59 protein-coding genes (1 of these 59 cut by a window edge) are annotated in these 56,284 nt (G+C 58.6%); 31 read left to right on the top strand and 28 right to left on the bottom strand.

Annotated elements, in window-relative coordinates:
• The 4 genes from AB1805_14430 to AB1805_14415 all read right to left on the bottom strand — a co-directional run.
• Nucleotides 1–535, bottom strand: the 5' portion of a protein-coding gene (locus AB1805_14430; protein MEW5746625.1) for a pseudouridine synthase. Its footprint begins 68 nt before the window's first position; the window shows 535 of its 603 coding nt (coding positions 1–535); its start codon is at nt 533–535; its stop codon lies beyond the left edge, outside the window.
• A gap of 49 nt (nt 536–584) precedes the next feature.
• Nucleotides 585–1,316, bottom strand: coding sequence for an SIMPL domain-containing protein (locus tag AB1805_14425; GenBank protein ID MEW5746624.1), 732 nt, complete (start codon nt 1,314–1,316; stop codon nt 585–587).
• A gap of 66 nt (nt 1,317–1,382) precedes the next feature.
• A complete protein-coding gene (locus AB1805_14420; protein MEW5746623.1) occupies nt 1,383–2,039 on the bottom strand; it encodes a glycerophosphodiester phosphodiesterase in 657 nt (218 codons plus the stop codon).
• Nucleotides 2,040–2,242: 203 nt separating this feature from the next.
• A complete protein-coding gene (locus AB1805_14415; GenBank protein ID MEW5746622.1) occupies nt 2,243–2,968 on the bottom strand; it encodes a PEP-CTERM sorting domain-containing protein in 726 nt (241 codons plus the stop codon).
• Between the two features lie 343 nt (nt 2,969–3,311).
• Here AB1805_14415 and AB1805_14410 point away from each other — a divergent pair, with 343 nt between their 5' ends.
• Together AB1805_14410 and AB1805_14405 are read left to right on the top strand one after the other, a co-directional pair.
• Nucleotides 3,312–3,902, top strand: coding sequence for a TetR/AcrR family transcriptional regulator (locus AB1805_14410; GenBank protein MEW5746621.1), 591 nt, complete (start codon nt 3,312–3,314; stop codon nt 3,900–3,902).
• A gap of 61 nt (nt 3,903–3,963) precedes the next feature.
• Nucleotides 3,964–4,467 (top strand): DsrE family protein, encoded by a 504-nt coding sequence (locus AB1805_14405; GenBank protein MEW5746620.1) that lies wholly within the window; start codon nt 3,964–3,966, stop codon nt 4,465–4,467.
• A 37-nt stretch (nt 4,468–4,504) separates the two neighbouring features.
• Here AB1805_14405 and AB1805_14400 read toward each other — a convergent pair whose 3' ends face one another.
• The 10 genes from AB1805_14400 to AB1805_14355 form a co-directional block, all read right to left on the bottom strand.
• On the bottom strand, nt 4,505–5,671 hold the full coding sequence (locus AB1805_14400) for a Xaa-Pro peptidase family protein (GenBank protein ID MEW5746619.1): 1,167 nt from the start codon (nt 5,669–5,671) through the stop codon (nt 4,505–4,507).
• 67 nt (nt 5,672–5,738) lie between these two features.
• Nucleotides 5,739–7,784: a UvrD-helicase domain-containing protein gene (locus AB1805_14395; protein MEW5746618.1), complete on the bottom strand. Its 2,046-nt coding sequence runs from the start codon at nt 7,782–7,784 to the stop codon at nt 5,739–5,741.
• Between the two features lie 165 nt (nt 7,785–7,949).
• Nucleotides 7,950–8,129, bottom strand: a complete 180-nt coding sequence (locus AB1805_14390) for a hypothetical protein (GenBank protein MEW5746617.1) — start codon at nt 8,127–8,129, stop codon at nt 7,950–7,952.
• A 464-nt stretch (nt 8,130–8,593) separates the two neighbouring features.
• Nucleotides 8,594–9,004 carry a YbaN family protein gene (locus AB1805_14385; protein ID MEW5746616.1) on the bottom strand — a complete coding sequence of 137 codons (411 nt, stop codon included), beginning with the start codon at nt 9,002–9,004 and terminating at the stop codon, nt 8,594–8,596.
• Between the two features lie 10 nt (nt 9,005–9,014).
• Entirely contained in the window at nt 9,015–9,524 is a 510-nt protein-coding gene (locus tag AB1805_14380) for an NAD(P)H-dependent oxidoreductase (protein ID MEW5746615.1), read from the bottom strand.
• Between the two features lie 286 nt (nt 9,525–9,810).
• Nucleotides 9,811–10,140, bottom strand: coding sequence for an STAS domain-containing protein (locus AB1805_14375; protein ID MEW5746614.1), 330 nt, complete (start codon nt 10,138–10,140; stop codon nt 9,811–9,813).
• A 147-nt stretch (nt 10,141–10,287) separates the two neighbouring features.
• Nucleotides 10,288–10,710 (bottom strand): hypothetical protein, encoded by a 423-nt coding sequence (locus AB1805_14370; GenBank protein MEW5746613.1) that lies wholly within the window; start codon nt 10,708–10,710, stop codon nt 10,288–10,290.
• A gap of 116 nt (nt 10,711–10,826) precedes the next feature.
• Nucleotides 10,827–11,408 (bottom strand): NAD(P)H-dependent oxidoreductase, encoded by a 582-nt coding sequence (locus AB1805_14365; protein MEW5746612.1) that lies wholly within the window; start codon nt 11,406–11,408, stop codon nt 10,827–10,829.
• Nucleotides 11,409–11,597: 189 nt separating this feature from the next.
• Nucleotides 11,598–11,813, bottom strand: coding sequence for a hypothetical protein (locus tag AB1805_14360; protein ID MEW5746611.1), 216 nt, complete (start codon nt 11,811–11,813; stop codon nt 11,598–11,600).
• A gap of 32 nt (nt 11,814–11,845) precedes the next feature.
• Entirely contained in the window at nt 11,846–13,228 is a 1,383-nt protein-coding gene (locus tag AB1805_14355; GenBank protein MEW5746610.1) for a DEAD/DEAH box helicase, read from the bottom strand.
• Between the two features lie 193 nt (nt 13,229–13,421).
• On the opposite strand from AB1805_14355, the gene AB1805_14350 reads away from it, so the two are divergent.
• Nucleotides 13,422–14,708 (top strand): hypothetical protein, encoded by a 1,287-nt coding sequence (locus tag AB1805_14350; GenBank protein ID MEW5746609.1) that lies wholly within the window; start codon nt 13,422–13,424, stop codon nt 14,706–14,708.
• Here AB1805_14350 and AB1805_14345 read toward each other — a convergent pair whose 3' ends face one another.
• Nucleotides 14,709–15,353, bottom strand: a complete 645-nt coding sequence (locus tag AB1805_14345; protein ID MEW5746608.1) for a metallophosphoesterase family protein — start codon at nt 15,351–15,353, stop codon at nt 14,709–14,711.
• A gap of 146 nt (nt 15,354–15,499) precedes the next feature.
• Here AB1805_14345 and AB1805_14340 point away from each other — a divergent pair, with 146 nt between their 5' ends.
• Nucleotides 15,500–16,672, top strand: a complete 1,173-nt coding sequence (locus AB1805_14340; protein MEW5746607.1) for an MFS transporter — start codon at nt 15,500–15,502, stop codon at nt 16,670–16,672.
• 22 nt (nt 16,673–16,694) lie between these two features.
• On the opposite strand, the gene AB1805_14335 is transcribed toward AB1805_14340, so the two are convergent.
• Complete coding sequence (locus tag AB1805_14335; GenBank protein ID MEW5746606.1) at nt 16,695–16,985, bottom strand: ATP-binding protein; 291 nt, start codon at nt 16,983–16,985, stop codon at nt 16,695–16,697.
• Between AB1805_14335 and AB1805_14330 the strand changes: the two genes are divergently transcribed.
• A complete protein-coding gene (locus AB1805_14330; GenBank protein ID MEW5746605.1) occupies nt 16,977–17,900 on the top strand; it encodes an EamA family transporter in 924 nt (307 codons plus the stop codon). The genes AB1805_14335 and AB1805_14330 overlap by 9 nt on opposite strands.
• Before the next feature lie 19 nt (nt 17,901–17,919).
• On the opposite strand, the gene AB1805_14325 is transcribed toward AB1805_14330, so the two are convergent.
• Nucleotides 17,920–18,324 carry a hypothetical protein gene (locus tag AB1805_14325; GenBank protein MEW5746604.1) on the bottom strand — a complete coding sequence of 135 codons (405 nt, stop codon included), beginning with the start codon at nt 18,322–18,324 and terminating at the stop codon, nt 17,920–17,922.
• Between the two features lie 285 nt (nt 18,325–18,609).
• Here AB1805_14325 and AB1805_14320 point away from each other — a divergent pair, with 285 nt between their 5' ends.
• On the top strand, nt 18,610–19,230 hold the full coding sequence (locus AB1805_14320; GenBank protein MEW5746603.1) for a class I SAM-dependent methyltransferase: 621 nt from the start codon (nt 18,610–18,612) through the stop codon (nt 19,228–19,230).
• Between the two features lie 52 nt (nt 19,231–19,282).
• Here the strand turns inward: AB1805_14320 and AB1805_14315 are convergent, their stop codons facing one another.
• The 8 genes from AB1805_14315 to AB1805_14280 all read right to left on the bottom strand — a co-directional run bounded on the left by AB1805_14315 (nt 19,283) and on the right by AB1805_14280 (nt 28,922).
• Entirely contained in the window at nt 19,283–20,947 is a 1,665-nt protein-coding gene (locus AB1805_14315; GenBank protein ID MEW5746602.1) for a diguanylate cyclase, read from the bottom strand.
• Nucleotides 20,948–20,950: 3 nt separating this feature from the next.
• Nucleotides 20,951–21,331, bottom strand: coding sequence for a response regulator (locus tag AB1805_14310; GenBank protein MEW5746601.1), 381 nt, complete (start codon nt 21,329–21,331; stop codon nt 20,951–20,953).
• 12 nt (nt 21,332–21,343) lie between these two features.
• Nucleotides 21,344–23,590: a hybrid sensor histidine kinase/response regulator gene (locus tag AB1805_14305; protein MEW5746600.1), complete on the bottom strand. Its 2,247-nt coding sequence runs from the start codon at nt 23,588–23,590 to the stop codon at nt 21,344–21,346.
• A 12-nt stretch (nt 23,591–23,602) separates the two neighbouring features.
• On the bottom strand, nt 23,603–25,093 hold the full coding sequence (locus tag AB1805_14300; GenBank protein ID MEW5746599.1) for a CheR family methyltransferase: 1,491 nt from the start codon (nt 25,091–25,093) through the stop codon (nt 23,603–23,605).
• A gap of 69 nt (nt 25,094–25,162) precedes the next feature.
• Nucleotides 25,163–26,182 (bottom strand): chemotaxis-specific protein-glutamate methyltransferase CheB, encoded by a 1,020-nt coding sequence (cheB, locus tag AB1805_14295; protein MEW5746598.1) that lies wholly within the window; start codon nt 26,180–26,182, stop codon nt 25,163–25,165.
• A gap of 11 nt (nt 26,183–26,193) precedes the next feature.
• Nucleotides 26,194–27,900 (bottom strand): methyl-accepting chemotaxis protein, encoded by a 1,707-nt coding sequence (locus AB1805_14290; protein ID MEW5746597.1) that lies wholly within the window; start codon nt 27,898–27,900, stop codon nt 26,194–26,196.
• Entirely contained in the window at nt 27,897–28,334 is a 438-nt protein-coding gene (locus AB1805_14285; GenBank protein ID MEW5746596.1) for a hypothetical protein, read from the bottom strand. Before AB1805_14285 ends, AB1805_14290 begins: the two co-directional genes overlap by 4 nt.
• A 48-nt stretch (nt 28,335–28,382) precedes the next feature.
• Nucleotides 28,383–28,922 (bottom strand): chemotaxis protein CheW, encoded by a 540-nt coding sequence (locus tag AB1805_14280; protein ID MEW5746595.1) that lies wholly within the window; start codon nt 28,920–28,922, stop codon nt 28,383–28,385.
• Nucleotides 28,923–30,049: 1,127 nt separating this feature from the next.
• On the opposite strand from AB1805_14280, the gene AB1805_14275 reads away from it, so the two are divergent.
• The 4 genes from AB1805_14275 to AB1805_14260 all read left to right on the top strand — a co-directional run bounded on the left by AB1805_14275 (nt 30,050) and on the right by AB1805_14260 (nt 35,261).
• Nucleotides 30,050–32,419, top strand: coding sequence for a choice-of-anchor D domain-containing protein (locus AB1805_14275; GenBank protein ID MEW5746594.1), 2,370 nt, complete (start codon nt 30,050–30,052; stop codon nt 32,417–32,419).
• A 140-nt stretch (nt 32,420–32,559) separates the two neighbouring features.
• A complete protein-coding gene (locus AB1805_14270; protein MEW5746593.1) occupies nt 32,560–33,861 on the top strand; it encodes a M48 family metallopeptidase in 1,302 nt (433 codons plus the stop codon).
• A 162-nt stretch (nt 33,862–34,023) separates the two neighbouring features.
• Nucleotides 34,024–34,257, top strand: coding sequence for a hypothetical protein (locus AB1805_14265; GenBank protein ID MEW5746592.1), 234 nt, complete (start codon nt 34,024–34,026; stop codon nt 34,255–34,257).
• An 80-nt stretch (nt 34,258–34,337) separates the two neighbouring features.
• Nucleotides 34,338–35,261: a histone deacetylase gene (locus AB1805_14260; protein ID MEW5746591.1), complete on the top strand. Its 924-nt coding sequence runs from the start codon at nt 34,338–34,340 to the stop codon at nt 35,259–35,261.
• A gap of 6 nt (nt 35,262–35,267) precedes the next feature.
• On the opposite strand, the gene AB1805_14255 is transcribed toward AB1805_14260, so the two are convergent.
• The 3 genes from AB1805_14255 to AB1805_14245 form a co-directional block, all read right to left on the bottom strand.
• The gene (locus AB1805_14255; protein ID MEW5746590.1) at nt 35,268–36,950 is read right to left on the bottom strand and encodes a methyl-accepting chemotaxis protein; all 1,683 of its coding nucleotides are present in this window, start codon (nt 36,948–36,950) and stop codon (nt 35,268–35,270) included.
• A 158-nt stretch (nt 36,951–37,108) separates the two neighbouring features.
• Nucleotides 37,109–39,805, bottom strand: coding sequence for a bifunctional acetate--CoA ligase family protein/GNAT family N-acetyltransferase (locus tag AB1805_14250; protein ID MEW5746589.1), 2,697 nt, complete (start codon nt 39,803–39,805; stop codon nt 37,109–37,111).
• 99 nt (nt 39,806–39,904) lie between these two features.
• Nucleotides 39,905–40,426, bottom strand: coding sequence for a hypothetical protein (locus AB1805_14245; protein MEW5746588.1), 522 nt, complete (start codon nt 40,424–40,426; stop codon nt 39,905–39,907).
• A 272-nt stretch (nt 40,427–40,698) separates the two neighbouring features.
• Between AB1805_14245 and AB1805_14240 the strand changes: the two genes are divergently transcribed.
• The 21 genes from AB1805_14240 to AB1805_14140 form a co-directional block, all read left to right on the top strand.
• Nucleotides 40,699–41,286, top strand: a complete 588-nt coding sequence (locus AB1805_14240) for a YkgJ family cysteine cluster protein (protein ID MEW5746587.1) — start codon at nt 40,699–40,701, stop codon at nt 41,284–41,286.
• A 13-nt stretch (nt 41,287–41,299) separates the two neighbouring features.
• Complete coding sequence (locus AB1805_14235; protein ID MEW5746586.1) at nt 41,300–41,839, top strand: NYN domain-containing protein; 540 nt, start codon at nt 41,300–41,302, stop codon at nt 41,837–41,839.
• Between the two features lie 143 nt (nt 41,840–41,982).
• Nucleotides 41,983–42,231: a hypothetical protein gene (locus tag AB1805_14230; protein ID MEW5746585.1), complete on the top strand. Its 249-nt coding sequence runs from the start codon at nt 41,983–41,985 to the stop codon at nt 42,229–42,231.
• Entirely contained in the window at nt 42,228–42,635 is a 408-nt protein-coding gene (locus AB1805_14225; protein ID MEW5746584.1) for a PIN domain-containing protein, read from the top strand. The genes AB1805_14230 and AB1805_14225 overlap by 4 nt, the downstream gene beginning before the upstream one ends.
• 146 nt (nt 42,636–42,781) lie before the next feature.
• The gene (locus tag AB1805_14220; GenBank protein MEW5746583.1) at nt 42,782–43,141 is read left to right on the top strand and encodes a hypothetical protein; all 360 of its coding nucleotides are present in this window, start codon (nt 42,782–42,784) and stop codon (nt 43,139–43,141) included.
• A gap of 98 nt (nt 43,142–43,239) precedes the next feature.
• Nucleotides 43,240–44,133 (top strand): phosphatase PAP2 family protein, encoded by an 894-nt coding sequence (locus AB1805_14215; protein ID MEW5746582.1) that lies wholly within the window; start codon nt 43,240–43,242, stop codon nt 44,131–44,133.
• Nucleotides 44,126–44,371 (top strand): DUF167 domain-containing protein, encoded by a 246-nt coding sequence (locus AB1805_14210; protein MEW5746581.1) that lies wholly within the window; start codon nt 44,126–44,128, stop codon nt 44,369–44,371. Before AB1805_14215 ends, AB1805_14210 begins: the two co-directional genes overlap by 8 nt.
• Nucleotides 44,368–45,216, top strand: coding sequence for a YicC/YloC family endoribonuclease (locus AB1805_14205; GenBank protein ID MEW5746580.1), 849 nt, complete (start codon nt 44,368–44,370; stop codon nt 45,214–45,216). Before AB1805_14210 ends, AB1805_14205 begins: the two co-directional genes overlap by 4 nt.
• 63 nt (nt 45,217–45,279) lie before the next feature.
• Nucleotides 45,280–45,576 (top strand): DUF370 domain-containing protein, encoded by a 297-nt coding sequence (locus AB1805_14200; protein MEW5746579.1) that lies wholly within the window; start codon nt 45,280–45,282, stop codon nt 45,574–45,576.
• Nucleotides 45,557–46,177 carry a guanylate kinase gene (gene gmk, locus AB1805_14195; protein MEW5746578.1) on the top strand — a complete coding sequence of 207 codons (621 nt, stop codon included), beginning with the start codon at nt 45,557–45,559 and terminating at the stop codon, nt 46,175–46,177. The genes AB1805_14200 and gmk overlap by 20 nt, the downstream gene beginning before the upstream one ends.
• On the top strand, nt 46,174–46,581 hold the full coding sequence (gene rpoZ / locus AB1805_14190; protein MEW5746577.1) for a DNA-directed RNA polymerase subunit omega: 408 nt from the start codon (nt 46,174–46,176) through the stop codon (nt 46,579–46,581). The genes gmk and rpoZ overlap by 4 nt, the downstream gene beginning before the upstream one ends.
• A 43-nt stretch (nt 46,582–46,624) precedes the next feature.
• The gene (gene coaBC / locus AB1805_14185; protein MEW5746576.1) at nt 46,625–47,803 is read left to right on the top strand and encodes a bifunctional phosphopantothenoylcysteine decarboxylase/phosphopantothenate--cysteine ligase CoaBC; all 1,179 of its coding nucleotides are present in this window, start codon (nt 46,625–46,627) and stop codon (nt 47,801–47,803) included.
• Nucleotides 47,804–47,817: 14 nt separating this feature from the next.
• Nucleotides 47,818–48,711, top strand: a complete 894-nt coding sequence (locus AB1805_14180; GenBank protein MEW5746575.1) for a tetratricopeptide repeat protein — start codon at nt 47,818–47,820, stop codon at nt 48,709–48,711.
• A 20-nt stretch (nt 48,712–48,731) separates the two neighbouring features.
• On the top strand, nt 48,732–49,808 hold the full coding sequence (locus AB1805_14175; protein ID MEW5746574.1) for a Xaa-Pro peptidase family protein: 1,077 nt from the start codon (nt 48,732–48,734) through the stop codon (nt 49,806–49,808).
• 64 nt (nt 49,809–49,872) lie between these two features.
• Complete coding sequence (gene efp / locus AB1805_14170; protein ID MEW5746573.1) at nt 49,873–50,439, top strand: elongation factor P; 567 nt, start codon at nt 49,873–49,875, stop codon at nt 50,437–50,439.
• 76 nt (nt 50,440–50,515) lie between these two features.
• Nucleotides 50,516–50,953 carry an acetyl-CoA carboxylase biotin carboxyl carrier protein gene (accB, locus tag AB1805_14165; GenBank protein MEW5746572.1) on the top strand — a complete coding sequence of 146 codons (438 nt, stop codon included), beginning with the start codon at nt 50,516–50,518 and terminating at the stop codon, nt 50,951–50,953.
• Nucleotides 50,954–50,968: 15 nt separating this feature from the next.
• The gene (accC, locus tag AB1805_14160) at nt 50,969–52,369 is read left to right on the top strand and encodes an acetyl-CoA carboxylase biotin carboxylase subunit (protein MEW5746571.1); all 1,401 of its coding nucleotides are present in this window, start codon (nt 50,969–50,971) and stop codon (nt 52,367–52,369) included.
• A gap of 17 nt (nt 52,370–52,386) precedes the next feature.
• Nucleotides 52,387–53,016, top strand: coding sequence for a thiamine phosphate synthase (gene thiE / locus AB1805_14155; GenBank protein MEW5746570.1), 630 nt, complete (start codon nt 52,387–52,389; stop codon nt 53,014–53,016).
• A gap of 308 nt (nt 53,017–53,324) precedes the next feature.
• Complete coding sequence (locus AB1805_14150; protein MEW5746569.1) at nt 53,325–54,440, top strand: branched-chain amino acid ABC transporter substrate-binding protein; 1,116 nt, start codon at nt 53,325–53,327, stop codon at nt 54,438–54,440.
• A gap of 239 nt (nt 54,441–54,679) precedes the next feature.
• Entirely contained in the window at nt 54,680–55,660 is a 981-nt protein-coding gene (locus tag AB1805_14145) for an RHS repeat-associated core domain-containing protein (GenBank protein ID MEW5746568.1), read from the top strand.
• Between the two features lie 491 nt (nt 55,661–56,151).
• A partial coding sequence (locus AB1805_14140; GenBank protein MEW5746567.1) for a transposase occupies nt 56,152–56,284 on the top strand: 133 nt, incomplete at its 3' end.

Below are 56,284 nucleotides of genomic sequence, written 5' to 3'. Positions count from 1 at the left end.
CGCCCGGCCTGAGCATGCCTATCTCCCACAGCCCGACAGCCGTGCGGATCAAGCGGAGCGTGGGATATCCTGCGGCAGCGGTCATGCGGCGCACCTGGCGATTCCTGCCTTCGGTGATGCTCATGCGCAGCCATGCGGTCGGGATATTCTTGCGGAAACGGATCGGGGGTATGCGGGGCCAGAGGCCGGGAGGCTCATCGATGAGCGCCACCTCTGCAGGTTTTGTCATTCCGTCTCTCAGGAGCACCCCTTTCCTGAGCCGCTCGATCGACCGCTGATCGGGCAGTCCTTCCACCTGCACCAGGTACGTTTTGGAAAGTTTGTGGCGGGGATCGGAGATAAGGTGCTGGAGAGCGCCGTCGTTGGTCAGGACTACCAACCCCTCGCTGTCGAAGTCGAGGCGGCCGGCGGCATAGACATCGGGGAAAGAGATGTAGTCGCTAAGTGTGGCGCGTCCCGCCTTATCCGTGAACTGGCAGAGCACGTGGAAGGGCTTGTTAAAGAGAATAATTCGACACGACTGTCTCTTGGCCACTCTCTATTATAGAACTAAAACGACGGCGGACGTCGGGCTCCCCATCACGCTATTTACCGATGAGAAAGGCTATGTTCACGATGCCCTGCACCTCGATATCGCCTGCCTCAACCGGCGTTGCGGTATCGCTCGCCGCTTTCTGCGCCAGGGCCATCTCGCGGCGGAGCACCGGCTGGATGCCGCGCACGCCGCATTCGGGGGCAGCGCTCTTTACGCCGGTGATGATAACGCCCAGGGCTTCCGCCACGATCGCCGCCTCTTTCCGCGCCTGTTCGACGGCCCTCACGAGGATATCCCTGCAGTGCTTCTCCTCGTTCTCGAGCGAAAAGCTGACGCTGTCGACTCGATTCGCTCCGCTCTTTATCGCGCTATCGACGAGCGCTCCCGCAAGGGCGGTATCTCGGGTCCTCACGGTTATCTGGTTGGTTATGCGATAGCCGGTAAGCTCGTTCTTCCGCTGCCGGGTATCGTAATCATAGAGGGGCTGTAGGGAATAGTGAGAGGTCTTCACCGAGTCGCCCGCGTCCTTCCTGACGAGGCCCTTCAGCGCGTTCATCACGGCCTCCGCTTTCTTTGCATTGGCCTTGATCCCTTCAGGCACGGACGAGGCGGTCGTCTCGACGGCGAGCACCACCGTCGCTGTATCAGGAGCATGGTAAGCGGCGGCGGTCCCGGTAACCGAGATGGTCCCCGGGCCAGCGTCGTCCGGTATCTTGTCGGCGGCTCCGGCATAGGACGTGAACAACAAAAAAAATGCTACCACTGTTAAACATAGTCTCATATGATGCGCTCCTTTCATTCTTGCAGCATAATGGAAATGATATCACATGGAGGGCATGCGAAGAGCTTAGAGTATGTCAGGCTTGTCGCTGGCGATACCGTCGACACCTTTGGCTTTACAGGCTGCGACCTCCTTCTTCGTGTTGATGGTCCAGACGACTACCTTGAGATTATGGCTGTGGGCGTCCTCGATCGTTCTGGTGTGCGCGATTCTATAGAGCGGCACGATATACCGGGCGTCGAGCTTGAGCGCCGCGGCTACCGGACTCTTGTGCTTTGCATAGATCAGGCCGGTCTCTATCGTCCTGTTCAAACCCCTTACTTCCCACAGCGCATCCTCGTGGAACGAGACGACGATCACCCGGTCCTGCAGCCCCTCTTTCGTGACGGTCTCGAGGACCTTCTTTTCGTCCCCGATCTCCTTCAACTCCACCAGGATCTTCTCGACCTTGCCGTCGATGAAGCGCAGCGCCTCATCGAGCGCAGGGAGCCTGCCGTCGGTGACCTGCTTCAGCTTCTTCAAGGTCGCCTGGCTGACAGAGATATCTTCGCCGAAGACCCTCTTCAGGGTATCGTCATGGATAACGACGAGCTTGCCGTCCTTCGTCTTCCGCACATCGAGCTCGACGGCATTCGCGCCCAGCTCGATCGCCCTCTGAAAGCTGGCGAGGGTATTCTCGGTCTCATAGGCCTTTGCTCCGCGATGTCCGACCTTAAGAAACATCCCGTCTCCTCCCGATCCCCCCGGAACTATCCATTAATGTGGCCCTTATGCGACCCTTACCGGGCGCTCCCGTCCTCTTCTTAAATTTTACCAGTAATCCATAGAGGCAGCGCCGGCAGCCACCCGGCAGCCACAATGAAAGGAGCGGTATCCTGCCCGTACGGGCAGGATACCGCTCCCGGCATGCAGGGAAAGGCTTCGGGCTACTTTCTGAGCTTTTTTCTGAACGCTGCAACTCCTGCCAGGCCTGCGGCCAGAAGCGCCAATGTCGAGGGTTCGGGGACAGGGGCCTGGGGTGTCGGCAGTACGTGGTGGGCCGCCAGGACATATTCTTTCCCGTCAAAGAGCGCACCGAACGCTATATCGCCCTGGTATGCGCTCCAGTCATCCAGGTTCTCGGCCAGCTCTTCGGGTGTATTCGTGTTGTACGCCCCCCACCAGGCGAACCCCGCGGTGCCGACAACGCCATCGATGCTGCCGTTACCGTCCGCATCCAGGTCTTTCCATGATGCAGGCTCCAGCCATGTCGATCCGAACGCTTCATCGTAAAAGTCGTGGCTGGCCCCGTTCCAGGTATAAGAAAGGCTCACCTTGAACCGTTCTGTCCCTTGGAGCTGCGCCACGGTCTGTCCCGGGATCCAATACGTAAAGTGGAGGCGTTTCCCGAGGTCTCCGAAGTTGTAGACCACCGCATCGCGGATATCGAAATTGGTGGTGCCGATATTGCTGCTGCTGGCGCTGTTCGCCATGTTGATGAATGTCCCTGCAGCAGCCGTCTTTTGCGCGTTGCTCCACCAGGATTGGTAGCCGGGAGCACCGTACATGTTCGGAGCCGCGTCAACATAGAGGCCGATACGTGCTGCATGGAGCATTCCGGGAACGAGCAGAGATACTACGAGGAGCACGAGAACTGCTTTGCCTATCCGCATACATCCTCCCTTCGCTTAAGTTATGGATTTCGAAGCGCGCTTTGCTTGCGTTTGCACAATGCATGCCACTCGATAAGTATCTGGAATATATGAATAGATCAGCATTCAGCAGAAAGGCTGCGCCCTGGAAGTATAAAGTTTTCCGACAAAATGTCGGATACTGTTACGCCATACGGCCGGGATGTTGTTTTATTCGCTATGCATACCTTGAATTTGTTGAGATTGCCGCTATGTCACGGGTTGCCGTGTTGCCCTTTCCGACAGCAGCGATCTCTCTCCTTGACAGGAGCCCCAACTTTCCTTACAATAAAACGAACATTCGTTCTGAATTGAGGCCGAGACCATGAAGGAAAGGACAGCCGCACGCTCCGTCGATATCCGCTCACTGATCGTGAGGACCGCCCTCAGGCTGTTTGCCGAGAGAGGGTATTTCAACACCTCCATACACGATATCAGGAAGGCGGCCGATATCAGTATCGGCGCTATCTACCACTATTTCAGCGGTAAGGAAGCGATCGCCAAGGCGATCTACGATGACCTGGTGGCGCGCATGGCCGAGGCGGTGGCGGTGGTCATGAAAGAACTCTCGACCGCCCGGGACCGGAGCCAGGCGGTGATCCAGCTCCTCTTCGAGATGGCTGAGGACGACCCCGAAATGATGCACTTCATCCTCTATGCGCGGCACCGCGAGTTCATGCCGGATGAGCCGCCCATCTGCTCTTCCCGGCCTTTCGAGCTGATGAAAGATATCGTGAAGGAGGGCATGGCATCGGGAGAGATACGCCCGATGGATCCCCTGGTTGCTGCTGCCGGCCTCTTCGGCGGGGCTATTCGCATGATTCACCTCTATATGGACGGCATTATCGCTCCGCCCCTCAAGCAGCATCTGGAGGAGGTCTGGAGCTGCGGCTGGAGAGGGATTGCGCATGACTAAGCATTTTATTGATCGCAGAAGCGAACGAGCGTTCGTTTTAATAAAGCGGTATGGAGGCAGTATGAAGGTAAAGGAATTTTCAGCTATCATCGCGGCAATAGTAGTAATCGCTCTCGGCTTTGCTGGCGGCGCCGGAGCCGCTCAGCACGACGACAGGGATGCCCTTAAAGGGCTCAGGACTGGAAAGGCGATCTTCGATATCAACACCGGAGACCCCGACAGGCTCGTTCTGTATCTCAGTGTTATCAAAGAGACCTACCAGGGGCTCAAGAGACAAAAGGTACAGCCCGATATCATCGTCGCCTTCAGGGGAGTCTCTGTCGGGCTCGTGACGAAGGACGCAGAACCCATCGAAGGACAGAAGCGGGAATCCCTCGAGAAGCTCGGGAAGCTGGTGAGCGAGCTGAAAGGGATGGGGGTAAAATTCGAGGCCTGCTCCATAGCGACGCGGCTTTTCGAGGTCGATAACAGTTCACTGCTGCCCGGGATCAAGGTGGTCGGCAACACCTTTATCTCCCTCATCGGTTACCAGAGCATGGGATATGCCGTGATCCCGATCATGTAGAGGCGCATCGCGCAGGGCCCCGGAGGGCTCATTCAGTCTACAGGTACACTATAGCATCGGGAAGATCGGTGAGCCGTTCGACGCCTTCCGGGGTAAGGGCATAGGTGTTTTCTATCCCGACGGTCCCTTGGCCCGGGAAGACGAATTTGGGCTCGATGGCGAGTACATGACCGGCCTCGAGGGGAGATGAAAACCGGGGAGCGAGCAGGGGGAGCTCATCCAGCTCGAGCCCGGTACCGTGGCCTACAAACTTCGCCTGTTCCCCCGGGTATCCCATAAAGCGCTCTCCCAAACCGGCGGATTCGGCCATCCGTACAGCTCCGGCGAAGAGCTCCTCGCCGACCGCTCCGGGTCTCAGGCTCCTGACAAGCCACTGCTCGATCTCGAGGCTCACCCTGAACGCCCGCTCCAGCTCCTCCGGAAGGCTGCCGATCACAAAGAGGCGGGTCATGTCGACGATATAGCCGTTGAAGACCCCTGCGTAGTCGACAATGACCGGCGAGTGTTTCTTGATAGGGTCCCTGGACGGCCCGTAGGGCGCAGCGATAGAGAGCCCTTTGCCGGCAACCGCTCCGTCGAAGCAGCCGGGGAGCGCGGCATTTTCTCCTGCAACGGCGAGGTAGACGATGTCCTGGTTGAAGGCCCGTATACGGAGATGACCGTCGGTCCCCGCTCTCTTCAGCCGGTATTCGATCTCTGCAGCCAGATCGATCTCGCTCATTCCCGCCACAAGAAATGAGGGGATCGTGCTGAAGACTTCGGAGAGCTTGCGGCCGCTCGACCGCAGCTGCTCGACCTCCCACGGCGACTTGATCGAGCGGAACTCGCGGTTGATAGCAGAGATATCGACGAATTCGCATCCGGCCAGGATTCCGGAATAGAAGTGGTACTGCTGTACCGGCAGTACATCGAACGTGACCCCGATCCTCCGGATATTCTTACTGAAGAGCGCCGGGAGCTCCCTGCTCGCGGGCATCGGCCTGACATCCGCGATGATGCTTTCGCCGCGTGCCCTGGTGTAGCTCTTCCGCACCAGGAGCACCGGCTCTCCCTCTGAGGGGATCCAGAGGAGCGCATTCTGACGGGTCCCGGAAAAGTAGTAGACATCGATAGGGTAGACGATGAGGGCTCCGTCGATTCCCTTGTCCCTGAGCCTCGCCCTGAGGCGTTCTATCCTGAGCTCACCTTCGCTTTTAGGCACCATGGCGTTTCCCCCTCCTTGCCGGGCGCTTCCGGCCACGCCTGAATAGTATAACGGAATTCCATCACTATCACTCCCCCAGCATGGCTTTCATGGTGGCGAAGAACGCCTTTGCCGCGTCCTCTTCGGAGAGCCCGTCGTCGATCACCGCACCGCCTTCGATCCTCTTCACGACGCCTTCCGGCAGCTCATCGATGAAGCGGGAGGGATTGCAGCGCTCGCTCTTGTTGTAGCGCATCCGGCTCCCTGCATGGGTAAGGTAAAGCTCCTTCATCGCGCGGGTTATGCCGACATAAAAGAGCCGCCGCTCCTCTTCGATGCCGTCGACTTCACAAATCGACTTCTTGTGAGGAAGGATGTCGTCCTCGACACCCACGATGAAGACCACCGGGAACTCCAGGCCCTTTGCCGAGTGGAAGGAGATGAGCGTGACTCCGCTGCCCTGGCGCTCCTCTTTTTCCTTGAGCAGGTCGGTGAGGGCGAGGGTCTCGAGAAAGCCGTGGAGCGAGGGCGACTCGTCGCTCTTCTCGTAGTGCGCGAGGGACTCGATGAAGCCTTCGATGTTCTGGAGCCGCTGCATGACCGCCTCGGGAGTTTTATAGAGGCCCTGGAGATGATCGCGGTAGCCGATCTCTTCGCTCAACGCCCTCAGCGATGCAGACATGTCTTTATTCCCCGAGAAGAGCGATTTATATCTGCTTACCGCTGCTGCAAGTCCCTGCGCTGCCTCGGCAGCTTTCCCCTGCAAGCCGTCTGTTTCAGATGCCCTGCCGAAGGCCTCCAGCAGCGTGATCTTCTCCTGCTGCGCATAATCAGCGAGGGCGCCGAGGGCGGTCGGCCCCAGTCCCCGTCTCGGGATATTCGCAATCCTCAGGAGGCTCAGCTCGTCGCGGGGATTGGCGATGATCCTCAGGTAGGCGGCGAGGTCCTTGATCTCCCGGTGCTCGAAGTAGCTCGTGCCGCCCACTACGGAATAGGGTATCCGCTTGCTGCGCAGCGCCTGCTCGAACTGGCGCGAGAAGAGGTTGGCCCGGTAGATGACCGCGAAGTCCTCGAAGGAGAGCTTCTTTTCGAACGTGAGCTGCTGAATGCGGGCTGCCACCCACTCTGCCTCGGCATCGCCGTCCGGTGCTCTATAGAGCTTCACCTCGGGCCCGTCGCCGCGGTCGGTCCAGAGCGCTTTCTCCATTCTCTTCTTGTTGTTCTTGATCACGCCGTTGGCAGCCTTGAGGATGTTGCCGAAGGAGCGGTAGTTCTGCTCGAGACGCACCACCGCCGCGCCGGGAAAGTCTTTTTCGAAGTCGAGGATGTTGCCCATATCGGCGCCGCGCCAGGCATAGATCGATTGGTCGTCGTCGCCGACCACGCAGAGATTCTTCCGCTCACCGGCGAGGAGCCTGATGAAGTCGTACTGCACGCGGTTCGTGTCCTGGTATTCATCGACCATGATATACCTGAACCGGTCCCGGTACTTCTCGAGCACCCCGGGGTGCTCCCGGAAGAGCCTGAGCGTGAGCAGGAGGAGGTCATCGAAATCGAGAGCATTCAGCGACTTCAAGGCTTCGAGATATTTGGGGTAGAGATACGAGGAGATGGTCTCGAGGTCATCCTCCCTGGAGCCCGGCTTTGCCGCGCTCCTTGGCGCGGGCATATGGTTCTTGGATTTGCTGATCCGCTCCATCACCTGCTCTACCTTGAAGCTCTTGTCAGCGAACTTTACCTCGGCGAGGATGTTCCGCAAGAGCGAAAGCTGGTCCGAGGTGTCGTAGATGGTAAAGTCCTTGCGGTAGCCGAGACGCTCGATCTCGCGCCGCAGGATATTCAGGCAGAGGGAATGAAAGGTCGAGACGGCGGGGCTCTTTCCGCTGCCGCCATTGAGCCCTTTCAGAATCGAAGATACCCGCTCTTTCATCTCGCGGGCGGCCTTGTTCGTAAAGGTCACCGCGAGCACGGTGTTCGCCGGGATTCCCATGTGAATGAGATGGGCGGTCCTGATCGTGAGGACTCTCGTCTTGCCGGATCCCGCTCCCGCCAGGATCAGGAGCGGTCCTTCGGTGTGGAGCACCGCCTCCCGCTGCCGCGGATTGAGGCGGGATATTTCCTGATTCATGTCCATGTCAGCAATCTCTCTTCAGCAGCGTCATGACGAAGGGTATATAGTACATTTTTGAGGGAGAACAGGCAACGGAAAAATGATAAGGTCCTCTCGCGAAGGAGAAAACGGGCAGAAGAACGCTTCCGCAGTATCAAACCGTATAAAGCTCCCGGCACTCTTCTCCCCCTACTTCTTTTTCCCGTACTTTTTAAGTAAATCCTCGGCTGCTTCCGTCATCAAGTCATGAGAAGACCTGGCCAGCTCGACCGAGAGGTATTTGAACTTCTCGAGAATATCGATGTGCAACCTGATTCTTGAATACTTCAGCTCTGCTCTCTTTTTTTGGCGCAGCTCTTTGAGATCCATAGCTCGACGGTACCCCGCTTCCGGCCCGAACAATTGATACGATACTCATGCTGCAGGGTGCTCCGCTCTATTGCAGGGCACCGCGGCAGCAGCTCTCCTGCCGTGTACTAATGAAGCGAACACTATGCCGGAGGGGCTTTGTTGTTGGAGGAAGATACTGAAAGCGACCGGAAGGATGCATCGGCTGCTTGAGGAAAGGCTGCCGTTGCCTCAAGGCGGTGGGCGAGAGCATTGCTGCCTGCCGCTATAGAGCTTGCAAGGTGGGACGATACTTTGCAGAGAGGACAATTTTGGCGGAGCTCTTCGTCTTTATGGCTGTCAAAGCAGACAGCGATGGTCCAGAAGAGCAAGAGGAGGGTACAGGCGAAGACGAATCGCCGGGTAAGAGGGGTAGAGAACATAGTACGATTTTATGGGGGATTTTCGGACTTGTCAACAGGGAAAGATGCTCGACCCCACAGGTTTTAGTGAGGATTATCAGCAGAAGGAGAATGCAGAGCGCTCTTCTTGAGCGTCTTCATCGCGAGCATCAGCGCTGTTAAGGATAGCCCGACGATAAGCAGAACCGCCTCGGCAACGGCGCTCTCGACGGTGTAGGCGGAAAAGAGAATGGACGCCCATATGAGCGCTATGGAGACGACCTTGGCTCTGAGCGGGATCCCGCGCTTCTGCTGGATATTCCTCAGGTACGGACCGAGGTGCTTGTTGCCCATCAGCCGGCTATGGAGCCTTTCCGACGCCCTCACATAGCAGGCGGAGGCCAACAGCAGGAAGGGTGTCGTCGGAACCAGGGGAAGGAATATGCCGATAACCGCCAGCACGACACAGATGCTTCCGACAATAGTGAGGGTGATTCTCGTGGCGCGACGTATCATACAATCTCCGCTACTTCTTTCTCCTGCCGAATTCCTCTCTCATCGACTCGGTGTCCCACCCCGCATCGTGGTGTTCTCCCCTGTCGTCGAGCTCCGAGAGGAGCAGCTGCTCCAGGTCCTCTATCCTCTGCCGGGCCTGGGAGATGTAGCTTTTTTTATCATGGCGCGAGGCGTCGCCGTAGAAGACCTTGAGGCCGAGCTTGCGCAGGAGATCGACGGCGGCGGCGAAATCGACCCTGTTATCCCGGAGGGCCGTTACCAGGGCGCGGTACTCTGCAGCATGGGCGGCGATTTCAGGCTCGGTCAGCACATGGGTCCCGTGGACGACAAAGGGCGGCAGGTACTCCATGCCGCAGATACGGGCGAGCTGGTTGACAGGGGCCAGGAACTCTCTGATGGTAAAGCGGTTGAAGCCCTCTTTTTTGAACAGCGACTCCCTGCCTCCCGTAGAAACGGCGCTCAGCAGCCTTTTTCCCTTGAGGGCCACTCCCTCTTTGCCGTAAGCCCACCGGTGCGCCAGGACGAGGTCCTGCCATTCCTTGAGCAGCGCGCAGCAACTGTTTATTCACGCGCGACTTCTGCAGCGCCGGGTGGGCGAAGAGTATCAGGACGCGGTTCTCGTGCTTTTGCATGGGGCCAACCCAATTGTATCATACGCGGAGGACAAAAAAGGGGCCGGGCCCGCTTTCGTATAATCACAACGGGACCCGGCCCAGGATGCCGTCTCGGGAGGCAGAGATGGCATGGCAACAAGAGAGAATGAGACTATGCCGGCGAGGACCTGCTCCCCGGCGTTTCATCTTCAGTTATGCCTGCAGCAGACAGGCCCTCTTCTCGAAGAAGCTGCACCCGGGGGAGCAGTTGATGCAGTGCTCCCTGATCTTCTGTTTCAGGCTGTCGCTGTTGAAGATGAGATGCTTCTTCAACGACTTCGAGATGTTAATTGCAATGCAAAGCATCTGGATATAGGCTTTGTCGAGCTTCGTCACTTTCTTGAAGCTGACGATCAGCCGTTCGGAGTTGTCCAGTGCTATCATGAGCGCGGACTTGAAATCGGTGACGTAGCTGGCGAGCAGCTCGCCGCTCAGGGTAAGAATGCCCGTCTTCTGAGACCGTTTGAAGCTGAGATTGATCATACTGTCCCTCCATTCTCATTTACGTCTCTCATGAACGTCGTGCAGTGATTCACCCGCATAGCATCCCGGATAAAGGACTGCTCGCAGCATTCTTCCTGTAATGCCGCAAAGCGTGCCTGGCCGGCGAGCTATGCAGTGAGACGAACCTTAGAGAGAGGGAGGGGAACGTCCGGAGCTTGCAGAAAGATAGCCGCTATCAGGCTCGGGGGCTTCTGCCGGGAAGAGAGCAGCGGCGGCATGCCCGGGAGGAACAACCGTACTGCCGAGGGCGCTGCTGCAGGAGTCGGTCGCTGTCTGCTTGACGATCGTGTTCGCCCGGACCAGCGCCTTCTTTTTCTTGACGAGAATGCGTGCCGGGGAGCTTTCATCCGACGGGCGGTCCGTCTCCGGGGCTGTATTCGAAAGGAGCAGCTCATGGAGAAAGAGGCTTATCTGCTGCGCATCCCTCGGTTCAGCAGCAGCAGGGTACGTCTCGTCTTCCGGAAAGGCATAGGAAAGAGGCGCGACCGCATAGAGCACGAAGTAGATGATGAATATCGATATGAGCGCGTTATGCTTTCCCTTCCGCATGGTTAAGTATACCATATCCCGAAGCACGATAAGACGGCGCATCCCTCCATTAAAGAAATTTAACGGCAGCAAACAGCAACAGCGTGATTGCCGCAGCCGGGACTTCCTTTGCAGTACTACGAGCGCGGCGCAAGCACCTCTCCCTGCAGCTGCCGTGTCCAGGCGACCAGGTTCTGGAGCAGCTGGCGGATCAGACCGGCTGCCGTCTGGTCGGTAAGCCTGCCCTCTGCGTCGAATTTTTCCTGCGCGAAAGGTACCATCACCTCGGGCTGGTTTACGGCATGCATATCGAGGAACACAAAGGACTGCCTGAGATGATACTGCGCCCGCGCAGTACCCAGCATGCCTATGGAGGCGCCCATCACGGCGACCGGCTTGCCGGGGAATGCGCTGTCTCCGTAAGGACGGGAAGCCCAATCGATGGCGTTCTTCAGCACGCCGGGCACCGAGTAGTTGTATTCAGGAGTGACGATCAGCAGCGCATCCGCTGCCCTGATCTTTTCCTTGAGCTCTCTTACCCGTGCAGGCGGGTCATACTCCAGGTCCTGGTTGTACGCGGGAATGCCCTCGAGGTCGAAGGTCTCGATCTCGGCCTCATCAGGCGCCAGTTCCACGGCCGCCCTCAGAAGCGCTTTGTTGAAGGACCCTTTCCTGAGACTTCCCGCGAAACCGAGAATCGTGATGGTATTCCGTGCCATACGGTACCTCCCTTTCTTCTTCATCGGTATGCTGTGGTATGCTGTGCGGCGCCCGGAACGCCGTGATACGCGCCTGGTTCCGCAACAGGAGGAGGGAGGAGCTGCCCTCCTCGCATAACACTATCACATATTGTGCTGACGATCAAGAAGAGGTGGCGGGCCGCAAAAAGAGGCTGACCGGATGGCGCGTTACTGCTCCGCTCTCGCCAGGAGCGCTTCGATCCGCTCGATCTCTTCCTTGAGCTTCATGAGGCTCTCCTGGTCCTTTCTCACCTGGCTGCCGCCGATATGGTCTGCCGTGAACATCAAATTGAAGCTGATCGTCTCCTCGAGATCTTCGGGGTCGTGGCGCAGCCGTTTCAGCGCCGCTTCGAGCTCGACCCTGCTCATGGTCGCATACTTCATACGGCCGTTCACTCCACGGCCCCGGTGAGCAGTTATGCTCCGGGGGTGTTCGTCAGAGGGGAACCCTGTTCGGGGCTGCCCCCCTTCCTTTTCCTCCGGCGCGGGCGCTTTTTCTTTTCGGAAGAGCCCCCGGCAGGCTTTTCTGCTGCTGCGGTAACAGGCGGCCGCCCTCTGTCGGGTTTTCTTTGCTCTCTCCTTCCCTGGTTCCGTTTCGGCCCTCCAGTCCCCCTCGGAGAACCCAGGTCCCGTTTTCGCGCGGGCCGTTTGTAGTCGGTGATGACGAGCTCGTCATCGAACGGAGCGACGGGAATCTTCTGCTTGATGTAGTCCTCGATGTCGGGAAGCGACAGCACGCAGTCCTCGCAGGCGAGGCTGATCGCCTTGCCCTCGGCCCCGGCCCGGCCGGTCCTGCCGATACGGTGTACATAATCATCCGCGTCCTGCGGCAGGTCGTAGTTGATTACGTGGGTAACCCCTTCTACATGGAGCCCCCGGCTGGCGACATCGGTGGCGATCAGGATCGGAATCTCGCCCTCCTTGAAGTGCGAGAGTACCTTGAACCTCTTCTTCTGGTCGATATCGCCCGTGATGGCCGCGGCAGGGAAGCCGTTGGCGTTCAGGAGATCCTTTATCCTCTCTGCCGTGACCTTCATGTTGCAGAAGATGATATACCGGCCGTCGGGCTCCCGCCTGAGCAGGCCGAGGAGCAGGCCGAACTTCTCGGACTTGCCCACATGGTAAATCTGCTGCTCGATCTGCTCCACCGTTATCTTGTCCGGCGTGACCGTGAAGCGTTCGGGGTTGTTCATATGCTCGTAGCAGAGCTCCATGACCCTGGTGGTCAGGGTGGCGGAGAAGAGCATCGATTGCCGCTGATCATAGGGAGACATGCGCCTGAGGATAAAGCGGAGATCGGCGATGAAACCCATGTCGAACATCCGGTCGGCCTCGTCGATGACGAGGAACTGCGTTTTCTTCAGACTGTAGACCTTCTGCTTCAGGTAATCGATGAGGCGGCCCGGCGTGCCGATGAGCACATCGACTCCCTTGGCGAGCTGTTCGCGCTGCTCACGGTAATCGATGCCGCCGAAGACCGGGAGAATCCTGAATCCCGCCGAGCCTCCCAGGAGCTTCGCCTCTGCATCGATCTGGGCGACGAGCTCGCGCGTCGGCGCGACGATGAGCGCCCGGGGCGAGGGCCCGGTGCCGGGTGACGGCAGGGAGAGCATGCGCGAGAATATGGCGATAAGGAACGCCGCGGTCTTGCCGGTGCCGGTCTGCGCCTGGGCAGCGATGTCCCTGCCGCGCAACATTTCGGGAAGGGTCAGCGCCTGAACAGGGGTACACTCGACAAATCCTGCGGCCCTTATCCCTTCGAGGATCGGTTCTGGAATATTCAATTCATCAAATCTCATATCCTTTACTATAACATGATTCGAGCTTTCTCTATAAAGAGGGATCCGAAGGTTCGGACAATGGGTTTCACCGATGGACAGGGCAGCAGATATGTGGAATAATGTAGCTAACTGCTCGAAGATCGTTCAGCGCAGCAGCGTTGGTCATTCTTGTAATAAACCTGTAACGGATTCCGCCTGTCGGGAGACTACCATGGAATACCCCGAAGTGCCTCCCGGATTTCAGGATATGCTCTCTTTCGGACTGATCGATGCCCTGCTGGGCCGCCGCTCGCGAAGGTTTTTCATGGGCGCCGAGATCCCGGACGGCGTCTTTGCGTACCGCTCCGGGCATGCTCCGCTCCCCCTTTCCGAGCTCGAAAAACTGCTCGTCGTAGCTGCGTGCGGCTGCAATACGTCGTGGCATCACCTCATCTTCCGCGCTGCACGCTATGCGCCGCATCTCTCCAACTATGCCGGCGCTGCGGGCGGACGTACCTTTCCCTCGGCAGCAGGCTTCCATACGAGCATGACTTTTTTCACCGATGACGAGGGCGTGTATCTTCTGGATGCCCGCGATGCCCCGGCCTTTGCCGAACGTGAGGCGGACGGCACTCTCGATCTCGGGGCGGCAGTGGGCGCCCTCAAGAGCCGGGTCAGGAAAATCCAGGACGGCAGGTTAAAAGTTCCGCCTGAAGTGCCGTACATCGAGCCGCACAACACCTGGGTAGTGAACCAGCCCGGAACGCTCCTCGTCATCCCTGTCGGCGACCTCGCGCAGCATGTGCTCCTCAATCTCTGCTACATGCTCCAGAACGGCCTTGTGGTGATGGACGATATCAACCGGCGCCCGATCCCCGGCATCGAGCGATTCAACACTATCGTGGAGGTGAACAACACCTGGCCGCTCACCTTCGTCGAACAGTGGTCGATGGCAGAACTGACGACGGAGCTGGCGATAAGCTGCTATGCCGGCGCGCTCATGCTGCAGGCGATGGGGCTCGGCGGGTGGATGTTCAACGGTGTCGACGCCTTCAGCGTGCTCGGGGCCAGCGGCAATCCCGATGTGCCCGGCCTCGGCTTCAGGTACGATAAGGACGAGCGCTGGCCCTATCCGAATCCCACGGGCCTGGAGGGCGTCATGGAAGGATACTGTCCTCCCCATTACGCGGACATGCGCGCGGCGGTCGAGGCGGTGGCGGAGCGGAAGTTCGGTCCCGGCGGCCCCTTCCACCCCGAGACCCCCGGTCCCTGGAAAGATTCCCGCAAGGTGCGCTCCGCCGCCCCGGTGCATAGCGAGGAGTTCAGGGAGTGCGTGGCGCTCCAGGCCCGGTACATCTTCGATACGTTCGGAAAGTTTCCGGGGACGGTGCCTTCGATCTTCCTCATAACGTATCTGCAGGCGCACCATCTCGACCTGGAGTTTTACGACACCTTCTTCAAGCCCGGAGCCTACCTCAAGACCCATGCCGCACACCGGGAGCGGTGGCATCCCCGCTGACTATTTTCCGCTCTTCGCGGTGTAGACGGTATCGTTTATGACATCGTAGGCAGAGAGAATGCCGGTCATGTAGGCGCCCGTATCGATGCAGATAATCTTGCCGTTATTGAATCTCGCCACCCTGCTCTTCGGCGTATGGCCCACCACGAGTATCTTTTCACCCTGGTACGAAAGGCTCCTGTCCCAGAGGAGATCTTCGAGAGAGGCGGTATGCAGCTCTTTGCCCGAGGGGATGCCGCCGTGGACGAAGAGGTGCGTATCGGTCTCGTAGGAGAGCTCCAGCGACTCGATAAAAGGGAGGAGAACGTCCCGCGCCTCGTCGATCGTACCGTAGCTGGAGATCGTGTCGTCGCCTGCATTCAGCCGCCAGAGGGCCCTCTCTCTGTCCTGTCCGGTCTCCGCGAGCGCATGCAAGGCGAGCTCTTCGTGGTTGCCCTTGAGCAGGACGACGCGGTCCGGATAGTTCTCGCGCAGGGCCGATACGTAGGCGACCACCTCCCTGCTCATCCGGCCGCGGTCGATGTAATCGCCGAGAAAGACCAGCATATCCCCGCCGGGATCGAAGGCGATGACATGGTCGACAAGAGCTTTGAGCAGATCGAAGCAGCCGTGGATATCACCGACGGCGATCTGGCGCCTGAGCATAGTCCCTCCTGCCTTTCATATTACCTTAAATAGGCGATGAGGAGAAACGTTTTGCAAAAAGCGCCTCCGGGGGCGTAGTATATCTGATTGCGCGGTGACTAGTCGCAGCGCATACGTTCGAATGAATGCCAGGGTGCTACGCGACCGTGAACACGCCGGAGGCCAGAGAATTCAACCTGAAAGCGCTCCTCGTCCTTTCCCTGGGGCACTTCGTCACCGATATATACCAGGGCGCGCTCCCTGCGATCCTGCCCTTCCTGAAGGAGCGGCTCGCGCTCTCGTACTCGACGGCAGGGCTGCTTCTGCTCGCCTCGAATGTCACCTCGTCGGTCATTCAACCCCTCTTCGGCCTCCTGTCCGACCGCAAGGGAAGACCCTTTCTGCTCCCTCTCGGCGTTCTCGTTGCGGGAGGCGGCTTCTCGCTGGTAGCGCTGCCGACGAACGTGGCGCTTATCATGCTCCTCGTCATCCTCAGCGGACTCGGCGTTGCCGCCTACCATCCGGAAGGATTCAAGACCGCCTCCTACTTCACCGGAACGAGGGCTGCTACGGGCATGGCTGTTTTTTCGGTGGGAGGCTATTTCGGCTTCGCCATAGCGCCGATGATCGCGCTCTCCATCGTGACCCGCCTCGGCTTTTCGTGGCTGCCCCTGATGATGATCTTTTCGCTGCTCTTCCTGGCAGCCCTCGCCGTGCTCCGGAGCTCCATAGCGGTGCCGGAAGCGGTGCGGGAGCACGCTGCCGCGGCAGTAAGGACATCGCGCAGGAGGATCCCGGTCTCGTTGGTGGTCCTCATAGGGACCGTGATCATCCGGTCCTGGGCCCACGCCGGCATCATGACGTATATCCCTTTCTATTACATCGATTACCTCAAGGGCGACCCTCTGTATGCAGGACAGCTCGTCTCGGTATTTCTCCTGGGCGGCGTGGCCGGCACGATCATCGGCTCTCCGCTCGCCGACCGGTGGGGCCACAAGCGGTATCTCGTCCTCTCGATGATCCTGAGCACTCTCATGTTCCCCTTCATTTTCATGGTAAAGGGAAGCCTCCTGGTGCTCGCGCTCGGGCTCTTCGGCATGGTGCTCATCTCGACCTTCTCGGTCACCGTGGTTATGGCCCAGCGGCTTCTCCCCGGCAATCTCGGCGTCGCCTCGGGCCTTATGGTCGGCTTCGCCATCGGCACCGGCGGCGTCGGGGTGACCATCCTCGGCATCATCGCCGACCATTTCGGCGTCCCCTTCGCCCTGAAGTCGATCATGGTCCTGCCCCTGGCAGGGCTTGCCCTCAGCCTCTTCATTAAGTATCCTTCCGGACGCTGACCCGCTCAGTAGCTGCAATGACCTACCGGCTCTTTTCCATCCACCGTACAGGGAAGACGAGCCGGAAGGTCGTTCCTTTCCCTGCTGCGCTTTCCACTTCCACCTCTCCCAGGTGCTCGACCACGATCTGCTTTACCAGCGGCAGGCCCATGCCGAAGCGGTAGGTCCTGGTGGTGAAGAAGGGATCGAAGATATTGTCGACGATATCCCGGGGGATGCCGGCGCCGGTAATGGCATAAGAGAGGGGCGGGTCGATCGGTTTACAACACCGGCGCCGGTGAGTATAGTAGAGGATACTGAACCTATGAAACACGCTCCTCTTTCCTCCCGGCTCGGGTATCTCTCTGTCGTCCTCGCCGCGATGCTCTGGGCGGCATCGGGCTCGGCAGCGAAATTCCTCTTTCAGAACGGGATATCCCCTTTTGAGCTCGTACAGCTCAGGACCACGATTGCCGCCTCCGTCTTGGTCGCCTGGGGGCTGCTCGGAAGACGTCCGCTCCTCCGGCCCCTGCTCGGCAGCGGAGGCCATGACCGCATCTATTTTCTCGCCCTCGGCGCGGCCCTTGCCGTAGCGCAGTTCACCTATCTTTTTGCGATCAGCAGGATACAGGTGGCAGCGGCGATTCTTCTGCAGTATCAGGCGCCGGTGCTGATCGCCTTGTACTCCGTGCTTTTTACGCGCGCGAAGATCACCGTGATCACCGCCGGTGCGCTCATCGGTGCGGTGCTGGGCTGCGCGCTCATGGCGGGGGTCTGGAATTTCGATCTGGTGGGCATGAACAGGGCGGGGATCATGTCAGGACTGGCTTCGGCTGCCGCCTTCGCTCTTTACTCTCTCAGGAGCGAGTACGGTATGCGTACCTATGCGCCCTGGCCGGTCGTTACCTCTGCGCTGCTCGTCGCAGCCGTCATCTGGAACATCGCCTATCCGCCCTTCTCGGCCTTCTCGGCCATCGCTGCGGGTATCCACCGGCACGACGGCATGGTATGGATAGCCGTTGGGTTTGTCGGCATCTTCGGCACGGTCCTTCCCTTCGGGCTGTATAACGAGGGGATCAAGCGGATACACGCCACGCACGCGAGCATCACCGCGACACTCGAGCCGGTGATGGCCGGGATTATCGCTTACTTCCTCCTCGGCGAGCTCATGGAGGGGGTGCAGGCGGCGGGCGCCCTTATCGTCATAGCCTCGATCGTTCTTCTTCAGCTCGGACAGCAGCGGGCATAGGCATCGTCGCATGTCTTGTTCAGCCGCGCTTGTCGTCCTTTTCCTTCCTCTCCGCCTTACCCTCGTCGTTCTGCTTTTTCAACTCCTTGCCGCAGTAGAAGCAATGGTTGAACTGCACCGGTGAGAGTGCGGCCCCGGCTCTCCTGAATTCGATACGTTCCAGGTTGATGTTTCTCAGGAGCCTGCAGCACCAGTCCTCTTTTCCGTCTTTTTCCCGGGTGACTCCCTCCCGCACCGGGGAGCCGCAATGGCAGCAGAAGTTGATATCGAATTTGATACGCACCACGTCCTCAAACTCGAATTTGAAATGCTCCTCCATCGCGCTCTCCTTGAGGAGCGTGCAGCACCAGTTGTCTTTTTTGTAGTTCTTGAGCTCCGCCCACCAGGCAATGGTGGCCTTATCGACTGCTTTTTTGTTCCTCATGATTGAACATCCTGTTGTGAAGCAAAACCTCCGGCAGGCTTGCGGTTGAGGATTGATACGGCTTACAACCAACTGCTCTGCTTGCGCAGCAGGTATAGTATATACGAAAGCGATAAAGTTTTCTCCTCCTCCGGGAGGAGCATGGCAGAGAGACTTTATCTCGCCGCACCGAAGGGACTATAATGCGAAGAGGGGCAGCCGGCAGCGCCCGGGTAGCAGCGCCGCTGCAGAACGGCGCTCTCTCGGGGCGGCACGTGCAATTACGGAAGGGAGGGCGGTGCGGGCATGGACGAGCTTTCGAAAGAGTACGTCATATCATTTTTCGATAAAAACCTCATGCTTCATGGCGACCGGCCCGAGGCGGTGCGGTGGTCGTCCGCAGGACAGGTCATGCACTACCGGGCGATGCTCGATATCGGCGATATCAACGGCAAGCGGGTCCTCGACTACGGCTGCGGCAAGGGCGATTTCTATCAGTTCCTCAAAGAGCAGGGGCTCCAGGTGGAGTACGCGGGCTTCGATATCAACGAGAAGCTGATCGCCCTCGCCGAGGAGAAGTATCCGGACGCGGATTTCAGGGTCTTCGATATCGAGAAGGAGGAGCTCGCCGAGGAGTTCGACTACATCATTCTCTGCGGCGTTTTCAACCTGGAGGTCCAGGGGCTCGACGAGACGATCAGGAATACGCTGCTGAAGCTCTTTCCGCACTGCCGGACCGGCCTCGCCTTCAATGCACTCTCCTCGCACAACCCGCACCGGGATTTCGAGCTGCACTACACCTCGCCGGGAGAGATGCTCTCCTTTGCACTTAGCAATCTCTCTCCCCATGTTTCCCTGAGGCACGACAGGATGGCCTATGATTTCACGCTCTTCGCGTACAGGGAGCGCAATCAGTTTCCCGGGTGAGGTCCCGCTGCCTTGTGCGGAGCAGGGCTGGCGGCACGGGGAACCGCGATGATCACCCCGGTGCTATGATAACCCTGTTCCTCCCGCTGCGCTTGGCTTCATACAGCGCTTTGTCGGCAGCGTCGCCGATGGTTTCGGCGTCTTCGAATTCCGGGTAGACCGCCACACCGGCGCTGAAGGTTACGGAAAACTCCTTGTCCTGGTGCCTGAACTTGATCTGTGAGAAGATGGTGCGAAGCTCGTCGAGCATCTTCTTTGCGTAATGGGCGTTGGTCTCGTTGAGCACGACGGCGAACTCCTCGCCCCCGTACCGTCCGATGATGTCGGTCTTCCGGAGCCGCTGCTGCAAGAGCCGCGACAGACCGGTGATGACCCTGTCGCCCGTCGGGTGGCCGTACGTATCGTTGACCGTCTTGAACCGGTCTATGTCGATCATGGCGAACGCCATGTGCGCGCCCAGCCTCCGCGCACGGGTTACGGCGATATCGAGCTGGAGCTTTGTCCTCGTGTGGTTCAGCAGCCCGGTCAGGCTGTCCCTCTCCATGAATGATCGTATGGTCCTCATACGCTCGGCCCTTATGGCAACGGAGGAGATGAGATGGTCCGGCTTTATCGGTTTTGTCAGGAACTCGTCTCCCCCCATCCGCATGGCTGACAGCTGCTTATCGATATTGGTTTCACCCGAAAGGAATACAATGGGGATACTGAAGTACGCCCCCATCTGCCGGATGGTCTTGGCGAGCTCCATCCCGTCGCATTCAGGCATATACATATCCATAAGGATCAGATCCGGCCCGAACTCGAAGAGCCGTTCGAACACCTGCAGGGGCTCGTTGACGATTTCGGTGGCCATGCCCGCTTCCTGGAGGATAAGCGCGTGATAGGCGGCGAGCTCAGGCTCGTCATCGACGATCAGGATTTTATACGGCTCGGACACCCTGCTCGTGGTGAGCGAATCGAGTTTGTCCATCAGGTCGGTGATATTCACCGGTTTTACGAAATAGGCGTCGGAGCCCGCTTTTACGGCCTGAAGCCTGGCAGTAATGTCGTCTCGTTCCGAAATGAATATGGCGGGAATCCCGTTGCCCAGCCTGTTCCGTATAGTGATGACCGTTGCAGGCTCCGACCGGACCCCCTCGGGCAGCTCGAAGTCGAGCACCACGGCGGAAGGGCTCTTTTCCCCTATCGCATCGCTGAGCTCGTCGAACCGGCTGAACACCGCGACATCGTAGCCGAACTGGTGTATCTGCTCCGAGAGCTCTTTGAGCAGCGAGGGGTCGCCCTCTGCTATGAATACCAGTCGCCTCTCCGCCCGCTCGGCGATCTCCTGGCGTATCTGGTCCGAGACGATGGCAGCGGCCTCTTCCAGATGTCTCTGGTTCATGAGCTCGACTGCGCTCTTCAGCCGATCAATGATGCCGAGGATGTCGGGGAGGAGCCCCTCGGCAAGCTGTGTCCCGGTCTCGACAAACGGCTTCAGGAGCTTGTCCAGGGACAGGGCTGCGGCGCTTACTTCCCCGAAGCCGAACGAGGCGCTCGACCCTTTGATACTATGCGCCAGGCGGTGCAGGTTTTTCGCTATTTCCCTGTCTCCGGGGTCTTTCTTCAGTCCCCCGCAGCAGGCGTCCATCTCTTCGATTCTCTCGGGCAGCTGCCTGAGGTAGCTTTCCCGGAGGAGCTTCATTTTTTCTTTTATGTCGCGCCTCGGCTCCGCCATGGGTCAGCTCACCAGCCCCTTTCTCCTGAGGACCGCATCGACCGAAGCGGTGATGGCATCCTGGATGTTTTCATCCTTGACGATGCACTCATCCGCGCCGCTCTTTGCAGAGGCGGCATCATCGGTGCCGGTCAGGAGGATAATAGGGATGTCCGGATCGATACTCCTGACCTCCCGTATCAGCGCACGACCGTCCATCTCCGGCATGTTCATGTCCGATATGATGACATGGAAGCCGGACCCTGCCTTGTACTTTTCCAGCGCCTCACGGCCGTTCTCCGCCGTCTCGACCGTGTAGTCGCTCGACTCGAGAATAAACCCTACCATATCCCTTACGAAGGGATCGTCATCCGCCATAAGAATTCTTATTGCATCGGGCCGCATCTCATTCCTCCTTTATCCGAGCAGATTTTGAACGGTTTCGAGCAGGTTCGTCTGGTCGAAAGAGCCCTTGACGATGTAGGCATCAGCCCCCACCCGCACCCCTCTCTTCTTGTCCTCCTCCTTTTCCAGCGACGTAACGATGACAATAGGGGTGTGCCGGTACGCCTCTTCCTTTCTCAGGAGCTCCGTCAGCGAAAAACCGTCGAGCCGCGGCATCTCGACATCGGTGATGACCGCATCGAAGGGGTGTCCCTTTGCCTTCTCGAGGGCGTCCAGCCCGTCCTCGGCCAGGGTGACCCGGTACCCGTAAGACTCGAGGATGCTCCGTTCGATCTCGCGCGTATTGACCGAGTCGTCGACCACCAGGATGGTAACCTCGCGCTGCCCGGCGCTGTCCTGCACCGCGCCGCTCTTCGGCCCCCGCGCCTCTTTTGCGGCGGCGAAGATCGCGGGTATATGCAGGATATTGATGATGTCGTTCCTTCCCGAGATGGTGACGCCGGAGACCAGCTTGGTGGTTCTCATGTGGGAGGGCAGCGATTTGATCACCATGTCCTCCTCGTCGATGAGCGCGTCGACGAGGAGCCCCAGGTGCTCGGAGCCGGCCTGGATGACGATAATGAGCGGCTCCTTTCCCGCAGCAGGAGGCGGGGCGTCTGCCTGCGTTGGAAGCCTGAGCAGCGAGGCCAGGTCTGCTACGGGGATGAACTCGTTGCGAAGTCTGACGGCGGTCCTGTCCACTATGCTCATGAACTCCTCCCGCGGGATGCGGATGATTTCCCTGACATAGTGGGTCGCCACGGCGACGGTCGTTCCCGCTGCCGTCACCAGGAGTATGGGCATGATCGCAAGACTGAGCGGGAGCCTGATCGAGAAGGTCGTACCGGCGCCGGCCGATGTCCTGACGGCTATGGAGCCCTTGAGGTCCTCGACGATATTCCTCTTGACCACATCCATGCCGACCCCGCGACCCGAGACATCGGTGACGATCGAGCTCGTGCTGAACCCCGGCTGAAAAACCAGGTCTATAAGCGACGCCTCATCCATGGCGTTCAGCTCCTCATCGGTGAACAGCTTCTTCTTGAGCGCTTTTTCCTTTATCTTGTCGAGGGGAATGCCGCTTCCGTCGTCGCCGATCTCGATGATCACGCTGCCTGCATCGTAGCAGGCCGAGACCTTTACAACACCACGCGCCGGCTTTCCCGTCCTGACCCGGTCCTCCGGCCTCTCTATCCCGTGGTCAACGGCATTGCGGAGCATATGCACGAGAGGGTCCCCGATCTTCTCCATCATCTTCTTGTCGAGCTCGATGTCTCCCCCCTCTATCACCAGGTCCGCTTCCTTTGCCAGCGAGCGCGCGATATCGCGGACCATGCGCTGGAACGAGTCGAACACCATCGAAAGGGGGACCATGCGCATGATCAGTGCTCTTTCCTGGAGCTCTCCGATAAGGAGATTCTGGACGTTGTTGTCGTCCCTCATCGTGACGGCGAGCTGCCGTATCTGCATGTGGAGGGCCTGCGCTGAATCCGCGACCGTATCGGGGACGGCACTGCTGTCCAGGTATCTCAGCTTCCTGATGAGCTCCAGGTGCGACTTGGCGCTCCGCTCGGCCTCCCTGATGTCCTGCATGCGCTGCTTCAGCCTGTTCTGGTTCGAGACCATCTCGCCCATGAGCTTTATGAGGTCGTCCAGCTTTTCGGCGTTGATGCGGACCGTTTCGGAGGTCCTGGCGCGCGCTTCTCCCGGAGCAGGCGGTTGCCCGGCACTGCCCGGCATGACGGCGGCCGCGCCACGGGTCTCCTCTGCCTCGGCTCCCGGCGCTGCTCCGGGAGCGGGAGGGGATGGCTGCCCTTCTCCGGCTGCTGCGCTGCCGCCCTCGGCCACCCTTGCGAGCGCCTCGCAGAGGCCGCTGCTCTCGGCAGCGATCTCCTGTCCGGCGGATATCTTTTCCACCATGTCCGCAATGGCGTCTACTCCCATGAAGAGCAGGTCGGCGAGCTCTCTGGAGTGGGCGATCCTCTTGTCCCTCAGCGCGCCGAGCGCATCCTCGAGCTTGTGGGCCGTGTCGGTAATGGCTGCAAGCTTCAGCATCCTGGATGAGCCCTTTATCGTGTGCGCGGAACGGAATATCGCGTTGAGCACCTCCGCATCGTCCGGGCTCCTTTCGAGCGCTATCAGCCCGTCGTTAAGCCTGCCGATATGCTCGCGGGCCTCATCGACGAAGCGGGCGATGAACCTCTTCATGTCAAATGCCATGGACGCGCCCCCTCATCTCAGCCTTTTCCGCAGTTCCGCAAGGTTGTGTTTGCAGGAGTGCATAATCTGCCCTACCGGAAACGAGAGTGGAAAGAACGTGAGGCCGTGGTCTTCGATAGCGCCCTTGCCCAGCAGCCTGACAACGATCTCGTATTCGCGATATGCCCGCTCTGTTTCCCCCTGCTGGCGATAGATGTCGGCGATATAAAAATGGGCGAGCCAGCACGAGGACTGGATGTACAGTGCCTCTTTGAACCGTTTCAGGGCCTCTTCCTCGCTGCCGCGAATCTTGGCGATCATTCCCAGGAGGAGGAATGCTTCGAGGCACCACTGGTCCAGCGCGATGCAGGTCAGGCATATCTCCTCGGCCGTGTCGAGCTCTTTGAGGTTGATCAGCACGCTCGCCTTCAACGCGTACGCCTTGATGAACGACGGCTCCTGCGCAATGAGGGTATCGATGCAGTTCACGGCGTCGCGGTAGCTTTTCGCCCTGGCGAGCGCCAGGGCCTCATCAAAGAGGAGCCGGGGGTCCCTCCTCTCGGGAGCCAGCGCTGCTTCAGAAGGTCTTGCGGCAGGCGGTCCGGGCCGGTATCCCGTTTGAGAGCGCATCGCCGGCGCGGCGGAGAGGCTCGCGGTCGCTTCGGCGCCTGATCCCGGCCTGCGGTCCGGTCCCTTCCGCCGATCGCCGATATCCACATAAACCCGCTTCTGGTAGAGAAAGAGGCTGTCAATCTCGATCAGGGACATGACCCCTATATTGTGGGACAAGGTCTCTGTCGAGCTGACGATGAGGTACCCGTTGTCATTCAGCAGATCAGCCAGCTTCGAAAAGATCTCCTTCTGGACCTTCGGTTCGAAGTATATGGAGACGTTGCGGTAGAAGATCACATCGAGATTTTTCAGCGAATCCGGATATGCCGGGCTCAGGAGGTTCAGCAGCAGGAACTCGACCTGACCGCACACCGCGCTCTTCAGTCTGAAGAGGCCCGGACCCGCCGGGTCGAAATATTTGCGTTTGAGGCCCTCGGGAAACTGCCTGAACGAGTGGCTGTTGTAGCACGCGAGCTTCGCCGTTCTTATGGTGCCGCTGTCGATATCGGCCCCGGTCACGGAGAAGAGCTTTTTCGTGCTTCCGCCGTATGCTTCCATGAGCTCTATAACGATCGAGTACGGCTCCTCACCGGTTGAGCATCCGGCGCTCAGTATCCTGATCCTCTCCCCCGGCGTCCTTGATGCGAGCAGGCCGGGGACAAGCCGCGTGGTGAGCAGCCGGAGATGTTCCGGCTCCCTGTAGAAATAGGTCTCGTTTACGGTGACCCGCTCGACGAGACTGCTGAACTCGTCCTCGTCGAACGAGAGGCAATCGAGATAGTCCGCGGGAGAGGTCAAGCCCCGTGCCGACATCCTCGCCAGGACCGCGCTCTCCAGCGTAGCCGCCCTCGCGCCGTCAAACGTGAGCCCGCAGCGGTTCTTTATGACGCTTTTAAAGTCCGAAAAATCCATGTGCAGCCAGTCCCTCGCTCTCCGTTATACAGCCGGGGCTCCTGCCCGGCGATGATCCCCGGCATCGCCTCAGGCGCTGGCGAGCCTGATCAGCTCGGGCCCTATGCGCTCGAGGGCGAGCACCCTGTCGGCGCCGCCGCTGTCGATAGCGACCTTGTTCATGCCGAACACCACCGAGGTCTCTTCATCCTGGGCGATGGTTACTCCCCCGGCCTCTTTTATCTTCTTCATCCCCATCGCCCCGTCGCTTCCCATGCCGGTCAATATGATGCCGATGCCTCTGCCGCCGTACTCACGCGCCACGGAGGACAGAAGAATGTCACATGAAGGATGGTAGATGTCGTCCGGACGGCGCTCGACAAAGGATATCCTGCCGCCGGCAACCTCCATGTGGCTCTCCGAAGGAGCGAGATAGATGCGCCCGGGGGACAGCGGCTCCCCCTGCTCCGCCACCTTCAGGCGCAGCTTCAGGCTCTTGCCGAGCCAGTCTGCAAGGCCTTTGACGAACCCGTCGGGGATATGCTGTGCTATGACGACGGGACAGGGAAACGTCTCCGGAAGACGGGACAGGATGCCCGAAAGCGCGTGCGGGCCTCCTGTCGAGGACGCGATGGCGATAATCTTGTTGGAGTGCGCAGGCACCGCCTGCGGACTGACCGGCGCGACGGCATGCTCCCGGAGGATATGCCTCCTCATATGGGTGATCACCTTGATCTGTGAGACGAGCTTCACCTTGCGGGTGAACTCGTGGGCGCAATCGAGGCTTACCTCAGGCTTGGGGACGAGGTCCAGCGCTCCTTTCGAGACCGCGGTGTACGCCGTATGGGCGTCGCTGCGGGACGTTACGACGAGGATGGGGACTGCGTTCTCCGCCATGATATGCTCGATGGCCTCGATCCCGGTCATGACCGGCATCTCGATGTCCATGGTTATGATATCAGGCTTCAGGTCGCGCGTCTTCTCGACAGCCTCCTTGCCGTCCCGCGCCTCTCCGACGACCCGGAGCTGCTTATCCATGGAGAGGATCGAGATGATCAGCTCTCTGGCAAGGGCGCTGTCGTCGGCTATGAGTACCCGAATAGGTTCCATGCGAATTTCTTTCACTCCCTTCCGTGATTACCGGGTTCCCGGTGTTGCTGAAGCTTGAACTTCTCGACCGCTTCCTTCAGGTTATTGGACAGGACCGCCATCTCTTTTGTAATGAAGCTGATCTGGTTGACGGAGTCGGTACTCTGGTTTGACCCTGTCACGATTTCCCGGAGGGCGCCGAGGACCTGGCTGCTGGCGGTCTTCTGCTGCTGGGTCGAGAGGGATATCTGTTTCGCTGCATCGGTCGTCTGGTTGGCGGCCTCGACAATTTCTAAAAGGAGCTCCGTCGTGTGGCTTGAATACTCGATGCCGCCCCTGATCCCCTTGGTGCCTTTTTCCGAAGTGATGATGAGCCGGTTGATCGCCTCCTGTATCTCGCTGATCTTGGACTCGATCTCCCCTGTGGACTCCATAACGCTGTCGGCGAGCCTCCGTATCTCCACGGCGACGACGGCGAACCGTTTGCCTGCCTCTCCTGCGCTGGAGGCCTCCAGCGCGGCATTGAAGGCGATGAGCTTTGTCTGGTCCGCAATGGTATTGATGATCTCCATGATCTTGGTGATTTCCTTCGACTTCTTTCCGAGATCGTGGATCTCCTGGATGCTCTTTTCATTATCGTCGCTGATTTCGGTCATCTTCGTGATGACCGCTTCAACGGACTTTGCGCCGGTCTTGAGATCGTCGCAGGTCTTGTTGGCAATCTCGACCACGGACTTCGAGTGCTCGGCGATCTGCGACGAGGAGGCCGAGAGCTCTTCCATCGTGGAGGTGATCTCGGTTACCGCGGCGGACTGCTGGGTCAGTACGGCGGCCTGCTGCTGCACCGCCCCGGAGATCTCGTTTGCGTGTGAATTGATGTCGAGGGCGGAGTTCGAGACCTTTTTCATGGCGGAGAGCAGGTTCTCCATATACGAGTTGAACAGGTTGGCGATCTCGCCGAACTCGTTCTTCTCTTTTACCGGGATCCTGACCGTAAGGTCGTTCTGCGCGCTTCTGAGCGTCGTGACGAAGGTGTTCACCGGCTCGGTCAGGAAGCGGTCCGCATAACGCCTCATGACCCGGAAGATGATCGCGACGGCTATCAAGGAGATGACAACGGTTCTGGCGATGAGGGATGCTATGTCCTTATATATCTGTGCGCGTTCTTTGGCGACTGCCTGTTCAATATCGCCTACCCCCGCATCGGCGACCGCCACCCACTTCCACTTCCCGAGTGCCTTCGCATAGACGACTTTGGGGTGCGTGCTGCCGTCCGCCTCTCTGGCGGCGGAGACGAGAAATCCTTCACCGTTGCTTCCGGTGATCTTCGGGATCTCCCGGAGGTAATCGATGCCGGCGGCATCGCTCAGGTCTCTGATATTCATTCGCATCAGGCGGTGATCCGTGTGATACACGATGGTGTTGGCGCCGTCGTATATCCAGAACGAGTCGTTTGCGCCCTGCTTCAGCTTGCTCACGGTCTCGATGGCCTGCTGGTGCGGCAGGCGCTCTATAGACCGCGCGACGAGAGTGGTGATGCTCCTGACCCGCTCTTTCCGCTCGGCGAGGAGCATGTGGCGGTAATTCTGCACGCGCTTTTCGCTATCGAGGTAGATTCCCGAGATGGAGAGCGCTCCCAGAAGGAGGTATACGATGGACAGCGGCAGGATCATGAAGAACAGCCATAACCGCCTCAGCGATGTGTCGAGTTTCAACCAATTCCTTAAAGGTGCCTTCATAGTACCGCCTCCTGACGTATGGTGGGAATGTTCTGCCCGGACCCTCCACGGCGCGTAAGGGCTTTATCCAGCTTGTCGAGATCCACGAGAAGCACGATCCCGTCCTTTCTCACGGTAGCTCCCCAAATCCCCGTGGCGGCGCTGCACGCCGCGAGCGTCTCCGGGAGGGGATGGACGGCGTCGATTCCTGTCGCGAGGATGTCCTCGGGCGCCTCGATCACTACGGCGCGCGGCGGGTCGCCCTTGGTCAGGAGCGCTCTCGGCTCGCGGTAGGTAACAGGCCTTCCGCCGAACGGCATCATCCGATGGAGCGGCGCCGGCTCCATACCCCTCTCTTCAGCCTGCTCGAGGGTAATGATTCCGGCGACCTGCTCGGTATCCACTCCGATGGCGACCCCGCCCAGCGTAAAGAGCAACAGCTCCAATTTATCCATCTGTGCCTCGTGCGCTCCTTGCCGCGCGCGTCCCCCGGTTCGGACGGCTCATGCGCCTCTCCCCGCGGGAGCGGGGGAGCCGAGCCTGCCGAACAGTCTTCCGACATCGAGGACCGTCACGTTTCTTCCCCGGTACATCAGCTCTCCGACGATATAGTCCTTGATCGCCGCAGGTAATGTCGCTATCGGAGGCTTGATGGAGCTCGCGGGAATGTCGATCACGTCCTCGACAGAGTCCACGATGATGCCGGATCGTACGGCGCCGCTGTCGGCGATCACGATGCGGTTGCTCACCGAGGGATCCGAGTCCGGGAGCCCGAGGAGCCTGTTCATGTTGATCACCGATTCGATGTCTCCCCTGACATTGATCACGCCGGGGATGAAGTCGGGCGAGCCGGGGACATAATATACCGGCACGAGCGGCAGTATCTCTTTTACTTCGGGGCCCTTGAAGGCGTATAACTCGCTCAGGAGAGAGAAAATCACCGCCTTGAGGGTTTCCTCTTCTACCTCGATGACCTTTTCTCTTGTCTTGCGCCGTTTCAGCTCATCGAGGATAAGCTCACTCTTGCTTTTCTGCAGCTCCATGCGGATTTCCATCCTCACTAATGATGCGTCCTGCGGCCGTCTTTCACCTCATGGTGCGTCAAAAGGCCAGCCCAGGAACAGAACGGTGCAGACACTACCGTCCCCGCGCATCAGGAAATAATATGACCCGGTTTATCTCTTTTCGGAAGATTTCCAGGAAAGTTTAGCCGGTTACGGCAACTCCTCCAGGGACAGGCGGCCTGCAAGAACGGTCGATGTCAACCGAGGACGGTCATCCCGCGCCCGTTGACAAGCCGAAGCTGTAGGCATTTCCCTCCAGGCGCAAGGAGGAGAATGTATGTCGCGGCAGGCACTGTCGATACTATTCCATTGTTTTCTGAGGGGCTTATGGTGGCATCAACTTTGCTTCGGCGGGGGGGCGATAATAGGGAGGAATGGTAAGCCATGAAAAAGTTAGGGATCATTGCAGGGACGCTCGCGCTCTTTTTATTAACCGCGATGCTCTTCGGTTATGCAGCATCGGGGGCCGAGCCCCCGCATCGGACATGCTTGCCAATGGGGGTGGTCGCCAGCCCCTGCGTGGCAGGTGTGCAAGAGCCGCTTCCGGATTAAATTCTCTTAATAGTATCTTCCCGAGGAGGGGAAAGAGGCCCTGCTCCCCGTTTTTCCTGTTAGCAAGTTCTTTTTGTATGGTTTCTCATACAGGGGAAAATGAACGAATTGCCGGATTCTCCTGCACGATAGTTTATAAGTTGCTGATTTTATAAACTTTGATTTCTGGCATCGTACTTGCCTTTTTGAAGGAGCGCTTTTGGTGATTCCGATCACCCGGAATACGGGCTCCCCGGAAGTCCCGGACTTCCGGGATGGGGAGGCGTAGCAGAGCTGCGGTGAGGACTCTTTTACCACGACAACGCAGCTCGGGAAGCCTGCAGCCCATCGCAGTAGAACCACTTTGCAAACACGACCTGAAATTCAGTGCATCGCAGAGGGGGCATGAGCTCCTGGATATCATGTCGGGAACGACTATCTGAAAAAGGGGGGAGAAAAGGGTAACGAGCGCTGTGCCGGGCAGGCTGTTCCGGCATGGCCGGGAGGAAGCAGGTGCTTCGTATCGAACGACTGCTCAACAGGGAGCACACAGAATTCTTATTGCGGAGGAACGTATGAAAAGACTTACGTGGCTTTTGATTTTCATGTTCGTTATTGCAGGGGCCGGCATCGCGCATGCCAAGTCGTCGTATATGACGACCTTTAACACCACCTATGGAATATCGAATACGGTTTTGAACACCTGTTCGGTCTGCCACACGGCAGCGCCGGCGCTCAACCCGTATGGCACGGCGTTCAAAAACAGCGGCCATGTCTACAGCACCATCGAGCCGCTCGACTCCGACGGCGACGGCTTCACCACCATCGTCGAGATCAATGCCCGGACCTTCCCGGGCGATCCGGCAAGCAAGCCTGCCTCGACGGGTGGCGGCGGGGCGGCACCGCACTCCTCGCTGTCTTATACGGGATCTGCCATGTGCCTGGCCTGCCACCAGGCAGAGGCGAACGAGGTGCATGCGTCCGCCCACTACCAGTGGCAGGGGGCCGCGCCGTATATGGTCAACGGCGCACCGATCCAGGGAAAGCTCCACACGGCGCTGAACAGCTACTGTGTGAACATCCTGGGCAATTTCGGCGGCTGCGGCAGCTGCCATGTCGGCCTCGGCGCATTGCCCTCGGCCACGGTTTCCCAGGCGCAGCTCGAGAATATCGATTGTCTCATCTGCCACCAGAAGGAGTACAAGAGAATCAAGGATGCGGCGAGCGGCAAATATGTCCCGGATACCGCCAAAATGACCATTACCATGGACCAGGCGGTCCAGACCGTGCACAAGCCCAACCGCGGTACCTGTCTGCAGTGCCATGCGAGGGCGGGCGGCGGGGACAACAACAAGCGCGGCGATATCGCGCTGGCTCACACGAATACCACTGACAGGAACTTCGATGTCCATATGGCGACGACCGGGGCGAATCTTACCTGCCAGGCCTGCCACACTACCCAGCAGCACAAGATAGCGGGCAGGGGCGCCGATCTCAGGGAGACCGACCTCGATGTGAAGATGAGCTGCTCCACCGCGACCTGCCATCCGACGAAGCTCTCTTCGACGGGGCATGTGACGGCTGACGTGAACAAGCATGTGAAAAAGGTGGCCTGCCAGACCTGCCATATCAGGACGTATGCGCGGGATGCGGCCGATACAGCGACGAATGAGTCGACAGAGACGGTCAGGGACTGGAAGACGCCCGAGTGGAGCACTGCGCTCAATCGGTGGGAGCCTACGATCCACCGCGCCAACACTATCAAACCCGAGTATCGGTTCTGGAACGGGACGAGCTGGGGCTACAGCCTCAACGAAGTCGCCTCGATCGACCCTGCTACGGGAAGGTACCCGACCGCGAGGCCCATGGGCGGCATCAATGACGCCGCCAGCAAGCTCTACCCGTTTAAATACAAATATTCCATCAGGCCCTATGCACCGGGCATCGCAAAGCTGATCGCGCTGGATACAAAAGTGTACTTCTCGACCGGCAATGCGGACGCAGCAGTGAAGCAGGGACTGGTGAATATGGGACACAGCAGTGCCGAGCCCTACACATGGGTAGAGGATGACACCTTCCAGCTTATTACCCATGAGGTGATGCCCAAGGAGCAGGCCCTGACCTGCAGCAACTGCCACGGCTCTACTGCTACCCAGATGAACCTGAAGCAGATGGGGTATGTGCTGAAGGGCGCTGCTTCATCGGTCTGCTCGCAGTGCCACTCGTACAAGGACCCTGCGAGGACGAGCTTCACCTCGCTGCACAAGAAGCATGTTACCGACAAGAAGTATGACTGCTCGAAGTGCCATAGCTTCACCAGAAGCGGCAGCACGACCACGCCTCCGCCGACCACAACCAATTACACCGTCTCCGTCTCGAAGAACGGGACGGGAAGCGGTACGGTGACGAGCAGTCCCTCCGGCATCTCCTGCGGCACGGACTGCGGACAGGCGTATGCCCAGGGGACCATCGTTACCCTCAAGGCTGCTGCTGCGGCGGGCTCGACCTTCAAAGGCTGGAGCGGCGGAGGGTGCTCGGGAACGGGCGACTGCATCTTTACCGTGAGCGCCAACGCGACCGTGACCGCTTCGTTCGATACGGCGAGCACGCAGAGCGGCCAGAACATTGCGGTCAAGTCGACTGCGGTTGATTACGGCACGGTGGCGCTGAACACCACGAAAGAGAAGAAGATAGAGGTGAAGAACACCGGGACCGCCCCGCTTACAGTGACCAGGGTCGCGATCTCCGGCACGAACGCCTCCCTTTTCAGCCTGGGGAGCAGCTCCACCTTTACGGTGCAGCCGGGTTCCGATTACGACCTCAAGGTGAGGTTCAAACCTGCCACGACGGGCAGGAAGACGGCCACGGTCACCGTTTATTCCAATGACCCCGATACGCCGGCGCTTACGATCGCCGTTCGTGGAGAGGGCGTGACCTCGCGGTAACAGCCCCTTCACCGCAGTTCCTCCAGACCCGCCTCCGAAAGGGGGCGGGTCTTTTTCGCTCGAGCGGCAGTGTATCCCTATGCGGAATACCCGGGTGCGTGCTTGCCAAAAAACGGCACACCTGCTAGGCTTTATCTAACCTGCGGGAAGCGCAGCAGCCTGCCGGCACTTCAGGAGGAGCGACGCTGAGCACTTCGTTACTCATCATTCTTTGCCTCTACCTCCTCAAAGAGGCCTTCGAGTACGCTCTTCAGTATCTCAATCTAAGGCATGTGCAGCAGAAGGGGGCTGTCGTGCCGCCGGAATTCGCCGGAGCTCTCGATGCCGATCTTCTGCGAAGGACACAGGACTACACTGCGGATAAAACACGCTTCGGGTTCGTCTCGTCGCTCTTCGGGATGATCGTCACGATCGCGCTCGTCTTCGGGGGGCTGCTGGACCGGTACAACTCGTGGATCGTCTCCCTCGACCTCTCGTTCATCGCCTCGGGATGGCTCTTCTTCCTGCTCCTCTCGTATGCCGGGGAGCTGCTGTCCATACCCTTCAGCCTTTACAGCACCTTCAGGATCGAGAATAAATACGGCTTCAACACCACGACGCCGCGGCTCTGGCTCTCCGACTTCGTGAAGTCGCTGCTGCTCTCGACGATCATGCTCTCCCTGGTGCTCTTCGCGGGGTTCTGGCTTATTCAATGGAGCCCGCAGTTCTGGTGGTTCTGGGTCTGGGCGTTTCTGTTCTTCTTCAGCATCTTCATCATGTATCTGTCGCCGTATATCATCGAACCGCTTTTCAACAAATTCACCCCGGTCGAGGACGAATCCCTCAGGGAGCAGATCAGGCAGCTCGCCGGAAAGGCCGGCATCCATGCGAGCAGGATACTGAAGATCGACGCATCGAAGCGGAGCAGGCACACCAACGCCTACTTTACCGGCATCGGCAGGACCAAGCGGATCGTCCTCTACGATACGCTCCTCTCCGGCATGAGCCACGACGAGGTCCTCTCGGTGCTCGCCCACGAGATCGGTCACTGGAAGAGAAGGCATCTGCTGAAGATGATCGTCGCCCTCGAATTTTTTTCATTTCTCGGCCTTTATCTCGCCTGCAGGCTGGTGCAGGGGGACCTGCTCACCGGGCTCTTCTCCATCAGCCATGAGACGCTGCCGGTAAAGCTCCTCCTCCTCGCCTTTCTCGCGGGTATCGTCCTGCTGCCCTTGAAACCCGCCGCTGCCTTTGTCAGCAGGAAGCACGAACGTGAGGCGGACCGCGCCTCCTATGAGCTCACCGGGGACGCCCGCAGCATGATCGATGTGCTCGTGAACCTCTCGAAGGAAAATCTTTCCAATCTCTACCCCCATCCCCTGTATGCCGCGATCTACTATTCGCATCCCCCGGTGCTGGAGCGGATACGGTATCTCGAAGAGATGCAAAAGAATGGAGCGTGACCTTCCGGCAGGCCGTGCGGTGTGACCTGCATCACCGATGGTGCATTTAACCCGGAAAGGACGCAAAAAGGCGTTAAGACCGCACGCACGCTCCCGATAGGGGAAGTGAGGGATCGATGAAGCACGATGAAACAACCATGGGCAGCATGAAAGGAGAGGGCGATGCCGATCAACCCCTTATCTAACGCAGGAGCTGCCGCAACAGTAACGGCAGCAGACAAAAAGGCGAAGAGCGATATCAGCCGCGACGACGCGGTGAGGGCCGCCGCTTCAGCGGAAGCAGCGAGAGCAGGCGCCCGCAGCAGCGATGATGAAAAAGAGGTGAGGAAAGTCGTCGAAGTGCAGCAGCAGGAAGGGAAGTCCGAAGTGAGAAGGGCTATCGACAAGTTCGCCTGACGGCCTGTGGCCTATAGCCTATAGAATAAGGAGCCGTACGCCTATTCGACAAACGGCAGTGGCTTGGAATATAATTGCTCATGGGAGGCGTCGGCTTCATATACGATGAGATATTCCTCAAACACGAGCCTCCTCCCTGGCATCCCGAACGAAAAGACCGTATCACCCGCATTGCCGGCACCCTGAAAGAGAGCCCGCTCTGGGAGCGGCTCGTGCACGTGAGACCGCGGAGGGCCGAGATCGCCGATATCGCCCGTGTCCACACCGCCGAGCATATCGAGCGCATCATGGCCTGCGGCGAAGCCAGCCTCGACGAAGATACCTATACCTCCCGCGACAGTCTCGATGCCGCGCTGCATGCTGCCGGCGGTCTCATGGAGGCGGTGGACCGCTGCAGAAAGGGCGATATCGCAAGGGCCTTTTGCGCGGTGCGTCCGCCGGGCCACCATGCCGAGGCCCATTGCGCCATGGGCTTCTGCCTGTTCAACAATATCGCCGTCGCAGCCCGGTATGCCCAGACCGTCGGCTATGAGCGGGTATTCATCATCGACTTCGACGCGCACCACGGCAACGGCACGCAGCATATCTTCGAAGAGGACGATTCGGTCTACTATTTCAGTACGCACCAGTATCCCTACTACCCCGCGACCGGAAAGGACATGGAGCGGGGCAGGGGAAAAGGGGAGGGATACACCTATAATATCCAGATCCTGACCGGCTCCGGCGACAAGGACTACCTCTATGTTTACCAGGATATTCTTCCCGGCCTCGTAAAGCGCTTCGCCCCGGACATCGTCCTCGTCTCCGCAGGGTACGATATCCATGTGGACGACCCCTTTGCCGACATCAGGGTGACGGGGGAAGGGATTCGCGGCATCGTACGGAGCATTCTCGCCAGCGCCGGCTGCCCGATGGTCTTTGCCCTCGAAGGGGGATATAACCTTGAGGCGCTCGCCGGGTCGGTGCGGATTACTATCGAGGAGATGCTCGGTGAAGAGAGTTGAGTGACCTCACGTCCTGAACTTGCTCGTCTGGGCCCTGAGGCTTTCTGTCATGTGCGCAAGCTCCGTCGATATCTTCCTCATCTGTTCTATCCCGCCGTACGTCTGATTTATTGACTGCGATACGCCGGCGGTGTGCGCAGCGATGTCCTCGGAGGTCGCCGATTGCTCTTCCGTTGCCGCCGCCATTTGCTGCGCCACCGTGGTGACGTCTTTAGCTGCAGTGCATATGGAGCCAAAGGATTGCGCAACCCCGTGGAGGAGAGCTATGCTGCTTTCCACCTCTGCCTTGCTTTTCCTGACGGTATCCACCGACTTTTTCGACTCCGCTTGTATAAGCTGTACTTTCCCGGTTATTTCTTTTGTTGCGCGCGAAGTCTTTTCAGCCAGCTTCCTGACTTCGTCGGCGACGACCGCGAATCCTCTCCCCTGTTCTCCGGCACGCGCTGCTTCTATCGCCGCGTTCAGCGCCAGGAGATTGGTCTGGTCGGCGATATCCGTAATGACGGATACGATATCGCCGATTTCCTGCGAACTGCCCCCGAGCTCCTCTATGGTAGCAGCGGTGTCTTTGATAATATCGGCGAGGGAGCTGACTTTGGTGAGGGTGTATTTCGATATGTCCTTTCCTCCCTCAGCCACGGTAGATGATTCGTCGGACAGCTCAGCCACCCTCGATGAGCTGTTTGCCAATTCGACGATGCTCCGGGACATCTCGGTAATAGAGCGCGCTATCTGGTTCATCTGATTGCGCTCTTCCTCCATCTTGGAAGAGAGGTGACCTGTCGTGACCGAAAGCTGCTCCGAAGTAGAGGAGAGGGTTAGAATGCCCTCCTTCGCCGTTACCACAAAGTCCCTTACCTTACCGGTCATCTGTACAAAGGAACGTGCCATGCTCCCTATTTCGTCCTCCCCCTTGCACGGTATCTCCGAGCCTGCGGTGAAATCGCCTTCAGCCATTTTGGTCGCCCTGTCCGAAATCGCCACCACCGGGCTGACGATGAGGGAGGAGAGGAAGAGTGTCAGGGCTACGAGAAAGCCTATGGTCATCACGCCGCCGACGAGAAATCCGAGCCTGATAGCGTCAGCCTCCTTTGTCATTCTCTTCACCGCAAGGGGGAATACTCCCCGCATGAGATCCAGCGAGGAGGAGAGATTCGTCATCAGCTCCTCGTGATGCGTTTCAAGACGGGTGCCCATCACCTCCTTCATGCTCCTCGACCTGTCCGTGCCCAGCCCCGGTATGATCGTTTCCCTCAAAAGAGGCTTATAAGCATCCCATGCTCTTTGCGCACCGCTGATACCGGAGGCGACGGCTACTCCTGCTGAATGACAGGAGCCGCAATACCGTTCGCCTCCTTTCGCAGGCGGGGCAACCTTCATGCTGATCGACTGGAAGAGGGAATCGGTAGCCGCAATCCGTTGCAGCATCGCGTGTTTCACCCCAGTGTCGGAGTCTTCAAGATGAGCGTAGGCAGTGCCGCGCAGGAGGTTGATATTGATCAATATCCTTGCTATCTCGTCAATGGTTTCTCGTTTAAGGTCGATCCCTTGATACTCCTTGCCTCCCACCTGAACCGTGAGAAAGGACCACTGTCCTGCGGCTACGCCCACTACGACGGTGAAGATGAGGGACCCGAAGATGAGAGTCAACTTTCTCCTCAGCCCCATGTTATAGAACCGCCTAACCATAGATACCCCTCCCCTTGTGCATAGGCCTCCCCCCGAATCCCGATGACTTGTTATCGGAGAAAACAGGGAAATACTCAGCAGGGTGGATGGCGCACCCTTTTCGCTCCGCAGGCTGATGCCCTATCGAGCGGAAGGGGAGAAAGGGGGGCTTCGGTGACCTATATCCCGCGCGAAACCTTCACCATGTCCTCGTCGGCATAGGTCCGTTTGAAGCCGCAGATCTTGGCGAGGTGGAGCATCCTCGTGTTGTGCGGAAGGATCTCCATCCAGAGCGTCTTCACCCCCACCTCCCGGGCGACGCTGATGCAGTAATCGAGCAGCGTGGTGCCGAGCCCGTGGCCCTGCCACTCGTCCGTGACGAGCACCGCCAGTTCGGCGGTCTCGAGGTCCGGCATCTTGAGCACCCGCACATCGGCGATGACCCGCTCGCGGCCATGGTCTCCCCTGATGACCGCAACAAAGGCGAGTTCCCGCTCGTAGTCGATCTGGCAGTACCGGACGAGCTTTTCGTGCGGCATATCGGTGAGGTGCTGGCCGAAGCGGAAGACGATCGTCTCATCGGAGAGGGACTTGAAAAGGTCGTAGATGAGCGGTTCGTCTTCCGAGCGGATTGGACGCACGATCGCCGAATTGCCGTCCTCGACCGCGATCTCTTTGACGTATTTGAAGGGGTAGGGGCAGATCGAGAGGTGGGGAGGGCAGAGGTCTTCTCCGCGCGCACGGGCGCACTCCTCGACTACTCGGTCTTCGAGCAGGATTCCCGCATCGAGCACGAAGCCCTCGCGGGGCGTGACCATGAAGGGATTGATATCGATCTCTTTCATGCAGGGGAAATCCACGATGAGATGGGAGAAGCGCACGAGCATCTCCTCCACGAGCCGGAGCGACTCCCGGTAGGGCTCGAGGCCCTGGAGGTGGCGATATATCCTGGTGTCTTCCATCATGCGCCGCGCCAGCGTCTGGTTGAGCGGCGGCAGTCCCACCGCGTAATCTTCGACCGCTTCGAGGAGCTCGCCGCCCGTGCCGAAGACGATCACCGAGCCGAAAGTGGGGTCTTTCTTTGCGCCGATGAAGAGCTCGTAGCCATGCTTGATGACCATCGGTTGAATGAGCACATGCGCATCGGGAGCGCCGTTGGCAGCGGCGATCTCCTTGAGCCTCCTGAAGGCGGCCCTGACCGACTCCTCGCCCCTGAGGCTCAGGATGACCCCTCCCACTTCGAGCTTATGGAAGATCTTCTCCGAGTCGATCTTCAACACCACCGGATAGCCGATCTTCTCGGCGACGAGTACGGCCTCGCCCTCGCTCTGCGCCCGCTCGGTAGCGACCACGGGGATGCCGTAGGCCTGGAGGATCTCTTTGACTTCGTGGAGCGTGAGCACCGACCGGTCGTCTCCCGACGCCCGCCTGAAGATATCGAGCGCCTTCTGCGAGTCGGGCGCGAAGTCCTTGAGAATGGCCTCGGGGGTCTCCTGGAGGAGCTGGAGATTGTAATCGTAACGGTACATGTAGATGAAGCTCCGTACGGCCTGTTCGGGAGTGACGAAGGTGGGTATGCCCTTGTCGTTCAGGTAGTCCCGGGCAGCGAAGACCTCCTCGTCCCCCATCCAGACGGTAAACAGCGGAACGGGAACAAAAGGATGCTCCCGGAGCGCTGCCACGACCGCCTCGGCTGTTTCGCCGGGCCTCGCCCCGAAGTAGGGGACATGGAGCACCAGGATGCCGTCGATCCCCTTGTCCTTGAGGCAGCTCTTCACCGCGGTGCGGTAGTCTGACGGCGAGGCGCTGGTGAAGAGGTTGATCGGGTTGCGCAGCTCCTTTGTCGGCGGCAGGCTCTGCTGCAGGTTCTCGAGCGTATCGCTGCTGAGCCGCGCCAGCTCCCCGCCGAGACGGACCAGGGCATCGACCGCGAGGACCGCCGGAGCGCCTGCATTGGTGATGACAGCGAGCCGCTTGCCCTTGGGCCGCTTCTGCTTCGAGAGGGTCTCGGTTATATAGAAGAGGTCGAGGATCTCGTCCACCCGCACCGTGCCCGCCCGTTTGAAGGCGGCATCATAGACCGCGTCCTCGCCCGCGAGGAACCCCGAATGGGTGAGGGCGACCTGGGCCGAGATATCGAACTTTCCTGATTTGACGACAACGATCGGCTTGCTCCGGGCAAAGCTCCTTACGGCGGTCATGAACTTGCGCCCCCGCTTGATGTGCTCGAGGTAGAGAATGATTGCCTTGGTCTCGGTATCGACGCCGAGGAAGTCGATGAGGTCCGAAAAGCCGAGGTCGAGCTTCGACCCCAGTGAAACGATATAACTGAATCCCACGTTCTTGCCGACCCCGCGGTCGATGAGTGCGGTCGCGAGCGTGGCGCTCTGGGAGATGAGGGCGATGTTGCCGCGCTGGGGCATCTTCGGGAAGAGGCTGGCATTCAGGCCGCTGCTCGGCCTGATGAAGCCGAGGGTATTCGGCCCGAGGACCCGGAAGTCGTACTTCAGCGAGAGCTCCTTTATCTTCGCCTCGATCTCCTGCTGGTTCTGCCCCCTCACCTCGAAGTCAGGAGAGATGATCGAGACGCCTTTGACGCCGCCCTGGCCGCACTCTTCGAGGGTCTTCAGCATGGCTTCAGGAGGATTGGCGATAATGGCGAGGTCGACGCGGTGGGGGATTGCGGTAACCGTCCTATAGGCCTCTATTCCCTGTACCGCTTCGGCTGCGGGGGTTACCGGGTAGACGACCCCCCTGAACCCTTTACCGACCATGTTCCTGAGGATGAGGTGACCGATGGAGCCGGGGTCCTCGCTGGCGCCTATGACGGCGACCCTTTTGGGACTGAAAAAGACATCGAGGTTTTTGATCGACATATGCTGCTCTTCTTCCAGATTATCAGGTTATCTATGCTGATGCAACATCACCGGGACCTCAGAGCAAGTGCATGGCACCGGAGGGGGAGCGAGGTTGCCTTAAGCCGGGAGCTCAGGCGAGAGCACGCTGAAGAATTCGTCGATCATGGCGCCCCTGAGCGTGACGGTATGGTGGAAGCTCCTGATGAAGGAGCGGCAGGGCTTTGCAGGCCCCTCTTCCATATGGCGCAGGAGGGCGTCGCAAAAATACCAGTTGCATCGGAAGGGTCGCAATGAGCGCGGGACAGTGCAGCCGCCCGCTGCAATGAACTGGCAGGGGGCAGCGTCTTCGAGCCCTTCCCGGTAGCGGGGCGGCCGGTGGCCCAGGGCCAGGGCGTAGATAAGGTCCTCGTGATCGTAATAGGCATGGCGGTTGGCGCAGCAGATTTTGCGGCAGCCGGGACATACCTCGGCGGTGTTCAGCTGGAGGAACGGATCGACGGCATCGATGCCTGCCTGCACGAGAAGCGCCTTCTCCTGCACCCCGAGCAGCATGCTGCTGTTGGCGGCGAAGAGGCGGTCCAGGAGCGAGAGGGCCTCGTCCCATCTGTGCCGGTCGTGCCAGGAGAGCGAATCGTTCAAAAGCTGCCTCAGGAACATAGTTGTATGGTATAGTAAAAATAGCTCTTTTTTCCAAAAACCGGAGAAATCAATGAAATGCAGGCATTGCAGCAGTACCCTCAAGCTCGTAGTGGGATGAAAGTCGGTAACGCTGCGCTGCACGGAGTGCGGCGCTGTCTTCAGGCTTTCGGATTATATCGACGAGATCGATAGCGAAACGTGGGACCGGATAGCCCAGCGTCCCTGCAACCGCGCCTGACAGCGCAGTATTCGGGAAGAGGTGAGGAGTATTCATGGAAGCGGGAAGGATGGATAGGGAGCAGCAGCTGCAGCGGCTCGGCGAGATCTTCCGGGCTATCGATGCCATATACGGTGCGGCGATGCGCCACTACCGGTTCAGCTGCGAAGGGTGCGACGACAACTGCTGCGTCACGAAGTTCCACCATCACACCCTCATCGAGGAGCTCTACCTCGCCGAGGGCCTCGCGCTGCTCGATGAGCAGAAGCGGCAGGAGCTCCTCAGCCGTGCCGGAGACGTGACGAAGATACACCGGGCCTCGCCCGAGGATGTCCGGGTCATGTGCCCCCTGAACGACGGCGGGCTCTGCATCGTGTACGAGCATCGCCCCCTGATATGCCGGATCCACGGGGTGCCCTACGAGATGCACAAGCAGAACATGTCGATCGACTACGGCATCGGCTGCCACCGCTTCATGGCGGAAAAGGTGGAGGAGGGGCTCAAGTATTTTCCGCTCAACCGCACCATGTTCTACGTCGAGATCGCAAAAGTGGAAAAGGAAGCGCGGGCGCTCCTCGGCTACACCGGCGATTATCGCAAAACTACGGCAGAGATGGTCCTGAGCATTCTCCTCGCGCCCTGAAGGAGGCCCGCCCTTGCCGAGCATCATCATCGACGGCTACAATGTCATCGGCGTCTATCATGGCGATAGAGAGAAGATGCGCGAGCGGTTCATCGATCTTCTGATACGCTATAAACAGGCCAAGCAGCATGATATCACCGTGGTATTTGACGGCCACAAGAGCGGCGCCGGTACGGAGCACGCAGCGGTCCGCGGCGGTGTCAGGATCATCTACTCCCGTCTCGGGGTACGCGCTGACGATGTCATCAAGCGCATCATATCGCAGGACCGCAGGGAATGGATCGTGGTGAGCTCAGACAGAGACATTGCCCGGCATGCCTGGTCGGTCAGCTCCATTCCCGTGCCTTCCGATACGTTCTCTGCTATTATCGAGAGAAAGAGAGGAGATGACGCGACACCGGAAGCTCAGGAGGCCATAGGCAAGGAAGAAGAGGAAGTGCCCCCGTATGTCGGTGAAAAGGACGATGGGGACTATGTCCAATCCAGCCGCGGCAACCCTCACCGCCTCTCGAAGAAAGAAAGGGCAATCAGAAAAGCCCTCGGCAAGCTGTAATAAGTTGACATCATTACCTCTATGGACCATGCTCCTAAAAAGGGAAGCTTTCCAGGAGAATGGTCAGAGATGGTCATTGCTGTAGTGCTGTATTGACGCCATGCTGTATATTTTGATACGCTAGAAGCAGATGGAGGCACAGTATGGAAACATCAACGCACAGGACACAGATTTACCTGACCCATGAGCAATACCGGTATCTCCGCCGCCAGGCTGAGAAGAAAAAATCCAGTATAGCCCAGGTTATACGGGAGATCATCGACGAGCGGCTTCCCAAAGAGGCGGATTATGACGATAACCCCCTCTTTTCTATTGGAAATGACGGGTTCTCCCTGGGAAGAAAGCAGGGCTCTCAGAAGCATGACGATTATATTTACCGGCAGAAAAAGTGAAGCGGGACATCTTTGTTGATACCAGCGCATTTATCGCGCTGAGGGTCAGTGATGACGCCTGCCATAAAAGAGCTGCCGCTTTCCTGAAGACCATAAAGGAGCAAAGGCTCAGGCTTCATACGACGAACTTTATCCTGGATGAAGTTTATACCTACTTTTGCAGGTCGCATAAAGTTGCAATGGAGATGGCGGAGCTCATCAGGAGCAACCCGCTGATCACCCTGCACCGTGTAGACGCCGAAGAAGAGGAGCGGGCATGGGAGATACTGAAAAACTTTTCCGATAAGGAGTTTTCGTACACCGACGCGACAAGTTTTATCGTTATGGAGTCCCTCACTATTGATACCGCTTTTGCCTTTGACGAGCATTTCAAGCAATATGGGAAATTCGTACTTGTCCCGTAGACGGAATCCCGGCGTTCAGATCGCACTCGGCCGGGTAGAAAATGGAACGGAAAAGAACGGAAAAGGGGACGGGTACATTTTCGGTCACTACTCCTGCAAAACGAAAAATACACGGCGCCAGGTCTTGAAAAGCAACAGAAGACGAAATGAAAAAGCATGATCATATGACGACCCTCCTGGTTTTCTCTTCCGGGCTTGATGTTGTGCCCGCCATCACCTCGTGGTATCTCTCTGAACTGGGTGAATCGAGGGGAAAGCAGGAACTCTTTACCAAACAGGCACCTCAGAGGCTTAAAATCCTGCGCGAGCATGCCTTGATAGAGAGCGCCATCTCCTCAAACCGCATAGAGGGTGTCACTGTTGATCAGCAGCGCATTCACACTGTCGTATTCGGCATGGCGCACCGCGTGCTGAGAGAACTGCAGAAAGAGGATAAAGTGGAATGCCTGGGAAGGGGGCCGGGGGCATTATGGAAGAAAAAAGGTAATGCCCTTGAAAAGGGGTAATAATAAGGGCAATACGAAATGCAATCTTTGGCAAAGGACGAGGGCTACGGTGCGAATGGGGTCGCGTCTCGAAATGCCGCTAGTCATCTTCTTGAAAAGTGAAGCTACCTCTTAGGCCCGCCGATTCCCTTACCATCGCTTTCAGCCTGTTTCTTTTCATCCTCACCCTGCTCTTTTTCGGGAAGATCCCGCATGCGAGCATGCTTCTGCTTATCTATGCGTCGGTGGTCCTTTTTCAGCTTATGCTCGTTCCTTTGAGCAGGATCAATTCCTTTCTCGGCCTGACGCGTGATATCATCTTTCCCGTTGTCGCTGTCCTCGTCATCTTCGACAGCCTCGGGCTGGTGGTGCATGCGGTGAACCCCCAGGATATCGACCACCTCCTCGCACGGATCGACTACCGCCTCTTCGGCGGCCATCCCACCGTGTTCCTCGAGCGGTTCGTTTCCCCCCTGCTTACCGATGTGCTCCAGATAGCCTATGCCACCTACTATTTCATGCCCATCGCACTGGCGGTTGTCCTCAAGAAGCAGGGCCGGCACGAGGCCTTCGAGAGGTCGCTCTTCCTGATACTGCTCTGCTTCTATCTCTCGTATGTCGGCTATCTCCTCTTTCCCGCTGTCGGGCCCCGGTATGCGATGGACCACCTCCACGAGAAGGCGCTCGACGGGTTTCTGTTCTCGAAGCCGATTCAGGATATCCTGAACCTGCTCGAGGGCGTCAAGCGCGACGCTTTCCCGAGCGGCCATACGGGGGTCGCGCTCACCGTGCTGCTCCTCGCCTTCCGGTATTCCCGCCGCCTCTTTTGGTTCCTCCTCGTGCCGGTGCTCCTCCTGATCGCCGCCACGGTATACTGCCGGTACCATTATGTGATCGACGTGATCGGCGGGGTCGGCCTCACGGTTGTAACGTTCCTGATCGGTGAGGTATATTATAGGTTCTGGCTGGCCGGGCGGCATGCATATCCCCGGCACGCCCGGCGCGATGGCTGACGACGGTATATTCATAGAGGTCAAAGTCGTTCCCCGGTCCTCGAGAAGAGAGGTCGTCGGGACGGTAGACGGGGTGCTCAAGGTGAAGCTCACCGCCCCCCCCGTAGGCGGCGCGGCGAACGAGCAGCTCGTCGAGCTGCTGGCCGAAACCTACAAGGTGAAAAAGGGGGATATAATGATAGTGAAGGGCGCGGCGGCGACACGCAAGACGGTAAAGATCACGGGGGTGTCACGGTGATACAGAGCATGACGGGGTACGGCGCTGCCGAGCGGGAAGGGTTCAAGGTCGAGGTCCGCTCCCTGAACCACCGCCATATCGACGTATCGGTAAAGATCCCCCAGGCGCTCATCGAGCACGACATACCCCTCCGGAACAAGGTGAAGGAGCGCTTTGCCCGCGGCAAGTTCGATATCATCGTATCGCTCACGGCGCAGCGGCAGCTGAAGGTCAGCCTCAACAAGGAACTCGCGAAGGAGATCCACCGCTCGTTCCTCGAGATCAAGCGGGAGCTCTCGATCCCCGGCGCCCTGACCATCGACTTTTTCTCGGGATACCGGGAGCTGCTCGTCGCCGAAGAGCCGGACTACGAGGCGGACGCGCTCTATGCCGCCCTCGATGCCGCCCTCGACCGTATCGAGGAGATGCGGCTCAAGGAGGGCGCGGCCCTCGTCAAGGAGCTGCATCATCACATAGAGCATATGAAAGAGCTGCGGCTCAAGGCGGAGGCCCAGGCAAGAGAGGGCGCGGGCCGCTACCGGGAGTCGCTCGCGCGGAAGGTCGCGGAGCTCGCCGCGAATGTTCCTCTCGACGAGACCCGCCTCGCCCAGGAAGTGGCGTTCCTCGCGCAGCGGAGCGACATCACCGAAGAGATAGCCCGCCTGAAGAGCCACTTCGAGCAGTTCGGCGCGATCCTCTCAGCCGGGGATGCGGTGGGCAGGAAGATCGACTTTCTCATTCAGGAGATGAACCGGGAGACGAATACGATCGCCTCGAAGGTCGACGACGTTACCATTACCAACCTGGCTATCGAGATGAAGACAGCCCTCGAAAAGCTCAGGGAGCAGGTCCAGAATATACAGTAGCGAATGCAGGGCCGCTGCACGCGCATGCCCTGCTGGAAAAAAGAGAGAAGAGGTGAAGGCGCGATGGAAGGAGCCGTAAAGGGTCCGCTCGTCAACATAGGGTTCGGCAATGTCATCCATGCATCGAGGGTGGTCGCCATCGTCAACCCCGGATCCTCTCCCATCAAGAAGCTGCGGGAAGAGGCGCGGGAGCGGGGCAAACTCGTCGATGCCACGGAGGGGAGGAAGACCCGTTCGATAATCGTCACGGACAGCGACCATATCGTCCTCTCCGCCATTCAGGTCGAGACTATCGTACAGCGCGTGTCCGGGATGAAGGACGGGAGCGGGGGAATCGTGTATGAGCCCGAGGAAGGGTAGCCTCTTCGTCGTCTCCGCGCCCTCGGGCGCAGGGAAGACCTCCTTGTGCCAGAAGCTCTGCGAGATCCTTCCGGGGATCCGGTACTCCGTATCGTATACCACGCGGGCGCCGAGGCCCGGGGAGATCGACGATGTCCATTATACCTTTGTGGACGCGGCTGCCTTTCGCGCCATGGCGGCTGCCGGGGAGTTCGTCGAGTGGGCCGAGGTGCACGGCAATTTTTACGGGACCTCGCGGAGGCGGATAGAGGAGCTGCTGCAGGCCGGCACCGATGTCATCCTCGACATCGATGTCCAGGGCGCCCGCCAGATCCGGCGGTCCCTCCCGGGCTGCCTGCTCCTCTTCATCCTCCCGCCGTCGATGGAGGTGCTGAAGCAGAGGCTTACCGGCAGGATGAGCGACACTGCGGCGGTCATCGAACGGCGGCTCAGGAACGCCCTCGCCGAGATTGCAGAATATAAAAATTACGATTATGTTATTATAAATGACCTGTTCGATGAAGCACTTAGGGATCTGTCGTCGATTGTCCTCGCCGAGAGGGTGAGGGTGACGAAGATCGATCAGGAGTGGATAGAACGCACTTTTCCAAAGGAGGCATGATCAGTATGGATATCATCGCGCTGCCTGTCGAACATAATAAAGACGCCATAGACAGCAGGTTCAGGCTCGTCTCGATCGCTGCACAGCGGGCGAGGGAGCTCTCCCTGGGGGCGACCTCGAAGATCCAGACAAAGGCGAAAAAGGTGACCACCACGGCGATTGTCGAGACCATTTCCGGCAAGATCGACTTCCTGACCGGCGCCGATGCCGTAGCCGAGCGGGAAAAAGCAGAACGGATCGATTACAAGAAGCTCATCGAGGAGCGGCGGAGGCCGATCGAAGACCTCTCCGAGCTCGAGAAGGACCTCAAGGTCTATCTGCACGAGAAAGGCACGCCGGAGAGGGCACTCGAAGACCTCTTCAGCGAGAGCGAGGAAGCGGACACCGACACCGGCGAAGAATAGTCGCCATGGTCTCTATCCTTATCTGAGAGGGGGGGACGCGGGCGTGCTTACCGATAAGCGTATACTGTTCGGCATCACCGGCAGTGTTGCGGCGTACAAGTCGATCGATCTGATTAAACGGTTGCGACAGGAAGGGGCCTCTGTCAGGGTTATCATGACAGAGGCCTCGAAGCGTTTTATCACCTCTCTCTCCATAGAACTGGCTGCAGGCGATATGGTCTACACCGACATGTTCGCGACGCCCCTTTCCCATGTGACGCTCCCCGCCGGCGCCGACCTCTTTATTGTCGCCCCGGCAACGGCGAATTGCATAAATAAATACGCAGGCGGCATCGCCGACGATATGCTGAGCGCCACCCTCCTCGCCTTCACCGGCAAGGTCATCCTCGCCCCTGCGATGAACTGGCGCATGTACGCCAACCCGATACTCCAAAAGAACCTCCACTATCTCGAGTCGCTCGGCGTCCGGGCCGTCGGTCCGGAGAAGGGGAGCCTCGCCTGCGGCGAGGAAGGGATGGGCAGGCTGGCCGATACCGAGAAGATCATGGAGGCGGTCATAGCGTCCCTTACGGAGCAGGATATGGCGGGCGAGCAGGTCCTGATCACCGCAGGACCGACGAGGGAATACCTCGACCCGGTGCGGTTCCTCTCGAACCGCTCGTCGGGCAAAATGGGCTATGCCCTGGCGCTGATGGCGAAGCGGCGCGGCGCCGAAGTCACCCTCATCAGCGGGCCGGTCTCCCTGCCGCAGCCCGACGATATCGAGGTCGTACGGGTCGAAACGGCTGCGGACATGCATGCAGCGGTTATGGACAGCGTCTCCCTGTCGTCTCTTTTCATCGCGGCAGCGGCGGTCGCCGACTATATGCCCGCAGAGCAGAAGAGCAGCAAGATGGAGAAGAAGGAGAAGGTCGCGCTCACGATGCTCAAGACGCCCGATATCCTCGAAGAAGTAGGGAAACTCAAGAATAAACCCTTCACCGTCGGCTTTGCCGCTGAGACCGGGAACCGGGTCGATCGGGCGCGGAAAAAGCTCATCGCCAAGAATGTCGACATGATCGTCTTCAACGATGTCTCGAAGAAGGACGCGGGATTCGATGTCGATACCAACGAGGTCGTCATCATCGACCGCGAGCGCGAGAAAAAGGTCCCTCTCATGTCCAAGGCCGAGGTCGCCAAGGCGGTCCTCGACAGGGTCGTGGAGCTGAAGAGCGCCGGCTGACGGGAAAAGAGCGTATGACGGGCATCGATAACAGCACCTATATCAGGCGGCTCAAGGAGCGGTTGCGGCAGAAACCGGACTCGGCGCTCTTCCTCTCCCTTGCGGAGGAGCTGAGGAAACGGGACCGTATCGACGAGGCGATAACCCTCCTGGTCGAGGGCGTCAAGAAGAACCCCTGTTTTGTCGCTGCCCAGCTCACGCTCGGACGGTGGTACCGGCTGAACAACATGCCTGCCGAAGCGCGCAGGGAGCTTTCGGCTGCGGCAGAGAAGGCCCCTGACAATATTTTCGTCCATAAAGAGCTCGCAGAGACCTGCCGGCAGCTCGGCGATACCGGGCAGGCCGCAGAAGCATACCGGAAGGTGCTCTCCCTCGATTCTTTCGATGCCGAGGCGTCCGCTTTTCTCGACGGCCTTGGGGCCTTGGCGGTGAGCACGGAACCGAACAAAAGCACCGTGGAGCCAGAGGCGCAACCGGCGCTGAAGAGCGAGGCCGCGGAAGTCCCTGAAGAGACCGGCAACAGTGAGCAGCACCGCGCAGCAGTCCCTCCCTCGCTCGCAGAGGTCCTGACAGCCGTCCGTCCCTCCGAAGGGCGGTCTTCCGCGCTGCTGCAGCAGGCCGAAGAGCTGATCGCCGCAGGAGAGTATGGGCGGGCGATCGAGATTTACAATGCCCTTCTGAAGTCCGAGCCTCACCATTCACCGGTGCGCCAGAGGAAAGAGGAGCTGAAAGCGTTCATGAAGCTTGCGGGGATCGACAGCGCACCCGTCGTCGCCCGGCTCGAGAAGCTTCTCGTCCTCACCAGGCAGCATTTCGCGGAGCAGCGGGACCGGGAGCGGGCTGCGACGCTGGGCCACCTGAACGATTTTCTGGGGGCGATCAACAGCAGGTTCGCCCGCACTCCCTGAAGGCATCGCGGGATACGGCTATGACCACGAGTGAAGCGAGATTGAGGCGGCTGCAGAAGGATATCAGGACAAAAGGCATCGATGCCCTCTATGTGGGCTCGATGAAAAATGTCCGCTACCTGACCGGGTTCACCGGGTCATCGGGCTTCGCCCTGGTGACAAGGGACAGGGGCATCTTCGCTACCGACTTCCGCTATACCGAACAGGCCGCCGCAGAGGTGCGCGGATACGAGCTCGAGTCCGAGAGGGGGCCGAGGATCAAGGCGGTCAAAAGCCTCCTGAAAAGGCTGGGCATCAGGAAGCTCGGCTTCGAGACTTCGATATCGTACGAGCTTTACGAAGCGCTCGAAGCGCTGCCCGTGCAGCTGCTTCCGCAGAAGGGGCTCGTGGAGCGCATGCGCCTCATCAAGTCCGCCGAGGAGATCGCCACGATTCACGAGGCGGTGCGGAGGGCCGAGCGGGCGTTCCTGGCGATCAAGCCGCGGATAAAGGCAGGGGTGAAGGAGCGGGAGATCGCCCTGCGGCTCGAAGAGCAGCTGAAGCGAGAGGGATGCCGGAGCATCCCTTTTGCCATAATAGTCGCCGCAGGCAGAAATGCCGCCCTGCCGCATGCACAACCGACTGAAAAGAAAATACAAAAAGGTGATTTTGTTATAATTGACTGGGGCGGAGAGGCGGACGGGTATTATTCCGATATGACCAGGACCCTCCTGATGGCAGGGCCGTCGCTGCCGGAAAAGAAAAAAATCTATGACCTCGTTAACGATGCCCGGGAAAAGGCAATAGGCTCGGTGAGGAAAGGGGTGCGCACCCGCGCGATCGATGCTGCTGCGCGGGACACCATAGCGAAGGCGGGGTATGGAGCGTACTTCGGCCACGGGACAGGGCACGGGGTCGGGCTGGATGTCCATGAGGCGCCCCGCATATCCTGGCTCAGGAGCGAGCCGGTGATGGAGGGGATGGTCTTCACCGTCGAGCCCGGCATTTATATACCCGAGCTGGGCGGCGTGCGCATCGAAGATATGGTGGCGGTGGAGCAGGGGAAGGGCAGGGTGCTGACGAGCCTCGGCAGAGGGCTTGAAATAATCGGTTCATAGCTGGTAGCGTATAGGTTCGGTTTTTTGCCAAACCGCTGCCGATGAGCACTACAGGAGGTGTCCATTGATCGCAACGAGCGACTTCAGGAAAGGTGCAAAAATAGAATACAAGGGCGAGCCCTGCGAGATCGTCGATTTCCAGCATGTCAAGATGGGGAGGGGCGGTGCGGTGGTCAGGACGAAGCTCAAGAGCCTCAGGACCGGCAATGTGCTCGAGGACACCTTCCGGTCGGGCGATAAGTTCGACACTCCCCAGCTCGAGGAAAGGGAGATGCAGTACCTTTACGCGCAGGACGATCTGTACTACTTCATGGATATGGAGAGCTACGAGCAGATACCGCTCACCGAGGCGCAGCTCGGCGAGACGAAGAAATTCATCAAAGAGAATATGGTCATCAAAATGCTGTACTATAAGGAGGCGCCGATCTCCGTAGAGCCGCCGATGTTCGTCGAGCTCGCGGTTGCCGAGACCGAGCCCGCCTTCAGGGGCGATACGGCGTCGGGCAGCAGCAAGCCTGCAAAGCTCGAGACAGGGCTGGTCGTCAAGGTGCCGTTCCATATCGCCGTCGGCGACGTCCTCAGGATCGATACGAGAACGTCGGAATATATGGAGAAGGTGTCCGGCAAGTAACCGAGGCGGCGCGGTTTCCTGAGCAGCACGGGGTCGCCACCTGAGCGCGGCCCTACTTCTGAAGCGGAGGAGCGAGATGGAGCTTGAAGAGCTGAAAGAGTTGATGAGTCTCTTGAAAGATACAGATATTACCGAGCTGCAGGTCGAAAAGGAAGGGGTCAAGGTAAAGATACGGCGGGAGAAGTTCTTCGGCCACCTCGAGGTCCACCAGCCCTCCCCGGTCGAGAAAAAGGAGATCTCCCGGGCCGAAGAGCCTGAAGCCGACGGAAGACTCTTCACCGTCACCTCGCCGATCGTCGGAACGTTCTACCGGTCGCCGACCCCCGAGGCAGGACCGTTTGTCGAGCCGGGGACCAAGGTCAAGAAGGGGCAGGTGATCTGCATCATCGAGGCGATGAAGCTGATGAACGAGATCGAGAGCGATATCGACGGCGTTATCGTCAGGGCGCTCGTCGAGAACGGGCATCCTGTCGAGTACGGCGAGCCCCTCTTCCTTATCGATCCGGTGAGCTAGGCCGCAGGAGAGACGATGAAGCTCTTCAAGAAGATACTCATTGCCAACCGCGGCGAAATCGCCGTGCGCATCATCCGCGCCTGCCGCGAGCTCGATATCCGGACCGTCACCATCTTCTCCGACATCGAGCGGGAGGCGCTCCATGTCCGCCTCGCCGACGAGTCGGTCTGCATCGGCCCTGCCAGCCCCACGCACAGCTATCTGAACATACCGGCCATCCTGAGCGCAGCGGAGCTCACCGATTCGGAGGCGATCCATCCCGGCTACGGGTTTCTTTCCGAGAACCCGCACTTTGCCGAGGCCTGCGCAACGTCGGGCATCACCTTCATCGGACCGTCGCCCGAAAATATGCGTATGGGAGGAGACAAGGCGAAGGCGCGGCAGATCATGAAACGGCGCGGCGTGCCGGTGGTGCCGGGCAGCGACGGGCCGGTCGAGTCGGAAGAGGCGGCGCTGAAGATCGCGAAGAAGATAGGGTTCCCGGTCATCATTAAAGCGTCTGCCGGCGGCGGGGGCCGCGGCATGCGCATCGTGCGGGAGGAGGAAGAGCTTACCCATGCGTTCCATATGGCGCAGCGGGAGTCCCTGACCGCCTTCGGCAACAGCGAAGTCTATGTCGAAAAATACCTCCCCTCGATACGGCATGTGGAGGTCCAGATACTGTCCGACGGCAAGGGCAATGTGATCCACCTCGGCGAGCGCGACTGCTCGGTACAGCGGCGGCACCAGAAGCTGATCGAGGAGGCGCCGTCGCCCATCGCGACCGAGAAGTTCCGGAAGAAGATCGGCGAATTCGCGATCAAAGCGGCCAAGGCGATCAAGTACAAGAATGCCGGGACGATCGAGTTCATCGTCGACCAGGACCAGAACGTCTACTTCATGGAGATGAATACCCGGGTCCAGGTCGAGCACCCGGTGACGGAAGAGCTGACGGGCATCGATATCATCAAAGAGCAGATAAAGATTGCCGCCGGCGTGCCGCTGACCTTCAAGCAGAACCAGATCAAGGCCTCCGGCCACTCCATCGAGTGCAGGATCAACGCCGAAGACCCGGAGCGCTTCATCCCCTCGCCGGGCAAGCTGACCTTTTTCCTGCCGCCGGGCGGCCCGGGTGTCCGTGTCGATACCGCAGGGTATACGGGCTGGACCGTGCCTTCCCAGTACGACTCGATGATCGCCAAGCTGATCGTCCATGCAAAGAACAGGGACGAGGCGATAGCGAAGATGAAGCGCGCCCTCGACGAGTTCATTATCGAGGGGATCAAGACCACCATTCCGTTCCATAAGAAAGTGCTGAACCATCCCGACTTCATCAAGGGGAACTTCGCCACCGATTTCGTCGAGCGGATGTCTGCTCCGGCGAACGGCGACGAGACGGGAAAGGGCGGGAGCAAGAACGGGAGCGCCGGGGAGTAGCGGTCAGAGGTGCCCTGATGCCGAGAGCAGCACGCAGCTTTGCGCCTCCCCGCATCTGCTTCATCACCGGCACTCCCGATGACGGTGCTCCTCTGGAAACAATCGTTCTGCAGCTCCTCGTCGCCGGCATCCGCTTTGTCCAGTACCGGGAAAAGAGCAGAACGAAGCGGGAGCTTTTTTACGAGGCGCTGCGGCTGCGGGAGCTGACGCGGCGGTTCAACGCCTGTCTCGTCATCAACGATTACGCCGATATCGCCCTTGCCGTAGACGCCGACGGGGTCCACCTCGGACAAGATGACCTTCCTCTCCACGAGGCGAGAAAGATCATGGGAAGCAGACTCATCGGCATTTCGACCCATAGTCTCGAAGAAGCGCGGAGCGCCGAGCAGGGAGGCGCCGATTATGTCGGCTTCGGTTCCATCTTTCCCACGACGACAAAAGAGGTCGTGACCCTCCAGGGAGTCGAGGCGCTCAGGCAGGTAAAGCATGCTCTGCATATTCCGGTCATCGCGATCGGGGGCATCAAGGCCGATACCGTACAGACCGTCTTCGAGGCCGGCTGCGACAGCGCCGCCGTCTCGTCAGGGCTCCTCCGGGGGAACATCGAAGAGAATGCACGCCGCTTCCTCTCCGCAGCCGGCGGATGAGATCATGATATACCGAGGAGAGGGGGAGATACTCCGAGCCCTTTGCCTGCGACACCTTAGCTGATTTTCATACCGCCCCATCGAGATCATTAAGAGGAAAGCACCTCAGGGTAACGTATACAATTCTCTAAAGAATACGGTATCTCGTCGCTTGTAAAGGGCTCGGAGTATCTCCCCCTCTCCTCTTTTGCTGATTGCTGACTGCTTCATTAAAATTGTGTGCACGATGTGTTTACGGTATAATGCAGTACGAATATTTTCGGCCGGGGGACCTGGCCGATAATCTTTAGCTGATGGAGGAGGGAGCAGTGAGACGAGGAGTGCTTTTCGGAGTGATGGTGCTCGCGCTGGCGGTGCTGGTTTCGGGCTGCGGCAAGCAAGAGGACGTGATCAGGGTCGGCGTTGCCGCGCAGATGACCGGCGCCGAGGCGAAGATGGGGAACGACTTCAAAAACGGGGTCAGTATCGCCCTGGAGGAGTGGAATGCCGCAGGCGGTCTGCTCGGGAAGAGGGTCGAGATGCTGCCCGGTGACGACCAGGCCGACCCGAAACAGGCGGTGGCAGTGGCCAACAAGCTCGTGAACGAGGGCGTCATCGGCATCATCGGCCATTTCAATTCGAGCTGCTCCATCCCTGCCTCGGATGTCTACAACCGGGCGGGCGTGCCCATGATTACTCCCGCCTCCACCAATCCCCAGCTCACCGAGCGGGGCTACCGGGGCGTCTTCAGGGTCTGCGGCACCGACGAGCAGCAGGGGAACGTGGCCGCAACGTTCGCCCGCGATACTCTCAAGGTCAAGAAAGTAGCAGTCCTGCACGACAAGACCACCTATGGACAGGGCTTCGCCGACCTCTTCAGGAAGCATCTCGGCCCTGCGATCGAGGTCGTCTACTACGGCGGCATCGCCAAAGGCGATAAAGACTTCAAGACCGTGCTCACCTCGGTAAGAGAGAAACGGCCCGAGCTCGTCTTTTTCGGCGGGATCTATCCCGAGACAGGCCTGCTGGTGAAACAGGCGAGGGAGATCAACATGACCGTTCCTTTCCTGAGCGGCGACGGCAGCATCGATCCGAAATTCGTCGAGATCGCCGGCGATAAAGCTGCTGAAGGTACCTTCCTGACCTTCAGCCCCAATCCCGAGAATATCCCCTCGGCAAAGAGCTTCATCGAGAAATACAAAAAGAAATACGGCGAGCTCGGCCCGTACTCCATTTATGCCTACGATGCCGTTAATATCCTCCTCACCGCAGCAAAGGTAGCGGGGACGACCGACGGCAAGGCGGTCATTGACAAGCTCCACTCCATGGAGTTCTCGGGAGCGCTCGGGACCATCACCTTCACCGAGAAAGGAGACGTCTCGAAGTCTCCCTACGTGGTCTGGATAACGAGGAACGGGAAGTTCGAGGAGCACTGGAAACCGTAAACAACGCGTTTATCGCGTCCATCGCGTTACAGCGTACAGCGTTATAGCGGAAAACAACTCTGCCGCGAGGCGATAACTGCTATAACGCTGTACGCTACGGACGCGATAAGCGCTGCTTCCCCCCGCTCGCTTTTTTCTCTTCACAAAAGGAACAACGGTGTGGTATAAAAATCAGCACTGGTTGTTCTTTGCCAGCCGTATCGTAGCACCACATGTCGATCACTCAAAGGGGGGCCTTGATGAGAATACGGTTGCCGCATCCTGTCCGCCTTATCCCTGCCTTAGTTAAACTCTCTTGGGGAAGTTCCCTTCTTCTGCTCGTACTGCTCTTTTTGCTCCCGGGCTTTGCGTTCGGGGGTGAAAAAGTCTACTTTTACCACACCGACCCTGCCGGCACGCCGCTTGCCATGACTGATGCAAACGGCGCTGTAGTCTGGAGGGCGGATTACAAGCCTTTCGGAGAGGAACAGGCGATAACCGGCACGCTTGAAAGTGATGAGAGGTTTGCAGGGAAGAAGAAGGATAAAGAGACCGGGCTCAATTACTTCGGCGCTCGATATGTGAAAACGGAAGTCGGGCGATTTATCTCCCCTGACCCGGTGGGACCGGTTGATCCGAGGTCCAGTAAGATAAATCATGTTCTCCTTTCAAACCCTCAAAACTTGAATCCTTATATTTACTCGTTGAACAATCCATATAAATACATTGATCCTAATGGAGCTTTTTCCGTTGAAATTCACCGAATAATGACAATTGATGTCTTATCAGGTAGTGGCTTCAGCACAAAGGCTGCTCAAAGAGTTGCTGAGGGCAATGCTTACGTAGACAGGTTATCAAACCAGGGGGCTAATTATCAACACTCCATGAGAAATATTAGGCAGAGCAGGAGCGATGCCACTCACGAATCTTACCAATTTTCGCGGCAACAACTTATTGAGGCAGGTAAAATGATGACAAAGGGCGATTATAGGAGTGGCCTCTTTTTGCTTGGTGAAGGACTCCACACAGTCCAAGATAGGAAACATAATTGGATTACCCTGCTGGAGCACGGTATAGAGGAGTTCAGAACGGATTCGAACCCAACTATACAGCAAAGGGCAAGGGCATTATCCGATACTCAGCAGTATTTGAATGACTTTTGGTCTGTCCTGAGAAACGACTTAAGGCTCAGTAACGATCAAATAAGTGAAATCCAAACCAAAATTAAAGAATACAAATAGATGAGCTTGAGTTGAACATAAGGAAAACGATTCAAGTGATGTGGCGGGAAATGAAGTGGCGGCACAGACTGCCGTCGATAGTGGGCATATTTTTCCTGCTGATGTCGCTTCCATTCATATTGGGCTTACTGACGCCCTCATCTCACGAAGGGAATCTTTACTCAATAATCTACGTCATAATAAATTATTTTCCAATTATGGTATTCGGTAATGTCTGGAATAAAATTATGCATATACTTGCTAAAGACCCCACTCTTTACCAGGCTAATTTATTTACTATTCTATCATTGCTTGTGTTTTGGCTCCTTCTATCATTTTTTGTAGGGATTGCCATCGATTCGCTGCAGCGCAGAAATAAGCAACATAGCATACAACGATGAGACAGGAAAAGATGCAACGATGAGACAGGAAAAGATGGACGGGAAAAAAGGGACAGCGACCATTTAAAGATGGAAGGTAAGCATTAGAGAGAGCAAGTCGGAGGGGGGAGGATGCCAAGGATCGCGAGAGCGGTGGCGGTTGGGATACCGCATCATATAACTCAGCGTGGCAACTATCGTCAGATCGTCTTTGAAACTGACGATGACTATAGACAGTATCTGGAGTGGCTGAACTATTACAGCG

The organism is Nitrospirota bacterium (assembly GCA_040752355.1).
Lineage (GTDB): Bacteria > Nitrospirota > Thermodesulfovibrionia > Thermodesulfovibrionales > Dissulfurispiraceae > JBFMCP01.
This window is presented reverse-complemented; position numbering and strand designations above follow the sequence as displayed.

What these genes read in the sequence shown, in the direction of transcription:
- AB1805_14255 (MEW5746590.1), bottom strand. Translation starts at nt 36,950, where the DNA reads ATGGTTAGGCGGTTCTATAACATGGGGCTGAGGAGAAAGTTGACTCTC.
- AB1805_14390 (MEW5746617.1), bottom strand. Translation starts at nt 8,129, where the DNA reads ATGGATCTCAAAGAGCTGCGCCAAAAAAAGAGAGCAGAGCTGAAGTAT.
- AB1805_14145 (MEW5746568.1), top strand. Translation starts at nt 54,680, where the DNA reads ATGAGAATACGGTTGCCGCATCCTGTCCGCCTTATCCCTGCCTTAGTT.
- AB1805_14370 (MEW5746613.1), bottom strand. Translation starts at nt 10,710, where the DNA reads ATGCGGAAGGGAAAGCATAACGCGCTCATATCGATATTCATCATCTAC.
- AB1805_14325 (MEW5746604.1), bottom strand. Translation starts at nt 18,324, where the DNA reads ATGAGGAACAAAAAAGCAGTCGATAAGGCCACCATTGCCTGGTGGGCG.
- AB1805_14355 (MEW5746610.1), bottom strand. Translation starts at nt 13,228, where the DNA reads ATGAGATTTGATGAATTGAATATTCCAGAACCGATCCTCGAAGGGATA.
- AB1805_14410 (MEW5746621.1), top strand. Translation starts at nt 3,312, where the DNA reads ATGAAGGAAAGGACAGCCGCACGCTCCGTCGATATCCGCTCACTGATC.
- AB1805_14260 (MEW5746591.1), top strand. Translation starts at nt 34,338, where the DNA reads ATGGGAGGCGTCGGCTTCATATACGATGAGATATTCCTCAAACACGAG.
- AB1805_14420 (MEW5746623.1), bottom strand. Translation starts at nt 2,039, where the DNA reads ATGTTTCTTAAGGTCGGACATCGCGGAGCAAAGGCCTATGAGACCGAG.
- AB1805_14240 (MEW5746587.1), top strand. Translation starts at nt 40,699, where the DNA reads ATGGAAGCGGGAAGGATGGATAGGGAGCAGCAGCTGCAGCGGCTCGGC.
- AB1805_14210 (MEW5746581.1), top strand. Translation starts at nt 44,126, where the DNA reads ATGGCTGACGACGGTATATTCATAGAGGTCAAAGTCGTTCCCCGGTCC.
- AB1805_14290 (MEW5746597.1), bottom strand. Translation starts at nt 27,900, where the DNA reads ATGAAGGCACCTTTAAGGAATTGGTTGAAACTCGACACATCGCTGAGG.
- AB1805_14405 (MEW5746620.1), top strand. Translation starts at nt 3,964, where the DNA reads ATGAAGGTAAAGGAATTTTCAGCTATCATCGCGGCAATAGTAGTAATC.
- AB1805_14200 (MEW5746579.1), top strand. Translation starts at nt 45,280, where the DNA reads ATGGAAGGAGCCGTAAAGGGTCCGCTCGTCAACATAGGGTTCGGCAAT.
- AB1805_14230 (MEW5746585.1), top strand. Translation starts at nt 41,983, where the DNA reads ATGGAAACATCAACGCACAGGACACAGATTTACCTGACCCATGAGCAA.
- AB1805_14375 (MEW5746614.1), bottom strand. Translation starts at nt 10,140, where the DNA reads ATGATCAATCTCAGCTTCAAACGGTCTCAGAAGACGGGCATTCTTACC.
- AB1805_14345 (MEW5746608.1), bottom strand. Translation starts at nt 15,353, where the DNA reads ATGCTCAGGCGCCAGATCGCCGTCGGTGATATCCACGGCTGCTTCGAT.
- gmk (MEW5746578.1), top strand. Translation starts at nt 45,557, where the DNA reads ATGAGCCCGAGGAAGGGTAGCCTCTTCGTCGTCTCCGCGCCCTCGGGC.
- AB1805_14250 (MEW5746589.1), bottom strand. Translation starts at nt 39,805, where the DNA reads ATGTCGATCAAAAACCTCGATGTCTTTTTCAGTCCCAAAAGGGTCGCC.
- AB1805_14175 (MEW5746574.1), top strand. Translation starts at nt 48,732, where the DNA reads ATGACCACGAGTGAAGCGAGATTGAGGCGGCTGCAGAAGGATATCAGG.
- AB1805_14360 (MEW5746611.1), bottom strand. Translation starts at nt 11,813, where the DNA reads ATGAAGTATGCGACCATGAGCAGGGTCGAGCTCGAAGCGGCGCTGAAA.
- AB1805_14305 (MEW5746600.1), bottom strand. Translation starts at nt 23,590, where the DNA reads ATGGCATTTGACATGAAGAGGTTCATCGCCCGCTTCGTCGATGAGGCC.
- AB1805_14425 (MEW5746624.1), bottom strand. Translation starts at nt 1,316, where the DNA reads ATGAGACTATGTTTAACAGTGGTAGCATTTTTTTTGTTGTTCACGTCC.
- AB1805_14310 (MEW5746601.1), bottom strand. Translation starts at nt 21,331, where the DNA reads ATGCGGCCCGATGCAATAAGAATTCTTATGGCGGATGACGATCCCTTC.
- AB1805_14265 (MEW5746592.1), top strand. Translation starts at nt 34,024, where the DNA reads ATGCCGATCAACCCCTTATCTAACGCAGGAGCTGCCGCAACAGTAACG.
- AB1805_14365 (MEW5746612.1), bottom strand. Translation starts at nt 11,408, where the DNA reads ATGGCACGGAATACCATCACGATTCTCGGTTTCGCGGGAAGTCTCAGG.
- AB1805_14385 (MEW5746616.1), bottom strand. Translation starts at nt 9,004, where the DNA reads ATGATACGTCGCGCCACGAGAATCACCCTCACTATTGTCGGAAGCATC.
- AB1805_14220 (MEW5746583.1), top strand. Translation starts at nt 42,782, where the DNA reads ATGAAAAAGCATGATCATATGACGACCCTCCTGGTTTTCTCTTCCGGG.
- AB1805_14400 (MEW5746619.1), bottom strand. Translation starts at nt 5,671, where the DNA reads ATGGTGCCTAAAAGCGAAGGTGAGCTCAGGATAGAACGCCTCAGGGCG.
- AB1805_14415 (MEW5746622.1), bottom strand. Translation starts at nt 2,968, where the DNA reads ATGCGGATAGGCAAAGCAGTTCTCGTGCTCCTCGTAGTATCTCTGCTC.
- AB1805_14395 (MEW5746618.1), bottom strand. Translation starts at nt 7,784, where the DNA reads ATGGACATGAATCAGGAAATATCCCGCCTCAATCCGCGGCAGCGGGAG.
- accC (MEW5746571.1), top strand. Translation starts at nt 50,969, where the DNA reads ATGAAGCTCTTCAAGAAGATACTCATTGCCAACCGCGGCGAAATCGCC.
- rpoZ (MEW5746577.1), top strand. Translation starts at nt 46,174, where the DNA reads ATGATCAGTATGGATATCATCGCGCTGCCTGTCGAACATAATAAAGAC.
- AB1805_14350 (MEW5746609.1), top strand. Translation starts at nt 13,422, where the DNA reads ATGGAATACCCCGAAGTGCCTCCCGGATTTCAGGATATGCTCTCTTTC.
- AB1805_14180 (MEW5746575.1), top strand. Translation starts at nt 47,818, where the DNA reads ATGACGGGCATCGATAACAGCACCTATATCAGGCGGCTCAAGGAGCGG.
- AB1805_14320 (MEW5746603.1), top strand. Translation starts at nt 18,610, where the DNA reads ATGGACGAGCTTTCGAAAGAGTACGTCATATCATTTTTCGATAAAAAC.
- AB1805_14275 (MEW5746594.1), top strand. Translation starts at nt 30,050, where the DNA reads ATGAAAAGACTTACGTGGCTTTTGATTTTCATGTTCGTTATTGCAGGG.
- AB1805_14315 (MEW5746602.1), bottom strand. Translation starts at nt 20,947, where the DNA reads ATGGCGGAGCCGAGGCGCGACATAAAAGAAAAAATGAAGCTCCTCCGG.
- cheB (MEW5746598.1), bottom strand. Translation starts at nt 26,182, where the DNA reads ATGGAACCTATTCGGGTACTCATAGCCGACGACAGCGCCCTTGCCAGA.
- AB1805_14280 (MEW5746595.1), bottom strand. Translation starts at nt 28,922, where the DNA reads ATGGAGCTGCAGAAAAGCAAGAGTGAGCTTATCCTCGATGAGCTGAAA.
- AB1805_14330 (MEW5746605.1), top strand. Translation starts at nt 16,977, where the DNA reads ATGAAACACGCTCCTCTTTCCTCCCGGCTCGGGTATCTCTCTGTCGTC.
- accB (MEW5746572.1), top strand. Translation starts at nt 50,516, where the DNA reads ATGGAGCTTGAAGAGCTGAAAGAGTTGATGAGTCTCTTGAAAGATACA.
- thiE (MEW5746570.1), top strand. Translation starts at nt 52,387, where the DNA reads ATGCCGAGAGCAGCACGCAGCTTTGCGCCTCCCCGCATCTGCTTCATC.
- AB1805_14285 (MEW5746596.1), bottom strand. Translation starts at nt 28,334, where the DNA reads ATGGATAAATTGGAGCTGTTGCTCTTTACGCTGGGCGGGGTCGCCATC.
- AB1805_14300 (MEW5746599.1), bottom strand. Translation starts at nt 25,093, where the DNA reads ATGGATTTTTCGGACTTTAAAAGCGTCATAAAGAACCGCTGCGGGCTC.